At 45.9% G+C, this 57671-nt stretch carries 44 protein-coding genes and 1 other RNA gene (2 of these 45 only partly in view); 17 read left to right on the top strand and 28 right to left on the bottom strand.

The genetic code is table 11. The annotated features are described in order from the left end of the window. Positions 1–1522: the 5' portion of a diguanylate cyclase gene (locus tag NL644_RS18165; RefSeq protein ID WP_114323158.1), read on the bottom strand. It extends 227 nt beyond the left edge of the window; the window shows 1522 of its 1749 coding nt (coding positions 1–1522); its start codon is at positions 1520–1522; its stop codon lies off the left edge, out of view. Between the two features lie 35 nt (positions 1523–1557). Further along, a complete protein-coding gene (locus NL644_RS18160; protein ID WP_114323157.1) occupies positions 1558–2517 on the bottom strand; it encodes a TIGR01212 family radical SAM protein in 960 nt (319 codons plus the stop codon). 552 nt (positions 2518–3069) lie between these two features. On the opposite strand from NL644_RS18160, the gene gltB (NL644_RS18155) reads away from it, so the two are divergent. From gltB (NL644_RS18155) to NL644_RS18110, 10 genes are all read left to right on the top strand, one after another. Next, positions 3070–7620: a glutamate synthase large subunit gene (gltB, locus tag NL644_RS18155; protein WP_253658692.1), complete on the top strand. Its 4551-nt coding sequence runs from the start codon at positions 3070–3072 to the stop codon at positions 7618–7620. Further along, positions 7620–9089: a glutamate synthase subunit beta gene (locus NL644_RS18150; protein WP_085343971.1), complete on the top strand. Its 1470-nt coding sequence runs from the start codon at positions 7620–7622 to the stop codon at positions 9087–9089. Before gltB (NL644_RS18155) ends, NL644_RS18150 begins: the two co-directional genes overlap by 1 nt. A 451-nt stretch (positions 9090–9540) precedes the next feature. Beyond that, entirely contained in the window at positions 9541–14004 is a 4464-nt protein-coding gene (gene gltB / locus NL644_RS18145) for a glutamate synthase large subunit (RefSeq protein WP_114323155.1), read from the top strand. Positions 14005–14024: 20 nt separating this feature from the next. Further along, positions 14025–15437: an FAD-dependent oxidoreductase gene (locus NL644_RS18140; protein ID WP_114323154.1), complete on the top strand. Its 1413-nt coding sequence runs from the start codon at positions 14025–14027 to the stop codon at positions 15435–15437. 91 nt (positions 15438–15528) lie between these two features. Then, positions 15529–15957, top strand: coding sequence for a DUF1499 domain-containing protein (locus tag NL644_RS18135; RefSeq protein WP_041852996.1), 429 nt, complete (start codon positions 15529–15531; stop codon positions 15955–15957). A 63-nt stretch (positions 15958–16020) separates the two neighbouring features. Next, the gene (gene mtnN / locus NL644_RS18130) at positions 16021–16716 is read left to right on the top strand and encodes a 5'-methylthioadenosine/S-adenosylhomocysteine nucleosidase (protein ID WP_114323153.1); all 696 of its coding nucleotides are present in this window, start codon (positions 16021–16023) and stop codon (positions 16714–16716) included. Positions 16717–16727: 11 nt separating this feature from the next. Further along, positions 16728–17681, top strand: a complete 954-nt coding sequence (locus NL644_RS18125; RefSeq protein ID WP_114323152.1) for a cobalamin biosynthesis family protein — start codon at positions 16728–16730, stop codon at positions 17679–17681. Beyond that, positions 17681–18505: a vitamin B12 ABC transporter substrate-binding protein BtuF gene (gene btuF / locus NL644_RS18120; protein ID WP_012842144.1), complete on the top strand. Its 825-nt coding sequence runs from the start codon at positions 17681–17683 to the stop codon at positions 18503–18505. The genes NL644_RS18125 and btuF overlap by 1 nt, the downstream gene beginning before the upstream one ends. Before the next feature lie 69 nt (positions 18506–18574). After that, complete coding sequence (locus NL644_RS18115; protein ID WP_005387377.1) at positions 18575–19195, top strand: TRIC cation channel family protein; 621 nt, start codon at positions 18575–18577, stop codon at positions 19193–19195. A gap of 128 nt (positions 19196–19323) precedes the next feature. Continuing rightward, complete coding sequence (locus NL644_RS18110; protein WP_114323151.1) at positions 19324–20178, top strand: LysR family transcriptional regulator; 855 nt, start codon at positions 19324–19326, stop codon at positions 20176–20178. On the opposite strand, the gene NL644_RS18105 is transcribed toward NL644_RS18110, so the two are convergent. Continuing rightward, on the bottom strand, positions 20120–20899 hold the full coding sequence (locus NL644_RS18105; protein ID WP_114323150.1) for a TSUP family transporter: 780 nt from the start codon (positions 20897–20899) through the stop codon (positions 20120–20122). The two genes, NL644_RS18110 and NL644_RS18105, sit on opposite strands and share 59 nt — an antisense overlap. Before the next feature lie 248 nt (positions 20900–21147). On the opposite strand from NL644_RS18105, the gene NL644_RS18100 reads away from it, so the two are divergent. Both NL644_RS18100 and NL644_RS18095 read left to right on the top strand, forming a co-directional pair. Further along, positions 21148–22062: a hypothetical protein gene (locus NL644_RS18100; RefSeq protein WP_114323149.1), complete on the top strand. Its 915-nt coding sequence runs from the start codon at positions 21148–21150 to the stop codon at positions 22060–22062. Continuing rightward, complete coding sequence (locus NL644_RS18095) at positions 22052–22465, top strand: hypothetical protein (protein WP_154647402.1); 414 nt, start codon at positions 22052–22054, stop codon at positions 22463–22465. The genes NL644_RS18100 and NL644_RS18095 overlap by 11 nt, the downstream gene beginning before the upstream one ends. 81 nt (positions 22466–22546) lie before the next feature. Here NL644_RS18095 and carB read toward each other — a convergent pair whose 3' ends face one another. The 5 genes from carB to secA form a co-directional block, all read right to left on the bottom strand. Next, complete coding sequence (carB, locus tag NL644_RS18090) at positions 22547–25780, bottom strand: carbamoyl-phosphate synthase large subunit (RefSeq protein ID WP_005396427.1); 3234 nt, start codon at positions 25778–25780, stop codon at positions 22547–22549. Between the two features lie 16 nt (positions 25781–25796). Beyond that, entirely contained in the window at positions 25797–26936 is a 1140-nt protein-coding gene (gene carA / locus NL644_RS18085; protein WP_005396428.1) for a glutamine-hydrolyzing carbamoyl-phosphate synthase small subunit, read from the bottom strand. Positions 26937–27417: 481 nt separating this feature from the next. Then, complete coding sequence (gene dapB / locus NL644_RS18080; protein ID WP_253658691.1) at positions 27418–28227, bottom strand: 4-hydroxy-tetrahydrodipicolinate reductase; 810 nt, start codon at positions 28225–28227, stop codon at positions 27418–27420. A gap of 110 nt (positions 28228–28337) precedes the next feature. After that, a complete protein-coding gene (mutT, locus tag NL644_RS18075) occupies positions 28338–28736 on the bottom strand; it encodes an 8-oxo-dGTP diphosphatase MutT (RefSeq protein ID WP_005396433.1) in 399 nt (132 codons plus the stop codon). A 166-nt stretch (positions 28737–28902) separates the two neighbouring features. Beyond that, on the bottom strand, positions 28903–31632 hold the full coding sequence (secA, locus tag NL644_RS18070) for a preprotein translocase subunit SecA (RefSeq protein ID WP_005396435.1): 2730 nt from the start codon (positions 31630–31632) through the stop codon (positions 28903–28905). 408 nt (positions 31633–32040) lie between these two features. Between secA and NL644_RS18065 the strand changes: the two genes are divergently transcribed. Further along, positions 32041–32499 (top strand): DUF721 domain-containing protein, encoded by a 459-nt coding sequence (locus NL644_RS18065; RefSeq protein ID WP_012842148.1) that lies wholly within the window; start codon positions 32041–32043, stop codon positions 32497–32499. Positions 32500–32612: 113 nt separating this feature from the next. On the opposite strand, the gene lpxC is transcribed toward NL644_RS18065, so the two are convergent. From lpxC to rsmI, 16 genes are all read right to left on the bottom strand, one after another. Then, positions 32613–33530 carry a UDP-3-O-acyl-N-acetylglucosamine deacetylase gene (gene lpxC / locus NL644_RS18060; protein ID WP_005381871.1) on the bottom strand — a complete coding sequence of 306 codons (918 nt, stop codon included), beginning with the start codon at positions 33528–33530 and terminating at the stop codon, positions 32613–32615. A gap of 101 nt (positions 33531–33631) precedes the next feature. Beyond that, complete coding sequence (gene ftsZ / locus NL644_RS18055) at positions 33632–34870, bottom strand: cell division protein FtsZ (RefSeq protein WP_012842149.1); 1239 nt, start codon at positions 34868–34870, stop codon at positions 33632–33634. Positions 34871–34900: 30 nt separating this feature from the next. Continuing rightward, positions 34901–36163, bottom strand: a complete 1263-nt coding sequence (gene ftsA / locus NL644_RS18050; protein ID WP_012842150.1) for a cell division protein FtsA — start codon at positions 36161–36163, stop codon at positions 34901–34903. Next, positions 36156–36938: a cell division protein FtsQ/DivIB gene (locus tag NL644_RS18045; RefSeq protein WP_012842151.1), complete on the bottom strand. Its 783-nt coding sequence runs from the start codon at positions 36936–36938 to the stop codon at positions 36156–36158. Before NL644_RS18045 ends, ftsA begins: the two co-directional genes overlap by 8 nt. A gap of 192 nt (positions 36939–37130) precedes the next feature. Further along, positions 37131–38588, bottom strand: a complete 1458-nt coding sequence (murC, locus tag NL644_RS18040; RefSeq protein ID WP_167394134.1) for a UDP-N-acetylmuramate--L-alanine ligase — start codon at positions 38586–38588, stop codon at positions 37131–37133. Between the two features lie 22 nt (positions 38589–38610). After that, a complete protein-coding gene (gene murG, locus NL644_RS18035; RefSeq protein ID WP_114323147.1) occupies positions 38611–39678 on the bottom strand; it encodes an undecaprenyldiphospho-muramoylpentapeptide beta-N-acetylglucosaminyltransferase in 1068 nt (355 codons plus the stop codon). After that, on the bottom strand, positions 39665–40861 hold the full coding sequence (gene ftsW / locus NL644_RS18030) for a cell division protein FtsW (RefSeq protein WP_005396444.1): 1197 nt from the start codon (positions 40859–40861) through the stop codon (positions 39665–39667). The genes murG and ftsW overlap by 14 nt, the downstream gene beginning before the upstream one ends. 18 nt (positions 40862–40879) lie before the next feature. Continuing rightward, positions 40880–42193, bottom strand: coding sequence for a UDP-N-acetylmuramoyl-L-alanine--D-glutamate ligase (gene murD, locus NL644_RS18025; protein WP_114323146.1), 1314 nt, complete (start codon positions 42191–42193; stop codon positions 40880–40882). A 39-nt stretch (positions 42194–42232) separates the two neighbouring features. Continuing rightward, positions 42233–43315 (bottom strand): phospho-N-acetylmuramoyl-pentapeptide-transferase, encoded by a 1083-nt coding sequence (gene mraY / locus NL644_RS18020; protein ID WP_005372931.1) that lies wholly within the window; start codon positions 43313–43315, stop codon positions 42233–42235. Further along, positions 43315–44679, bottom strand: coding sequence for a UDP-N-acetylmuramoyl-tripeptide--D-alanyl-D-alanine ligase (gene murF / locus NL644_RS18015; protein ID WP_046873994.1), 1365 nt, complete (start codon positions 44677–44679; stop codon positions 43315–43317). The genes mraY and murF overlap by 1 nt, the downstream gene beginning before the upstream one ends. Then, positions 44676–46157 carry a UDP-N-acetylmuramoyl-L-alanyl-D-glutamate--2,6-diaminopimelate ligase gene (gene murE, locus NL644_RS18010; RefSeq protein ID WP_114323145.1) on the bottom strand — a complete coding sequence of 494 codons (1482 nt, stop codon included), beginning with the start codon at positions 46155–46157 and terminating at the stop codon, positions 44676–44678. Before murE ends, murF begins: the two co-directional genes overlap by 4 nt. Before the next feature lie 62 nt (positions 46158–46219). After that, entirely contained in the window at positions 46220–48013 is a 1794-nt protein-coding gene (locus tag NL644_RS18005) for a penicillin-binding transpeptidase domain-containing protein (RefSeq protein WP_114323144.1), read from the bottom strand. After that, positions 48010–48327: a cell division protein FtsL gene (gene ftsL / locus NL644_RS18000; protein WP_005396451.1), complete on the bottom strand. Its 318-nt coding sequence runs from the start codon at positions 48325–48327 to the stop codon at positions 48010–48012. The genes NL644_RS18005 and ftsL overlap by 4 nt, the downstream gene beginning before the upstream one ends. A 5-nt stretch (positions 48328–48332) precedes the next feature. After that, the gene (gene rsmH / locus NL644_RS17995; protein WP_005396452.1) at positions 48333–49283 is read right to left on the bottom strand and encodes a 16S rRNA (cytosine(1402)-N(4))-methyltransferase RsmH; all 951 of its coding nucleotides are present in this window, start codon (positions 49281–49283) and stop codon (positions 48333–48335) included. A gap of 229 nt (positions 49284–49512) precedes the next feature. Continuing rightward, positions 49513–49940, bottom strand: an RNA gene (rnpB, locus tag NL644_RS17990) — RNase P RNA component class A. Between the two features lie 167 nt (positions 49941–50107). Further along, positions 50108–50971, bottom strand: coding sequence for a 16S rRNA (cytidine(1402)-2'-O)-methyltransferase (gene rsmI, locus NL644_RS17985; RefSeq protein ID WP_114323143.1), 864 nt, complete (start codon positions 50969–50971; stop codon positions 50108–50110). A 68-nt stretch (positions 50972–51039) separates the two neighbouring features. Here rsmI and NL644_RS17980 point away from each other — a divergent pair, with 68 nt between their 5' ends. From NL644_RS17980 to NL644_RS17965, 4 genes are read left to right on the top strand one after another with little or no spacing between them, the layout of a single operon-like run. Further along, on the top strand, positions 51040–52851 hold the full coding sequence (locus NL644_RS17980; protein ID WP_048626628.1) for a penicillin-binding protein activator: 1812 nt from the start codon (positions 51040–51042) through the stop codon (positions 52849–52851). Continuing rightward, positions 52838–53206, top strand: a complete 369-nt coding sequence (locus NL644_RS17975) for a YraN family protein (protein WP_012842156.1) — start codon at positions 52838–52840, stop codon at positions 53204–53206. The genes NL644_RS17980 and NL644_RS17975 overlap by 14 nt, the downstream gene beginning before the upstream one ends. Positions 53207–53209: 3 nt before the next feature. Continuing rightward, on the top strand, positions 53210–53800 hold the full coding sequence (locus tag NL644_RS17970) for a phosphoheptose isomerase (protein ID WP_005372901.1): 591 nt from the start codon (positions 53210–53212) through the stop codon (positions 53798–53800). A gap of 21 nt (positions 53801–53821) precedes the next feature. Then, positions 53822–54487 (top strand): BON domain-containing protein, encoded by a 666-nt coding sequence (locus NL644_RS17965; RefSeq protein WP_114323142.1) that lies wholly within the window; start codon positions 53822–53824, stop codon positions 54485–54487. 70 nt (positions 54488–54557) lie between these two features. Here NL644_RS17965 and sspB read toward each other — a convergent pair whose 3' ends face one another. The 4 genes from sspB to NL644_RS17945 form a co-directional block, all read right to left on the bottom strand. Continuing rightward, positions 54558–55043, bottom strand: a complete 486-nt coding sequence (gene sspB, locus NL644_RS17960; protein ID WP_031780550.1) for a ClpXP protease specificity-enhancing factor — start codon at positions 55041–55043, stop codon at positions 54558–54560. 17 nt (positions 55044–55060) lie between these two features. Continuing rightward, positions 55061–55696: a stringent starvation protein SspA gene (gene sspA / locus NL644_RS17955; protein WP_005372897.1), complete on the bottom strand. Its 636-nt coding sequence runs from the start codon at positions 55694–55696 to the stop codon at positions 55061–55063. 96 nt (positions 55697–55792) lie between these two features. Further along, entirely contained in the window at positions 55793–56530 is a 738-nt protein-coding gene (locus tag NL644_RS17950) for a cytochrome c1 (RefSeq protein WP_005372881.1), read from the bottom strand. After that, on the bottom strand, positions 56527–57671 hold the 3' portion of the coding sequence (locus NL644_RS17945; protein WP_005372880.1) for a cytochrome bc complex cytochrome b subunit. Its footprint extends 121 nt past the window's final position; the window shows 1145 of its 1266 coding nt (coding positions 122–1266); the start codon falls outside the window, past its right edge; its stop codon occupies positions 56527–56529. Before NL644_RS17945 ends, NL644_RS17950 begins: the two co-directional genes overlap by 4 nt.

The raw sequence follows: 57671 nt of genomic DNA, 5'->3' as shown, positions 1-57671 counted from the left end.
CTTCCGTTGTGGTATTCGGCAGGATAAAACCAAACTCCTCACCACCATAACGCGCAACACAATCCGAAGAGCGATTGATGACTTTTGTGAATACGGTAGCAACACTGACCAATGCTTCATCACCTTGCTGATGGCCGTAACAGTCGTTGTAATCTTTGAAAAAGTCGATGTCACACAACATGATAGTGAGCGGCAGCTTTTCGCGGGTATGGTGGTACCATAGTACCTGCAGTTGTTCATCGAAGCGGCGTCGGTTCGATACCTGAGTTAAGCTATCCATAAAGCTCAACTTTTCTAACTCTAAATTGGCTCTCTCCAACTTTTGTTCGGCAAGGTAACGTTCAGAAATATCACGCGCCATGATCAGCACACCATTCGTTCCTGAAGCTTTATCTTTAAAGGGCGATTTCACCACATCAAACCACGTACTTTTGCCATCACTGCTAACGACTTTATCTATGTATCGGACAGGCTCTGACTGACGCAATGCATCTAAATCACTAGCAGCTAAGCGAGCGTACATCTCTTCAGGAATGACATCTTGAAGTCGCTTACCGATCAAATCAGACACGTCTGAAATACCTAATGCATTAACGAACGGTTTATTACACGCTTGATAGACCATATTCTCATTGAATATACCGATAGAGTCAGGGCTAGCGTCAAGAATAGTTTGTAAGATGGTATCCCTTTGCGCCAATGCAACTTCTGTATCTTTACGACGCTCCATTTCATCTCTCAGGTTTTGCTGCATTTTGTGCCACTCGGTCACATCATGACTAATGGATAATGTACCGATCAGCTCACCACTCGGTGACACAAGGGAATTTTGATTCACTTCCAATAAGCAACTGCGACCTTGTGGATCCGTCGTCCACTTGCGCTCACTCTTTCTGCTAGCCTCACCCATGGAAACCTTTGATGCGCAGGCTTCTTCCCTTCGCCCTTCCCAAAATTGATCAAATGCTCGGTTCGTCGTTAATAAATTCCCTTGGCGATCTTGGGTACAAATTAACTCAGAGAGTGAGTCTAGTGCCGAACGAGCAATCGTTAATTGCGCAAGCTCTTGTTGCTGCTCTTGATGAGTGGCTTGATATGGCTGCGCGTAGATGATCCAAACACGGTGATTGCGCAGCAAACTCTTTCTTCCTGACAACTCCACCTTGATAGATTCGCTTTCAGATAAGCGCCAATCAAATACCTGCTGGCTAAAATGACGACTAGAGACACTGTCGAGAAACGACTCAAGCTCACGAATATCGAATAAAGCGGGATACAAATATCCCGTACCTAAAGAGCGAATACCTAATAACTGCATCGCAGCTTGGTTAGATAACAAGATCTGAGCATGGCCACTATCCAGCACTATGACTGGATAGGGTGAATCCGTTACGAGTTGCTTAAGTGATGTTTGAAAGTGCAAATAGATCAGTGCTAACGCGCACACGCTAGCAATTAATAACAAGACGACATAGCCATAACCGCCTTGACCATCCCAAAGCCAATTGAGTAACTGATCCATCGTTTAAACCTTTAAAGAAAACTGGTTAAAATATATCAGTTATTTATTGAGCGATCTGCTATTAATTCCGGTTTAGTATAGATAAAAGCGTTTCCCGTTAGGCTTCCTTGAGCACCATGTTCACTGAGGGCTCGACCAATTTCAGTCATCGCCAGCCAGCGATTTTCACACCACAGTGGCGATAATAAGGTAGGTCTACGAGCTGCTGATGAAACGCGATGGTAAATCACGTCCGGTGGCGTCATACGAATCATCTCACTGGCAATTGCGACATATTCTTCTAGCTCTTGCGCCTCTAATCGTCCTGCACGCCACGCTTTCGCCATGGTGCTGCCTTCCACAATATGCAAGCCATGTAACTTAATGCCATCCGTGCCCACGGCTAACACTTTTTGTAGCGTCTCAATATTATCGTCGCGGCTTTCTTTCGGTAATCCAACAATTAAATGAGTACAGACTTTAATACCTAGCGCACGCGCACGCTTGGTGATCTCGGCATAACATTCGAAATCATGACCGCGATTGATGCGCTTAAGGGTGTCGTTATTAGCGGTTTGAAGCCCTAACTCTAGCCAAATTTCATAACCTTGCTGTACATAGTCAGACAGCAAATCTAATACGGCATCAGGCACGCAATCTGGACGAGTCCCGACACACAATCCCACAATATCAGCCGCTTTTAGTGCTTCTTCATACATATTTTTCAGCACTTGCACTTCCGCATAAGTACTGGTGTAAGCCTGAAAATAAGCGAGATACTTCTTCGCTCGATGAATTTCGCCCGCACGATCTTTCAACTGATCGTGAATACTCTTTATCTGTACTTCTTCATCCGCAAACGAAGCCACATTACAAAAAGTACATCCTCCCCGACCAATCGTGCCATCTCGGTTAGGGCAACTAAATCCACCGTGCAACGTTAGTTTATGGACTTTTTCACCGTATCGACGCTGAAGATCTTGGCCGATTGTATTGACCAACTCATGTAACTGCATAAATTCTCACCAACAATGAACCGTAATCAATCTCACTACGATCTGTGTAAATAAATTACATCCCTGCAAGAAAAAACACACAATACTAGTCAATTCAAACAAACATCATACGGCTCAAAATCAATAAACCTGCATAAATACAGATAAAAAACGTTCATGTTGCGTAAATGTTAAACTAAAAATGCATAATTAAACGAAAAAATTGGGTCACAACGTCGACTTTTTCATTGCATTCTGAAGTGACAAAATTGTAGGATACTTACACAACCCCGTTATTTTTGTGACTTTTATTACAAAGTACACTGCGGGATTTGTCGGTGTTATCCCACTCCTACCTATATAAATCACTAAATAGTGGCAATAAATAAAGGGATACCACCAAGGATTGTTTTTCTCGCAAAACTTTTCCTGCGAGATACGGAAAGGAATCAAGATCGGTCAACCTAGATCGGTGGCGATAATAAATATAAAGGACAAGACGTAATCAATGGTCTAGGTGGCATTTGCCTGCCTGGTGCTTTTGCGTCGACATTGAACTGGAAGGATGTATCTATGGTAGATAGAGAGCAAAATCCACAGGGTCTATATACTCCTGAATTGGAGCATGACGCGTGTGGTATCGGTTTTGTTGCTCACCTTAAAAACCGTAAATCTCATGAAGTAGTGACTCAAGCATTGGATATGCTAGCTCGCATGGAGCACCGTGGTGGTCAAGGTTGTGATCCATGCAGCGGTGATGGTGCGGGTATCTTGCTACAAAAACCTCATGAATTCCTATTAGAAGAGGCCGTTAAGCTCGGCATTAAACTACCTTCATTTGAAAAGTATGGTGTGGGTGTCGTACTTTTCCCGAAAGACGAATACAAACGCGAGCAATGCCGTGACATTCTAGAACGTAACGCACAACGTCTAGATCTTGAAGTTATCGGCTACCGCGTATTGCCAACCGATAACTCAATGATCGGTGCCGACCCGCTAAGCACAGAGCCTCAGTTTGAGCATGTGTTTATCTCTGGTGGTCCAGGTATTACACCTGAAGAGCTAGAGCGCAAACTGTACGTACTTCGTAACTACACTGTACGTGTTTGCCTAGAAAGCGTTTCGAACATTGGTGATGACTTCTATATTAACTCTATGTCTTACAAGACATTGGTGTACAAAGGTCAGTTAACGACCGAGCAAGTACCTCAGTACTTCCTTGATCTGCAAAACCCGACCATGGTGACCGCACTGGCACTGGTACACTCTCGCTTCTCTACCAACACCTTCCCGAAATGGCGTCTTGCACAACCTTTCCGTTACATTGCCCACAACGGTGAAATCAATACAGTTCGAGGTAACTTGAACTGGATGAAAGCCAGTGAGGCGATCATTGAATCCGATCTATTTACCCAAGCTGAAATCGACATGCTGCTTCCTATTTGTCAGGAAGGCAGTTCGGATTCATCTAACTTTGACATGGCTCTTGAGCTCCTAGTTCTTTCTGGTCGCAGCCTGCCGCACGCATTGATGATGATGATCCCGGAAGCATGGCAAGAAAACAAAAACATGGATCCTAAGCGTCGTGCGTTCTATCAATACCACGCGAACATCATGGAACCATGGGATGGTCCGGCTTCAGTATGTTTTACTGATGGTGTTCAAGTTGGTGCAACTCTCGACCGTAACGGTTTGCGCCCTTCTCGCTACACAGTGACCAAAGATAACTTCCTCGTGATGGCATCTGAATCTGGTGTTGTAGATATTGAGCCAGAGAACGTTGAGTTCCGCGGTCGTCTACAACCGGGTCGCATCTTCGTTGCAGACCTAGAGCAAGGTCGCATCATCTCTGATGAAGAAGTGAAAGACACCATCGCAACGGCACAGCCTTACGAGAAGTGGGTAGAAGAAAACCTACTGAGCTTGAAGAAGCTGCCAGATGCGAGCAACCAGTTCAGCCAACCTAAGCCAGAACATCTTCTACACCGCCAACAAGCGTTTGGCGTAAGTACTGAAGAAGTGAACGAAATCATCGTTCCAATGGCGAATGACGCAAAAGAACCATTGTCAGCAATGGGTGCCGACTGGCCTCTTGCAGTTCTATCTCATCAGTCTCAACATCTTTCAAACTACTTCAAGCAGCTGTTCGCACAGGTAACTAACCCACCGATTGACCCGATCCGTGAGCGTATGGTGATGTCGCTGAACACTTACTTGGGTAAAGACCAAAACCTTCTGACTGAAACACCACTTCACTGTCAGAAAGTCGAATTGGAATCGCCTGTTCTGGCGAACTCTGAGCTTGAGAAACTGCGTGCGATCGATAACGAGCATCTTCAGGCGAAAACGCTAGATATCGTATTCCAAGCCAGTGAAGACCAAGGCAAGCTTGAGCGCGCACTAAAACGCATCTGCCAATACGCAGAAGATGCGGTTATTGATGGTTACTCAATCATCCTGCTAACTGACCGTGCAGTGAACTCAAACCACGCGGCGATCCCAGCAATGCTGGCAGTTGGCGCAGTACATCACCACTTGATCCGCAAAGGTCTACGTGCGAAGTGTGACATCGTGGTTGAAACTGGTGACGCGCGTGAAACGCACCACTTTGCAACGCTAATTGGTTACGGTGCCAACGCCGTTAACCCATACCTAGTGATTGAAACCATCATTGAGCTTCAGCGTACGAAGAAGCTGGACCCAGAAGCGAACCCTCGCGATCTGTTCAACAACTACCGTAAAGCGATCAATGGCGGTCTTCTGAAGATCTTCTCGAAGATGGGTATCTCAACCCTGCAGTCGTACCACGGTGCGCAAATCTTCGAAGCCTTGGGTATTCATAAGTCAGTGGTAGACAAGTACTTCACAGGTACAGTTTCTCGTATCCAAGGTCTCACCCTTGACGATATTGCTAAAGAAGTGCTCGTTCGTCACCGCATCGGTTACCCACAACGCGAAATCCCAATTCAAATGCTGGATGTAGGTGGTGTTTACCAATGGAAACAGCGTGGTGAGAAGCACCTATTCAACCCAGAAACCATCTCGCTACTGCAAGAGTCTACGCGCAACAAGAACTACGATCAGTTCAAGCAATACGCGACAGCCGTAGATAAACAAGGTGACAACGCGGTAACTCTACGTAGCCAGCTTGAGTTTATTAAGAACCCAGCCGGTTCTATCTCTATCGACGAAGTCGAGCCAATTGAAAGCATCGTGAAACGCTTCGCAACCGGTGCAATGTCATTCGGTTCTATTTCTTACGAAGCACACTCCACACTGGCTGTTGCGATGAACCGTCTTGGCGCGAAATCGAACTCTGGTGAAGGTGGTGAAGATCCAATGCGTTTCGAGCGCAAAGAGAACGGCGATTGGGAACGCTCTGCAATCAAGCAGGTGGCTTCTGGTCGTTTCGGCGTAACCTCTTACTACCTTACTAACGCTGATGAGCTGCAAATCAAAATGGCTCAAGGTGCGAAACCAGGTGAAGGTGGTCAGCTACCAGGCGATAAAGTAGATGACTGGATCGGTGCAACGCGTCACTCGACTCCAGGCGTAGGCCTTATCTCGCCACCGCCACACCACGATATCTACTCAATCGAAGATTTGGCTCAGCTTATCTACGACTTGAAGAACGCGAACCGCGCGGGTCGCGTAAACGTGAAACTGGTATCGGAAGCTGGCGTAGGTACGATCGCTTCTGGTGTTGCTAAAGCGAAAGCGGACGTTGTACTTATCGCAGGTTTCGACGGCGGCACTGGAGCCTCCCCAATGTCTTCAATCCGTCATACCGGTCTTCCTTGGGAACTTGGTTTGGCAGAAACTCACCAAACGCTACTGAAGAACGGTCTACGTAACCGTATCGTGGTTCAAGCAGATGGTCAGATGAAGACACCTCGCGACCTTGCAGTGGCAACACTACTCGGTGCAGAAGAATGGGGCGTAGCAACCGCAGCATTAGTGGTTGAAGGTTGTATCATGATGCGTAAGTGTCATAAGAACACCTGTCCTGTTGGTATCGCGACTCAGAACAAGACGCTTCGCGAGCGCTTTGATGGCCGCGTAGAAGACGTCGTAACCTTCTTCCAATACATGGCACAAGGTCTACGTGAAATCATGGCTGAACTTGGCTTCCGCACTATCGATGAGATGGTCGGCCAAGGTCAGAAGCTGAAGATTCGCCAAGACGTTTCTCACTGGAAATACAAGAACCTAGATCTGTCTCCTGTTCTACACGTTGAACAGCCACGTGAGTCAGACGGTATCCATAACCAAACGCAACAGAACCACAATCTTGAATCGGTACTAGACCGTAAGCTGATTCAAGCAGCGATTCCGGCACTCGAGAAAGGCGAAGCGGTGAATGCCGAGTTCCCTATCGTCAACACGGACCGCTCTGCAGGTACCATGTTGTCGAACGAAATCTCGAAAGTGTACAAAGACCAAGGTCTACCTCAACCAATGAACGTGAAGTTCAAAGGTTCTGCGGGTCAGTCATTCGGCGCATTCCTAGCTAAGGGCGTGAAGTTCGAAGTAGAAGGCGACGCGAACGACTACTGGGGTAAAGGCTTATCTGGCGGTACGTTAGTACTTTACCCAGATGCGAAATCAAGCATTGTCGCAGAAGACAACATCGTGGTTGGTAACGTGTGTTTCTACGGTGCAACTTCGGGTGAGTCTTTCATTCGCGGTATGGCTGGTGAACGTTTCTGTGTTCGTAACTCAGGCGCGAAAGTAGTAGTAGAAGGCGTCGGTGACCACGGTTGTGAATACATGACGGGCGGTGCAGCAATTATCCTTGGTTCAACAGGTCGTAACTTTGCCGCAGGTATGAGTGGTGGTATGGCTTACGTATGGGATAAATCAGGCGACTTTGAGTCAAAACTGAACCCAGAGTTAGTAGACCTAGATCCAATCGAGAAAGAAGACAGAGATCTATTACTCGACATGCTAACTAAGCATGTTCAATTCACAGGAAGTGAAGTCGCTCAGTCTTTCCTAGACAACTTTGAAGCAAGCCTAGCCTCTATGGTTAAGGTGATGCCGCGTGACTACAAAGCGGTGCTTCAAAAGCGTAAAGCTGAAGCGCAGTCTCAAGGAAACGAAACTCAAGCGGAGGCAGTATAATGGGTAAGCCTACTGGATTTTTAGAGCACGGTCGTGAACTACCACAGAAGATCGACCCAGCTGAACGCATCAAGAACAACAAAGAGTTCGTTCTGAACGAGGAATTTGGTGACAAGATCAATACTCAAGCGTCTCGTTGTATGGATTGTGGTGTGCCGTTTTGTCATAACGGCTGCCCTATCGGTAACATCATCCCAGAGTTTAACGATGCGGTTTATCGTGATAGCTGGGAAGAAGCATGGAACATTCTAAGCTCAACCAATAACTTCCCAGAGTTCACTGGTCGTGTTTGCCCTGCTCCATGTGAAAGTGCTTGTGTACTTGGCATCAACCAAGACCCAATCACTATCTGTAATATCGAGAAAACCATCGTAGAAACGGCGTATCGTGAAGGGTACGCCAAGCCAAAAACGCCACGTTCTCGCACTGGTAAAACGGTGGCGATCATTGGATCTGGACCTGCTGGTCTTGCGGCTGCTGAGCAGCTAAACAGCGCAGGCCATACCGTGACAGTATTCGAGCGAGACGAGAAGGTTGGTGGTCTGCTGCGTTTCGGTATTCCAGATTTTAAACTGAGCATGGAAGTCATTGATCGTAAGATCAATCTAATGGCAGAAGCTGGCGTTGAGTTTAAAGTAAACCAACACGTCGGTGTTGATGTAAATGCTCAGCAACTGCGTCAAGAGTTCGATGTGGTTCTACTGACGGGTGGCTCAACGGTTCCACGTGATTTGCCAGTTCCGGGTCGTGAGCTCAAAGGCGTTCACTTCGCAATGGAATTCCTAGGTCAAAACAACCGACGTGCAAATAACATGGACCTGAAAACGGAAGAGATTCACGCAAAAGGTAAACATGTGGTTGTCATTGGTGGTGGTGATACCGGTTCAGACTGTGTAGGTACGTCAAACCGTCACGGCGCAGCAAGCGTAACTCAAGTGGAAATCATGCCGATTCCACCAGAGAAGCGCCCAGCCAATATGCCTTGGCCTCAATACCCAATGATCCTACGTACTTCGACCTCTCATGAAGAAGGTGTCGATCGTCACTGGAACATCCTGACCAAAGAGTTCATCGGAAATGACAAAGGTGAAGTCACAGGCCTTCGTCTTGCTGATATCGTTTGGCAAGATGCAAAACCAGGCGAGCGCCCAAGTTTCAAAGAAGTAGAAGGCAGCGAGCGAGTGATCCCATGTGATATGGCATTCCTAGCAATGGGCTTCTTACACCCAGAACCTACAGGCGTGCTTGCTCAACTGGATATCGCGCTAGATGATCGCGGTAACGTAGCAACTCAAGGTTTTGCTACTAACCAAGAAGGCGTATTTGCTGCTGGTGATATGCGAACAGGCCAATCTTTGGTGGTTCGTTGTATCAACGAAGGTCGCGAATGTGCTCGTGCTATCGATGACTACCTAATGGATGGCACAAACCTAGAAGCAAAAGCAGATTCACTGATGCTTTCTGCTTAACGGAAGTATTCACGCTTCCCTCTTTCAATGCCATAAATAGCCATCAGCGATATCGATGGCTATTAGCAAAGAAAGAAAACAATTCCTTCCAATCTTTCTATTTTGACCAGCATTTTATGCTGGTCTTTTTTATTTCCCACAGAATCAAATGTTACTTTTTTGTAACAATCAATTTGCTATCTATTTGAAATTATTAAACTATTTTAGCTTATTAAATGGTAAATCGCATATTCACGTGATTATCCACTAATAACTTGACCTTTTTTACAATAAGCTATAGCTTGTGAAGTTGATGAAAATAAAACACTCAAAAAATGTTAAATATTTCACAGCTTTTATTGAATAAATATACATAAAACCATAAAAGATGACGCATATTCAGTCATCACTATCAACGTAAGCAGTGTTGATATATCTGTCGGGATGACGGATAAGCAAAGGGAGAATTGCAATGGCTCTTTATGATCCAAGTCTTGAGAAAGACAACTGTGGATTTGGCTTGATCGCGCATATGGAAGGCGAACAAAGCCACAAGCTGGTTCGTACAGCAATTTCTGCACTTGACCGAATGACCCACCGTGGTGGTATTGCCGCCGATGGTAAAACCGGTGATGGTTGTGGTCTTCTATTACAAAAGCCCGATTCCTATTTACGTCTTATTGCCGAAGAAAATGGTTTCAACCTTGGCAAGCAATACGCCGTAGGGATGATTTTCTTCAACCAAGATCCGGTCAAAGCTCAACTCGCTAAAGACATCGTCAACAGAGAACTTGCGCAAGAGACGCTAACAGTGGCCGGTTGGCGTGAAGTTCCAACCAATTCAGAAGTGCTCGGTCCAATTGCGGCTAACTCGCTTCCAAATATTCAGCAAGTCTTTATCTCTGCACCGGCTGGTTGGCGAGAGCGTGACATTGAACGCCGTCTCTACATCGCACGCCGTCGCATCGAGAAACAAATCACCGAAGATCCTGATTTCTACATCTGTAGCTTGTCGACTCAAGTTTTGGTGTACAAAGGCCTGTGCATGCCTGCGGACTTGCCTCGCTTTTATATTGATCTTGCTGATCTACGCATGGAATCCGCTATCTGTCTGTTCCACCAGCGTTTTTCTACCAATACTCAACCGCGTTGGCCATTGGCTCAGCCGTTCCGCTATCTTGCTCATAACGGTGAGATCAACACCATTGAAGGTAACCGCCAATGGGCGCGCGCGCGCGCTTACAAGTTCTCGTCACCACTGCTGCCCGATCTTCAAACTGCAGCACCATTTGTGAACGAGACAGGTTCAGACTCCTCTAGCTTGGATAATATGCTGGATCTCTTCTTAGCTGGTGGCATGGATATCTTCCGTGCCATGCGCATGCTTGTGCCACCAGCATGGCAAAACCACCCAGATATGGATCCGGATCTGCGGGCGTTTTACGACTTCAACTCCAAACACATGGAACCATGGGATGGTCCTGCAGGTATCGTACTGTCCGATGGTCGTTATGCTGCTTGTAACCTAGACCGAAATGGTCTGCGTCCTGCACGTTATGTAATTACCAAAGACAAGTTGATCACTCTGGCATCTGAGGTAGGGATTTGGAATTACGCCCCAGATGAAGTTGCCGAAAAAGGGCGTGTAGGGCCGGGTGAATTGCTCGTCATCGACACTCGTAAAGGTAAGCTTTGGCAGTCTAGCGAGATCGATAATGATCTGAAATCTCGTCACCCTTATCGCGAATGGATGGAAAACAACGTTCGCAAACTCACACCATTTTCTCAGCTACCTGAGGAGCAAGTAGGCGAGCGCAGCTTTGATGAAGACTTACTTAAGACTTATCAAAAGCAGTTTGCCATGAGCAATGAAGAAGTCGATCAAGTGCTGCGTGTCCTCGGTGATATGGGGCAAGAAGCCGTCGGTTCTATGGGTGACGATACTCCAATGGCAGTGCTCTCCTCAAAAGAGCGCTTGGTAACTGACTACTTCCGCCAGAAGTTCGCTCAGGTCACCAATCCACCGATCGATCCACTGCGTGAAAAACACGTGATGTCACTGGCGACCAGTATCGGTAAGGAAATGAATGTTTTCTGTGAAACCGATGGCCACGCGCATCGCGTAACATTTGATTCGCCTGTACTGCTTTATTCAGACATGCAGCAACTGCTCGAGCTTGGTGACGATCACTACCGTAATACCATTCTAGATATCAACTACGATCCACAAGAGAAAGATCTTAAACAAGCCATTAATGATCTCTGTGAGCAAGCAGAGCAAGTCGTACGTGAAGGCACGGTTTTAGTAGTACTTTCAGATCGCGCTTTGGTCAAAGGCAAGTTACCAATTCCAGCGGCAATGGCAGTCGGCGCCGTTCAAACTCGTTTGATTGATGCGAACTTACGTTGCGATGCCAACATTGTAGTCGAAACCGCAACTGCACGTGACCCACACCAATTTGCTGTCTTGCTTGGCTTTGGTGCTACTGCAGTTTACCCATACCTTGCTTATGAAGCGTTAGGTAAACTGATTGATGATAAGGCACTAGAGAAAGACTATCGCGATGTGATGCAGAACTACCAATACGGCATCAACAAGGGCCTGTATAAAATCATGTCAAAGATGGGGATCTCAACCATCGCCTCTTACCGCTGCTCACAACTGTTTGAAGCAGTTGGCTTGAGCCAAGATGTGGTCGACCAGTGTTTTAAAGGCGTCACAACTCGTATTGAAGGCGCGAATTTTGACGACTTCCAGCAAGATCTTACAAACTTATCTCGCAAAGCATGGGCGAAACGTAAATCGATTGATCATGGCGGCTTGTTAAAGTATGTCCATGGAGGTGAGTATCATGCTTACAACCCGGATGTTGTCGGCACGCTGCAACAAGCCGTTAAATCTGGCGAAAGTAACGACTATCAGAGCTTTGCCAAGCAAGTGAATCAACGCCCTGTTGCTATGTTGCGTGACTTAATGTCGCTGAAAAAATCAGACTCACCGCTGCCACTTGAGCAAATAGAACCGAAAACCGAACTGTTCAAACGCTTCGACTCCGCGGCCATGTCCATTGGCGCACTTAGTCCTGAAGCGCATGAAGCACTCGCAACTGCGATGAACCGTCTTGGTGGCTATTCAAACTCCGGTGAAGGTGGTGAAGATCCTCGCCGTTTCGGCACTGAACGTAACTCGCGCATCAAGCAAATTGCTTCAGGCCGATTTGGTGTCACGCCTCATTACCTTACTAATGCGGATGTACTACAAATCAAGGTAGCGCAAGGGGCTAAACCGGGTGAAGGTGGTCAGCTACCGGGACACAAAGTCACCGCAGAAATCGCCAAGCTACGTTACTCCGTGCAAGGGGTGACGTTAATCTCCCCTCCTCCACATCACGATATTTATTCTATTGAAGATTTGGCCCAGCTGATCTTCGACCTTAAACAAGTCAACCCGAATGCGCTGGTTTCGGTAAAACTCGTCTCCGAGCCAGGTGTTGGCACCATCGCAACGGGCGTAGCCAAGGCTTACGCTGATCTCATTACCATCTCGGGTTACGACGGTGGTACCGCAGCAAGCCCATTAACTTCAGTAAAATACGCTGGTAGCCCTTGGGAGTTGGGGTTGGCAGAGACACAACAAGCACTGGTTGCTAATGGTCTGCGTCATAAGATCCGCCTACAGGTAGACGGTGGTCTAAAGACTGGTTTAGACGTGGTTAAAGCCGCAATTTTAGGTGCAGAAAGCTTCGGGTTTGGTACCGCGCCAATGGTTGCTATGGGTTGTAAGTTCCTGCGAATTTGTCACCTCAACAACTGTGCAACAGGGGTTGCGACTCAAGACGAAACGCTGCGTAAAGAGTACTTCAAAGGCTTACCTGAAATGGTGATGAACTACTTCACCGGACTGGCAGAAGAAGTGCGCGAGCTGCTTTCTGAGCTAGGCGTTGAAAAACTGACGGACTTGATTGGTCGTACCGATTTACTGGAAGCAGTAGAAGGCTTTACCGCGAAGCAAACCAAATTGGATCTATCCAACATTCTAGAAGCTCCCGTCTCGCCTGAAGGTCATCCGCTGTTTTGGACGGAACCAAATAAACCGTTTGATAAAGCTGAGCTCAATCAAAAGATCATTGATGATGCCATGCATGCGGTAGAAAACAGCCAATCGGCAAGTTTCTTCTACAATGTCATCAACACTGATCGTTCTGTGGGTGCACGCTTATCTGGCGAAATAGCGAAGCGCTATGGCAACCAAGGTTTGGCAGCTTCCCCTATTAAAATCTACCTTGACGGCACAGCCGGTCAGTCGTTTGGCGTTTGGAATGCGGGTGGCGTAGAGCTTTACCTCACAGGTGATGCGAATGACTACGTAGGGAAAGGCATGGCAGGCGGCAAGATCGCCATTAAGCCTCACTTAGGTACAGCGTTCAAGTGTCATGAGGCCACCATTATTGGTAACACGTGTTTGTACGGCGCAACGGGCGGTAAACTGTTCGCAGCCGGTAAAGCGGGTGAACGTTTTGGGGTACGTAACTCAGGTACGATTGCCGTCATTGAAGGAGCTGGCGATAACGCTTGTGAGTACATGACTGGCGGTATTGTTGCCATTCTAGGTGCAACAGGCGTGAACTTTGGTGCAGGTATGACCGGAGGCTTTGCCTATGTTCTGGATGAAAACCAGAGCTTTGAAGGTCGAGTCAATACAGAATCTGTCGAAGCCATTTCATTGTCCGATCTATACATCCACCAAGAGCATTTGCGCGGCCTGATTGCGGAACACCTTGAAGAAACAGGGTCGAGCCACGCAGAAAATATTTTGGCGAACTTTGATGAATGGATTCCAAAGTTCTATTTGGTGAAACCACAAGCGGCAGATCTTCGCACGCTGCTTGGTCACCAGAGCCGCAGTGCCGCAGAGCTGCGTGTTCAAGCACAGTAATCATGGAGGATGTTTGAATCATGAGCCAGAACGTTTATCAATTTATCGATGTGCAGCGTGTAGATCCTGCGAAAAAGCCTATCAAAGTTCGTAAGATCGAGTTCGTTGAAATCTATGAACCGTTCACTAAACAACAGGCGACTGCACAAGCGGATCGCTGCTTAGATTGTGGCAACCCATATTGTGAATGGAAATGCCCAGTCCACAACTACATCCCTCAATGGTTAAAACTTGCCAATGAAGGTCGTATTCTTGAAGCGGTTGAGCTATCGCATCAAACCAATAGTTTACCTGAAGTATGTGGACGCGTTTGTCCTCAAGACCGTCTATGTGAAGGTTCATGCACGCTTAATGATGACTTTGGTGCCGTCACCATCGGTAATATAGAAAAGTATATTACCGACAAAGCCTTTGAAATGGGCTGGAAGCCAGATATGTCCAAGGTGGAGTGGACCGATAAAAAGGTCGCAATCATTGGAGCTGGCCCAGCAGGCTTGGCAGCCGCTGATATCCTAGTGCGCAATGGCGTTAAGCCAGTCGTGTTTGACCGCTACCCAGAAATCGGCGGACTACTGACTTTCGGTATCCCTTCGTTCAAGCTTGAAAAAGGGGTAATGGAAAATCGTCGCCGTGTGTTCACTGAAATGGGCGTCGAGTTCCGCATGAACGTGGAAGTCGGTAAAGATGTACAAATGCAAGAGCTGCTTGATGAATACGATGCTGTTTTCTTGGGCGTTGGCACCTATAAATACATGCGTGCAGGTCTAGATAATGAAGATGCGCCGGGTGTGTATGACGCGCTGCCATTTTTAGTTTCGAACACCTACAAAGTCATGGAACTTGAGAACAACCAACCTTTTATCGACATGGCAGGAAAGAAAGTGGTCGTGCTTGGTGGTGGCGATACCGCAATGGACTGTGTACGAACCTCTATTCGCCAAGGAGCCTCCAATGTGATTTGTGCTTATCGTCGTGACGAAGCCAACATGCCAGGTTCACGTCGAGAAGTAAAAAACGCTAAAGAGGAAGGCGTGAAGTTCATGTTTAACCTGCAACCACTCGGTGTGGAGGTCGACGCCTCAGGTAACGTATCGGGCGTTAAAGTGGTAAAAACTGCCTTAGGTGAGCCCGATGATGCAGGTCGTCGCAGACCAGAACCAGTGGAAGGCAGTGAACATGTATTGCCTGCGGATGCCGTGATCATGGCATTTGGTTTCCAGCCACACAAAATGGATTGGTTGGAACCGTATGGTGTCGATTTAGACCAATGGGGACGTATCAAGGCACCTATTGAGCAAGCGTTCATGTATCAAACCAGCAATGCGAAAATCTTCGCTGGCGGTGATGCGGTCCGTGGCTCAGACCTCGTCGTAACCGCCATTGATGAAGGGCGAAAAGCGGCAGAAGGCATTCTTGATTACCTAGAAGTCTAATCACAGCTAACATCACAAAAAGGATCCTATTATTGGATCCTTTTTCTTTTGTATCCATATAATTAGAAACAAAATTATAAGAGTAAATACAATGAAAAAAGCCGCTCTCCTTTCCATCACTTTACTCAGCCTTACAGCCTGCAGCCAAGGAGTCACCAGTATGCCAGATCGTTCTCAATCACCTTGTGGTGACAAACCAAATTGCGTTTCAACTCAGGACTCAAGAGACAAGTTTCAATTAGCACCTTTTTTGCTCACTGAGTCCGCAACGTTAGATGCCATTGAGCAAGCCGCGCTTCAACTTCCTGGCGCCAAAACCGCGGTAAAAGAGGGCGATTACCTTCGGATAGAATGCACATCTAAAATCATGCGCTTCGTGGATGACCTCGAATTAAAAGTAGCAGGAGACAAACTGATTGTTCGCTCAGAGTCACGTGTGGGCTATTCTGACTTTGGCGTAAACAGAAAGCGCGCCGAACAATTACGAGAAAAGCTCACTCAAGCTAAGCTCATCAAATAGAAAACTGCTCACGGGGAGTGCTATACTCTCGGCCAACTAAAATATTTACCGAAAGAGAGTGTTATGAAAGTTGGTATCATCGGTGCGATGGAACAAGAAGTGACCATCCTGAAAGAAGCAATCACAAACTGCAAAACCGTAAATAAAGCAGGTTGTACGTTTTTCTCTGGTCAAATTAATGATGTAGAAGTAGTCGTACTACAATCAGGTATCGGTAAAGTTGCAGCAGCAGTAGGCACTACCATTCTTCTTGATGAATACCAGCCAGATGTTGTGATTAACACAGGCTCTGCTGGTGGCTTCGATTCAAGCCTAAATCTAGGTGATGTTGTTATCTCAACAGAAGTTCGTCATCACGATGCAGACGTGACCGCTTTTGGTTATGAAATTGGCCAAATGGCTGGCCAGCCTGCTGCATTCAAAGCGGATGAAAATCTAATGGATTTAGCAGAAAAGGCACTAGCGCAAATGGAAAACACTCATGCAGTTCGCGGCCTGATCTGTACTGGTGATGCATTTGTTTGCACCGCTGAACGCCAAGAGTTTATTCGTAAGCACTTCCCATCCGTTATCGCGGTAGAAATGGAAGCATCTGCTATCGCTCAAACTTGTCACCAATTCAACACGCCGTTTGTTGTTGTGCGTGCAATCTCTGATGTCGCTGATAAAGAGTCCCCAATGAGCTTTGATGAGTTCCTACCGCTAGCAGCAAAAAGCTCTTCTGAAATGGTATTCAAAATGCTGGAACTCATTAAGTAAACGACTCATTCATGGAAGAAGTTTTTCAGTCATTTTATGCCAACGGTGCGCTCCTTATTATGTGGGGCGCACTGCTCTTTCACCTTCTTTTACCAATCCCCCGTTCATCGCATCCCATCACTTTATGGCGAAAGTTAGCTGAGCAGCTCGCCAACAAAGTGAACAATAATCACAGTTACTCACAGAGCCTGACCTCCGGCAGTCTTGCATTGGGCTTGATGCTATTGCCTTGCTTGCTCTTGCTGATTGCAGTGGAGCCATTCGTTTGGCAAGTGCCTTTATACGAATTAGTGCTATTGATCATTGCTTTGGACTGGCGCAACAGCGAAGCCTTAACAAAACAACTCGTCACAAGTATGTCGAGAGAAGACAAAGCCCAGTGCCGACAATTACTGAGACCATATCTTAATCGCGATACTGACAGCCTCTCGATCATCGGCATAGGTAAAGCAAGCTCAGAAGCTGTGATTATGGGATACAGCCGCAACGTAATCGGTGTGTTATTTTGGTACGCACTCGCAGGTGGTATTGGTGCGTTAATGTATCGACTAACTACAGAGTTAGCTCGAGTTTGGTCTCCTAGCCGACGCCAATATTTGCCCTTTGGTAAACCTGCCGTTCAGCTGGTTGCCGCTCTGGATATTATTCCACTTCGTCTCTTTGCCATACTTTTAGCTGTAGGAAAGAACGTAAGCAATGTGCTTTCTGGTGTACAGCAACAAGCTAACTCTTGGCCACTACCCGGGCCTGCCTGGGTGTTGTGTACCATCGGACACAAACTACAACTCTCTTTATGCGGCCCTGCTATCTATCAAGGTATACGTGCGGAACGCGCAAAAATCGGTGGACGAATCGTCCCATCAGCTATTCACCTTTCACAAATACATACGCTGCTCGTTTGGCGAGTCTTCGTTTGGATAGCTATCCAAAGTCTGCTTTTAGGAATGATTTATCAAGGATTATGATGAATAAACTATGCTTCGCATTAACGCTGTTTGTTTCGACAGCGACCTTCGCTCAAACACCAGCGCAACGCATTGTAAGTTTAGCTCCGCATGCCACTGAAATTGCCTTTGCGGCAGGGCTAGGAGACAAGCTTGTTGCTGTCAGCGAAATGAGTGATTATCCAGAGCAGGCAAAGCAGCTGGAAAGAGTCTCTAATTACCAAGGAATTAAATTAGAGCGCATTATTGCTCTTCAACCGGATTTAGTCATTGCTTGGCCGGCAGGAAACCCGGCAAAAGAGCTGGAGAAAATTAAACAGTTCGGCATTCCTATCTATTATTCCACTACAGGCTCACTGGAAGATATCGCCAATAATATCGAGCAGCTAAGCCAATACAGCGAAACCCCGCAAATAGGACAAAAGGCCGCTGAAGATTTTAGAACGCAACTGAATACACTAAAAGAGAAGTACAACACGCACGAGAAAGTTCGTTACTTTTATCAGTTGAGTGAAAAGCCTATCATCACTGTCGCCGGGAAGAACTGGCCAAGTGAAGTCTTTACTTTTTGCGGTGGTGAAAACATTTTCGCCGCATCCAGCGCGCCTTATCCTCAGGTCAGCATCGAACAGGTCATCACTCGCCAACCAGAGGTTATTTTTACTTCTCGTCACGCAATGAGTAATGATGGTATGTGGGCAGAGTGGAGCAATGAGCTTCCCGCACTTAGAAATAAACACATCTGGTCTCTAAACTCAGATTGGATTAACCGCCCAACCCCACGCACACTAAATGCGATCACAGAAGTGTGTGAGCACTTTAAAAGCGTTCGTCAAAAACGCTAACGATTTCGTGGCAAATACCGTACAATTTCCGCCCATTTTTTCTCACACTATATAAAGGTACTAAGTAACATGGACTCCATGCTGCTTTATATGATCGATTTGTTCGGTACCGCTGTTTTCGCTATCTCTGGCGTGTTACTGGCGGGCCGTTTAAAAATGGATCCATTCGGCGTTATCGTTCTCGGCAGTGTGACTGCTATTGGTGGCGGAACAATCCGAGACATGGCGCTAGGTGCCACTCCTGTATTTTGGATAACAGATACTACGTACTTATGGGTGATATTTGTTACGTGTCTGTTAACCATGCTTGTTATTCGAAGACCCAAGCGACTCTCATGGTGGGTATTACCCGTTTGTGATGCCATCGGTCTCGCTGTATTTGTGGGAATTGGAGTAGAGAAGGCTCTCGCCTACAATGCATCTGGAATGGTCGCTGTGATAATGGGGGTTATTACTGGCTGTGGAGGTGGCATTATACGAGACGTACTGGCTCGCGAAGTTCCTATGGTATTAAGAAGTGAAGTCTACGCTACGGCATGTATTATCGGCGGCATCTTCCATACGATGGCGGTAAACATGGGTTATGACCACTCAACGGCTTTACTCGCTGGTGTAATCTCAACGCTCATTATACGTCTCGGTGCTATTCGTTGGCATCTATCCCTGCCAACTTTCGCAATTAACCGTTAAACACAAACAGCATCACTCATCATCGAGTCGACCAAGTGTCGGCTCCTCTAATTTATGCTCATTTAATTCGCCAATTCTTGGACAATTCGCTAAATTATCTCAACCATTCCTAACTTTCATTAATTATTATGTTGCTTGAAGGTATTGAGACGTTACTTGTCCTCAGTAAAGAAAAAACCATGAGCCGCACGGGCAGCCAACTCTATATTAGTCAATCTGCGGTGAGTAAGCGCATTTCGAATCTAGAGAAGAAGTTAGGAAAAAAATTGATTGAGCCAAGTGGTCGGCATATAAAGCTGACCTCCGATGGCCTTGCGCTCATCAACACGATCGAGCCAACGTTCAATGAGTTAAGAGGTCAGATCTATGATCAGCAAGAAATAGAAGATACTTCTTTGATCAAGATAGACTGCTCTGAAACCTTAGTCGCTGGATACCTTAGTGTGATCATGGCAGAACGCTTTGCTCATGACCAGTACATACGAATATCGACCAATCATACACCACGCATTATTGAGAACGTCAAATCAGGTAAAGCGACACTGGGATTCTGTGCCGGTTATTTACCGTCTCATCATGGATTAATGAGCCTTCACCTCGCTGATGAACCTTTTTCAATCGTCAGTAGATACCCACTTTCGCAACTACCCAAAGCCATTTTGACCAATGACTTAACCAATCCTGCCAACACTTACCAACAAGCTATTTTGTCAAAATACGGAATTGAGCCTTTGATGGAAATGGATTCATACACTGCGGCAGCACAACTGGCTTTGGGCGGAATGGCTCCCGCTTTAATTCCTAAATCTATCCTGAAGACACTTAATATCACACCCAAATTCTGCTATGACTTTGAAGAACTAGGACAGTTAATTCGACCAATACATATCTGCTTGCGCCACAGCACATATCGTAGCGAGCGAGTTAAAGCACTGACAGAATCCATTGCTGATGTTGTTGCCAAAGAAGTTTCGTTGCCATAAGCATCGACATCACAATAACTAGAGGACGAATCCATTTTTGCCCTTTACTTACAACGACCTTCGCCCCTAACTGAGCACCAAGAAAACCGCCAACAGCCATGGTTAAACCGAGCTTCCACACTGGTAACCCTGCTAAGATAAAAAAGAGTAGTGCCGCGATGTTTGACGTAAAATTGAGGATTTTGGTTCTAGCTGTGGCTTCGACCAAAGAGAAATGACCTAATGCAACAAAACAAACAGTAAAAATAGATCCAGTTCCAGGGCCAAAAAAGCCATCATAGAAACCGATCCCCCCACCAATGCATAGCGCAAACATCGCTTCAGATAACTTTGGTTCTCCATCGATTTTTCGCGTACTTGGCGCGAGTAAAAAATAGAGGGAAATGGCGATCAAAAGAACAGGGATCAAACTGGTGAGTACGCTAGCATCAATAAACTGCACAGCCTCGGCACCGATTGCTGCGCCTATAAAAGTGCAGAGTATCGCGAAACGCATTTCCTTTAGGCTGACAATACCGTTACGCACGAAATACCAGCTAGCAGAGAAACTGCCAAACGAACTTTGTAACTTATTGGTTGCTAGAGCTTGAGTCGGACTCACCCCCGCAGCCAAAAGCGCAGGGAGCGTAATGAGCCCTCCCCCACCAGCCATCGCATCAATAAAGCCTGCGGCAGTCGCAACCAAAAATAGGGCCAACAAAATCTCAACCGTGATTTCCACTACACTTCCTTTTTGAAGAGGTATCAAAGAGGAAGAAACGGTAGCACTTATTCACAAAACTACCAATGGAAAGTCAAGACACCAATCTATTCCTAATTTTCATCAATCAATGAATCTAGAAAATGACACATTAAAAATATCAATTACATCAAAATATAGAGCCTCACCTCAAGAGCCTCTTAATATTTTGATAGAAAGAGAAAATGCTGTCTTAATAGGAAATATTTAATCTGATAAAAACGAAAATAATGGAAGCCTTACTGACTCGACCATCAATAAAAGAAAAGCAATTACGCTTAAAAATCGAACAAATAGTGAATATTAATCAGCTATTCAACGTTATTGACGCTAAACCAGAGACTAGCGGTGCGGGTGTAATTTATATTGATAACAAATTCACCGTTGTACGCTTAAGAGACTTTAAATCCACATGCCATATCAATCCTACCTTTATCATTCTACGAGAACCGATAAAATTACAATCATCTCAAGAATTTGCAAAAAAAATAAAACAGGAAGAATCAAAATCAAGATTCAATCAAGAGCTTCTATCAGCGAGCATTAGCTGTATTGGTGCAGCGATTGGCTGGATTGGAGTAGTTGGTTCGGGGCTAACAATACCAGTAAGTGGTCCTGTGGGCGTAACTATGTCCTATATCTCACACGCCGCTACTGTTGCTGCCACAGCTCAATGTGCTATTGGAGTAGCAAGAACCCGTATGGTATCTAAATCACCAGATAAATTATCGGATATAGACAGTAATGAGTGGTATCAAAATACAACTAAAGCTTTAGATTATATCTCCTTAGCTGGAGCGGGCGCTAGCGGATATCAAACGATAAAAATGGTTCAATCTCTTAAGCAAACCACTAAGAAAGGCGTTCCCGAGATTCTAAAAGGCTTAAACAGACAAGAAAGAACAAGATTAACTAAAGAAATCATCCGTAAAAACCTTCCGAGCATTTCGAATAAAGCTCGTAAACAGCTAATGTTGTCAGGAGAAATTCCTAAGAGGTATTCACAAGCAACAATATCCGCATCCATTTCTCATCAGCTTCTAGATGCAATTGGAGGCTCAATTAGCATAGTAGGAAGCGGTTATTCGGGAGAGTTAAGAAATCTTGCAATTGGAATCTATGAGGAATTGAAAGTTGAATACTAAATCAATTAGCATAGCAAACATCTCACTAAGTATATGTTTATACTTGGCATTGACTATTGGTCTGGCTATTAGCTTAAGCATTTGGAATGACTGGTTTTCCTTCACTCAACACATTGCTCTAGATACTTACCTTCTTACATTGGGAGCTATTACGGTTGTTGTTGTATGCATTCCAAACATCCTGACAATAAGCAAAGGATTAAGTATTGCTGCAAAAATAAACTTAATCACTATCTCTTTTATCATTCTTACCTGCAGTATCAACTTTGTTGTAGCAAGTGGTAGTACTATTTCTTCATCTTTAGGAACATTGCTTGCCATAATTAGCTTGATGATCTTCAAAAGCGAAGCATACCAATCGTTCCTAGCACATTTTAATACTCTTCATTTTAGAAAAACCTAGATATAAAAAAGCCCGCTCAAATGAGCGGGCAATGAGGTTGTCATATAAGCCCTATTTTTCGGGCTTACTGATTTTTATCTATTACGCTTCTAGGCTAGCTTTCACTTTTGCGTGTAGCTCTTGAACCGAAGTTACTGACGCTTTTGCATCTGCAGTGTGAGACATACATGTAGCGAACGCTGCGTTCAGTGTCGTTGTGTAGTTCACTTTTTCTGCCAGTGCACCGCGGCGTAGAACTTTCGAATCTTCAATCGCTTGACGACCAGCTGCCGTGTTTACGATGTAGGTGTATTCGTTGTTCTTGATGCGGTCAAGAATGTGTGGACGACCTTCGTGTACTTTGTTTACCAAGCGTGGGTTGATACCCGCTTCGCCCAGAATCACAGCAGTACCGTGTGTCGCATCCAACTGGTAACCCAGTTTCACTAGCTTAGAAGCCAGGTCAACAACACGCTCTTTATCGCCTTCACGTACTGACAGTAGCGCACGACCACCTTCAGGGTAAACCGCACCACAACCTAGCTCTGCTTTCGCGTAAGCTTCTGCGAATGTTGCGCCAACGCCCATTACTTCACCTGTTGAGCGCATTTCTGGGCCCAATAGCGGATCAACGCCAGGGAACTTGTTGAACGGCAGAACCACTTCTTTCACTGAGTAGTAAGGAGGGATAATCTCTTTAGTAAAGCCTTGTGACTCTAGAGATTGACCCGCCATTACACGTGCAGCGATTTTCGCTAGAGGTGCACCTGTCGCTTTCGATACGAATGGAACCGTACGAGCAGCACGAGGGTTCACTTCGATTAGGTAAACATCGTTGTCTTTCACAGCAAACTGCGTGTTCATCAAACCGCGTACACCGAGTTCGAACGCCAGCTTCTCAACTTGCTCACGCATCTTGTCTTGAATTTCCTGACTTAGCGTATATGCAGGCAGTGAACATGCAGAGTCACCAGAGTGAACACCGGCTTGTTCGATGTGTTCCATGATACCGCCGATAACGACGCGTTCACCGTCACAGATAGCATCAATATCAACTTCGGTTGCATCATCCAAGAAACGGTCTAGTAGAACTGGAGACTCGTTCGATACGCTTACTGCTTCATTGAAGTAGCGACGCAGGTCTTGCTCGTCGTATACGATTTCCATCGCACGACCACCGAGTACATAAGATGGACGAACAACTAATGGGAAGCCAATTTCTTTCGACTTCTCAACCGCTTGCTCCATCGTTGTTACTGTCGCGTTTTCTGGCTGAAGTAGACCTAAACGGTCAACAGCGGCTTGGAAGCGTTCACGGTCTTCCGCACGGTCTATAGCATCTGGGCTCGTACCAATGATTGGAACACCAGCCGCTTCTAGAGCACGAGCCAGTTTAAGTGGCGTTTGACCACCGTACTGAACAATTACACCTTTTGGTTTTTCAACGCGAGCGATAGACAGTACATCTTCCAGAGTTACTGGTTCGAAGTACAGACGATCAGACGTATCGTAGTCAGTAGATACCGTTTCTGGGTTACAGTTAACCATAATGGTTTCGTAACCGTCTTCACGCAGCGCAAGTGATGCGTGTACACAACAGTAGTCGAATTCAATGCCTTGGCCGATACGGTTTGGACCACCACCAAGAACCATGATCTTGTCTTTGTCTGTTGGGTTGGCTTCACACTCTTCATCGTAAGATGAGTACATGTAAGCCGTGTCAGAAGAAAACTCTGCGGCACACGTATCCACACGTTTGTAGACCGGGTGAATATCAAACTGCTCACGAGCACGGCGAATTTCACTTTCAGCGACACCAAGCAGTTTAGACAAGCGCGCATCAGAGAAGCCTTTACGTTTCATCTGGCGAAGCACTTCTTTGGTTAAACCTGCGTAGCCGCCCGCCTTGACTTGCTCTTCGAGTTTTACGATTTCTTCGATTTGAACCAGGAACCAACGGTCAATTTGAGTCAAGTTGAACACGCCGTCAACTGACATGCCAGCTCGGAATGCATCGGCGATGTACCAGATACGCTCAGCGCCTGCTTCTTTAAGTTCGTGACGAATCTTAGTCAGTGCATCTGGTGCTTCTAAATCGACCATCTCGTCAAAACCAGTTGCGCCAACTTCTAGGCCACGAAGTGCTTTGTGAAGAGATTCTTGTTGGTTACGACCAATTGCCATTACCTCACCAACCGATTTCATCTGAGTAGTCAGACGGTCGTTTGCGCCAGCAAATTTCTCGAAGTTAAAGCGAGGAATCTTAGTTACGACGTAGTCGATAGTTGGCTCGAATGATGCTGGTGTTGCACCGCCCGTGATGTCGTTTTGTAGTTCGTCCAGAGTAAAGCCAACAGCAAGCTTCGCGGCAATCTTAGCGATTGGGAAACCTGTTGCTTTTGACGCTAACGCAGAAGAGCGAGATACACGTGGGTTCATCTCGATGATAACCATACGGCCATCTTTCGGGTTGATACCAAACTGTACGTTTGAACCACCTGTTTCAACACCAATTTCACGTAGAACGGCTAGCGATGCATTACGCATTAGCTGGTATTCTTTGTCAGTCAGTGTCTGTGCTGGTGCTACTGTGATTGAGTCACCCGTGTGGATACCCATTGGATCAAAGTTTTCGATTGAACATACGATGATACAGTTGTCCGCTTTGTCACGAACGACTTCCATTTCGTACTCTTTCCAACCGATTAGTGACTCATCGATAAGAAGTTCGTTGGTCGGAGATAAGTCCAGACCGCGACGACAGATTTCTTCGAACTCTTCTTTGTTGTACGCGATACCACCACCAGTGCCACCCATGGTGAACGATGGACGGATGATACAAGGGAAGCCAACCATATCTAAAACTTTGTAAGCTTCTTCCATGCTCTTCGCTGTATCTGCGCGAGGACACTCAAGGCCGATAGACTTCATCGCTTTATCAAAACGAGAACGGTCTTCCGCTTTGTCGATTGCATCTGCAGTTGCGCCGATCATCTCTACGCCGAATTCTTCTAGTACGCCGTGTTTCTCTAAGTCTAACGCACAGTTAAGTGCAGTCTGGCCACCCATGGTTGGCAAAACTGCATCTGGACGCTCTTTTTCAATGATCTTGCGTACCACTTCCCATTGGATTGGCTCGATGTAAGTCGCATCAGCCATCTCTGGGTCAGTCATGATCGTTGCTGGGTTCGAGTTAACCAGAATAACTCGGTAGCCTTCTTCACGAAGTGCTTTACAGGCTTGTGCGCCAGAGTAGTCAAACTCACATGCCTGACCGATAACAATCGGACCAGCACCAAGAATTAGAATACTTTGAATGTCAGTACGTTTTGGCATTATCTACTACTCCGAATTAAGCGCTGTGTTTTTTGATTAGTTCGATAAAGTGGTCAAATAGCGGTGCCGCGTCATGTGGACCTGGGCTCGCTTCTGGGTGACCTTGGAAGCTAAATGCTGGCTTGTCTGTGCGGTGAATACCTTGCAAAGAGCCATCAAATAACGATACGTGAGTAGCACGTAAGTTTTCCGGTAACGTTGCTTCATCTGCCGCAAAGCCGTGGTTTTGCGAAGTGATCATAACAACGTTACGGTCTAAATCTTTTACTGGGTGGTTTGCACCATGGTGACCAAACTTCATTTTCACGGTTTGTGCACCTGACGCTAACGCAAGGATTTGGTGACCTAAACAGATACCGAAGATAGGTAAGCCTTTTTCTAGGAACACTTTTGTCGCTTCAATCGCGTAAGTACATGGTTCTGGATCACCAGGGCCATTTGATAGGAAAACACCGTCCGGGTTCATCGCAAGCACTTCTTCCGCTGACGTTTCAGCAGGAACAACCGTTAAGCGGCAACCGCGGTCAACCAACATTCGTAGGATGTTGCGTTTTGCGCCGAAGTCGTAAGCAACGACGTGGTATGGCAGCTCGCTGTCATCTTTCGCCTCTGGAAGTCCACCTTCAAGCGTCCACGAACCTTGTTTCCATTGATACGCTTCTTTCGTTGTAACTTCTTTCGCAAGGTCCATTCCTTTTAAGCCTGGGAATTCTTTTGCTTTCGCTAAAGCCAAAGCTTCATCTAGGTTATTACCCGCAACAATACAACCGTTTTGAGCACCTTTTTCACGCAAGATACGAGTGAGCTTTCGCGTATCAATATCAGCGATGCCAACGATATTTTGAGACTTAAGGTAATCAGAGAGGGATTGTTCATTACGGAAGTTAGAAGCGATAAGAGGAAGATCGCGAATCACAAGGCCTTGTGCATGAATGGAAGAGGATTCTTCATCTTCGGAAGTGGTTCCGGTATTGCCAATGTGAGGATAAGTAAGGGTGACGATTTGCTGAGAATAGGAAGGATCAGTGAGGATTTCTTGATACCCCGTCATCGAGGTATTAAAAACGACTTCACCAACGGAAATACCATCTGCCCCTATGGACACTCCGTGGAACACTGTCCCATCTTCTAGGACTAACAGTGCTAATTTACCCAAGACAACCTCCAGAATAAAAATGCAAAAAAAATAAATCAAACTGCAAACATGCCTTCCTTTACCTATAAAATCTACATAAATAGGTATTTCAGACAAATTGGCGGTATTCTAAAGTTGGACTGGAAACCTGTCAACCTACAATCAAAAATAAATTATCAATTTCTAGCGAGTAAGGTCATTTCGAATCAGTAAGGCTCAAAAAGACAACTTTTGAATGCTATTACATAGGGAGGGATAGAGGTTTAATGAATTTTACAAATTTGAACTTTTTAGGGATCACAAAAAATTATGAGTTTTTAACGCAAACGTTCACTAAGACAAAAACAGAAACACTTTTAACGGTTACACCCAAAAATAAAGCCAAAACAGACAAAAACACAACAAAAGTAAGTGCTAAAATCTTCTCTATCAGAATCATTTTATTTACAAACAATTCTATAGATATAAAAAAGCCGGCTAGCGCCGGCGAATAATTATGTATTTAGAGTTCATTCAATCCCAAAACATCTGTCATGGTATAAAAGCCCGCAGGTTTAGCACTCAACCAAACGGCAGCCTTTACGGCCCCATTAGCAAACGTCATGCGATCAGTCGCTTTGTGCGTTATTTCCACTCGTTCCCCGATATCAGCAAACATAGCTGTATGCTCACCGACGATATCGCCAGCGCGAATCGTAGCAAAGCCGATCTCATCTTTTGTTCTTTCACCAGTAATGCCTTCTCGGGCATAGACAGCTACATCATTCAGCTTATTACCCATCGCACCAGCAATAGCTTCTCCCATTCCGACAGCGGTACCAGAGGGGGCATCAACTTTATGGCGATGGTGTGCTTCAACAATCTCGATATCACAGTAATCCCCCATCACTTTGGTCGCTTTCTCAAGAAGCTTAAAGACAAGGTTTACGCCTACAGAATAATTTGGCGCCATCACAACAGGCACTTGCTTGGCTGCTTCATCGATAAGATCACGCTCTGCATCGCTGAAGCCAGTCGTCCCAATCACAATGCTCTTACCGTATTTCTTACACAACTCGAGATTCGCTAATGTGCTTACTGGAGCGGTGAAATCGATGATTACATCAAAATTATCGACGTCTTTAGCAAGATCATCTGTTAAGAGCACATCGAATGTACCTTCACCACAAAGTTCACCGATATCGACGCCGACGAGTGAAGACTCAGGTCGTTCTGATCCCGCGCTCACTGTCGCTTCAGGATTAAGGTGTGAAGCTTTAACCAAATTGCGGCCCATTCGGCCAGCTGCTCCTGCGATTGCAATACGAACCATTGCGCTTTCTCTCCTTCTCTGGATAACGAGGTTTGCTCTCGTTCTCTCGTTTCGCTTAATCTGTTTAAACTAACAACATACCGTGGTTACCACAAGCAAGTTCATCGAGCTTAAGCAAACTCTTTTACAACACGCTCCAAGATAGGTACGTTCGCTTCAGGAAAGGTGTAGTCGCCCAATTCGCTGATCTCAACCCAGCATCCTTCTTGACCTTCTCGACCGTAAGGCTCATTACTGAATTGAGATACTGTAATAAAATCAAACTTGAGTGATTTGTCTGGATAGTCGTATTCCAAGTGTTCAAAAGGGGCTTGCTCAATAACTTCAATTCCCACTTCTTCTTCGAGTTCTCTTGTAATAGCAAGCTCAATACTTTCTCCCGGCTCGACTTTGCCACCCGGAAACTCCCAAAACCCGCCTTTGTGCTTATCATCAGGACGCTTTGTAATAAAGATCTTTGACTTGTCTTGGTTAAAAATAATTGCCGCGACTATGTGAATTCTTTTCATGGGGATTCCTAACTCTCAAGACCGTTGTACTTTACTATTGTGACAACGAGCTTCTACATCTCAAAAACTTTCTGACCTATCAAACTTATGGAATTTGATAGCCAAAGAATTTATTTAAAAAAAGAGTCGCCTAAGCGACTCTTTGATAAATAATCCGACTAACAGATTAGTCGATTTTGCCGTGGCACTGTTTGTACTTCTTGCCACTGCCACAAGGGCAAGGTTCATTACGACCTACTTTACGTTCATCACGTACCATTGGTTGATTTGAACCTTCTTCAGATTCTTCGCCTTCAGAAAGCGGATTTTGTGCTGCAGCGTGTTGCGCTTGCGCACGACGAGCGGCTTCTTCAGCTTGCGCACGACGCTGTTCTTCCATACGTTCAACTTCTTCTTGTTGCTGAACGCGAACACGAGATAGAACAGTAATAACGTCTGTTTTCAGCGCTTCTAGTAGACCCTCAAACAGTTCAAACGACTCACGTTTGTATTCTTGTTTTGGGTTCTTCTGTGCGTAACCGCGTAAATGGATACCTTGACGCAAGTGATCCATCGCAGCCAAATGCTCTTTCCAAAGCGTATCCAAAGTCTGAAGCATGACCGATTTTTCGAAGTTGCGAAGCACTTGTGCGCCCACTACTTCCTCTTTCTCTTTGTACACTTCAACGGCTAGGTTGATGATCTTTTCACGTAATGCTTCTTCGTAAAGCTTGTCGTCTTCTTCAAGCCATTGCTTCACTGGCGCATCAAGATCGAAGTCCGCTTTCAAGCGCTCTTGTAGACCTTCAACATCCCACATATCTTCTAGTGACTGTGGTGGAATGTACTCATCAATAACCGCTGTTAGCACATCTTCACGGTTTTGCTCGATCATGCCGCTGATGTCTTCAACGTTCATTAACTCGTCACGCAGTTCGTAGACAACCTTACGTTGATCGTTCGCTACATCATCGTATTCAAGCAACTGCTTACGGATATCAAAGTTCCGACCTTCCACTTTGCGCTGTGCTTTTTCAATTGAGCGAGAAAGCATTTTCGATTCAATAGCTTCACCTTCTTCCATACCACTTTGAATAAGGCTCGCCATACGATCAGAAGTGAAAATACGTAGCAAAGAGTCTTCCATAGATAGGTAGAAGCGCGATGAACCCGCATCACCTTGACGACCAGAACGACCACGTAGCTGGTTATCAATACGGCGAGATTCGTGGCGCTCAGTACCGATGATATGTAGACCACCAGCTTCTAGCACTTGGTCATGCACCACTTTCCACTCTGCTTTAATCGCATCGATTTGCTCTTGAGTTGGGTTCTCTAAAGCTTCAACTTTTGATTGCCAGCTACCGCCAAGCACAATGTCCGTACCACGACCGGCCATGTTGGTCGCGATAGTTACCGCACCAGGCATGCCCGCTTCAGCAACAATTTCCGCTTCTTTCTCATGGAATTTCGCGTTCAATACGTTGTGTTTGATCTTAGCCTTCTTCAATGCGTTAGAAAGAAGTTCTGACTTTTCAATCGACACAGTACCAACAAGCGTTGGCTGCCCTTTGGCAACACGCTCTTTAATATCTTCAATGATTGCCGCAAACTTCTCTGCTTCAGTACGGTAAACCACATCTGGCATATCGTTACGAATCATCGGCTTGTTGGTTGGGATAACCACCGTTTCCAAACCATAGATAGACTGGAATTCGAACGCTTCAGTATCCGCTGTACCTGTCATACCTGACAGTTTTTCGTATAAACGGAAGTAGTTCTGGAAGGTAATAGAAGCCAAAGTTTGGTTTTCGTTTTGGATCTTAACGCCTTCTTTCGCTTCTACTGCTTGGTGAAGACCTTCAGACCAACGACGACCTGGCATTGTACGACCAGTGTGTTCATCAACGATGACCACTTCGCCTTCATCAGTAACGATGTAATCAACGTTACGCTCGAATAACACATGAGCACGCAAAGCAGCATTCACGTGATGCAACATGCTGATGTTAGCCGGAGAGTAAAGTGTATCCCCTTCCTCCATCAGACCGTTTTTCACCAACAGTTCTTCAACGTATTCTTGACCTGTTTCTGTTAGGTATACTTGCTTTGATTTTTCATCAACAGTGTAGTGACCATCACCACGGTATTCTTCAGAGTCTTCTTTATCTTGCTTTTTCAGATGCGGGATCAAAAGGTTGATTCGAGTGTATAGCTCAGAGCTATCTTCAGCAGGACCAGAAATGATCAAAGGAGTACGAGCTTCATCAATTAGGATTGAGTCCACCTCATCGACAACAGCAAAGAAGCGATCACGCTGTACACGGTCTTCGCTACGGAAAGCCATATTGTCACGAAGGTAGTCAAAACCAAATTCATTGTTGGTTCCGTATAGAATGTCAGCTTGGTACGCTTCTTTTTTCTCTTGAGGAGGCATGTTTGGCACGTTTACGCCAACGGTCATACCTAAAAATTCAAATAGAGGGCGGTTCGTCTCAGCATCACGTTTAGCTAGATAATCGTTCACTGTTACGATGTGAACGCCTTTACCAGCAAGAGCATTTAAGTAAGCTGGAAGCGTTGCAGTCAGCGTTTTACCTTCACCTGTACGCATCTCCGCAATTTGACCCGCATTTAGAACCATACCACCGATAAGCTGAACGTCGAAGTGACGCATGCCGTAGACACGCTTAGATGCTTCACGAACCGTAGCAAAAGCTTCAGGAAGTAGTTTATCAAGAGTTTCACCTTTCTCTAGGCGCTCACGGAACTCAACCGTCTTTGCTTTTAACTCTTCATCACTTAGAGCTTCGAATGTTGGCTCGTAGTTATTAATTTCTTTTACAATTTTTCTAAGGCGGCGCAGTGTTCGGTCGTTGCGACTGCCAATCACTTTTGTCAGTAGCTTAGTTATCATTTTTCGTGAATCTCTCTTTAATCAGACCGTTCCCGATCTACTCATAATGCCTTCAGTCTCTGCCAGTTTGGAACTAAGAATACTGAGATAAATCATTTATCAAAGATATTGAGTTCAAACATCCATATTTCAAGGCTAAGTTTCGAAACAATGTGGCTTAGTGTAAGGATTTTTCATCGATACAACCATAAATAGACGTATTTGTTTGAAGCACTCTGAAGTTTTTACTTAAAGTGGTGACTGATTAGACGATATTGCATACCACAATATGTGTAATTTATTCAGAGCAGACTTTGCTTTTTACCTTGCTACATTGTAAAACTGAAGCGAAAGACGTTAATGTAAACTATACCTTGATAGAAAGCTGCTCTAGAATAGCTGATATCTCAACAAAATTAGATTTTACCTATGCGTGATCACCGTCCAACCTCGACTGAAGATGTTATTGCTGAATCACAGTTCAAGCAGATTCAAGAACATGCTGGAGAAATCTTACAGCTTAACCAAGCTTTGCAAGAGATCTTACCCACAGGGACGGCCGATCATTGCCGGGTGGCGAATGTTCGTAACGGCCACCTATTGATCGATGTTTCTAGTGCCGCGATCAAAATGAAGATCGATTACGATCGCCTCATGATCCTAAATAAACTTCGTACTCAAGGCTTTGCCAAACTGATGAGCGTTGAAGTGAGGATCAATCCATCATTATACAGAAATCGTTTCGAACAAGACGACAGACCTAAACGTCCACCATTAACAGAATCTGCAGCAAAGTCATTGATGACGATTGCCGACATGGCACCGCCTAAAATTCAAGAGCGTTTAAAGCGATTGGCTGATATGGCAGAAAAGAAAGACCGTAAATGATCGTTATTTCAAGATGCTGAAAAGCTCGAATGCTATTAATAAGTCCAAGATTAAAGCCAAATAGCAAAAAACCAGGCATAAGCCTGGTTTTTATTAATTTTAATGCCGAGTATTTACGCAAGCACCATATTTGGTTCAGCGAATGCTACTGGTGAGCCGACTTCTTCTTCGAATGTAGTCCACTCCCACGCTTCCTGATCAGCAAGAACAGCTCGCAGAAGTTGGTTGTTCAAACCGTGACCCGATTTAAAGGCGCGAAATTCACCGATGATTGGGTGACCACACATGTAAAGATCACCAATCGCATCCAACACTTTGTGAGTCACAAACTCATTTTCAAAGCGTAGACCTTCTTCGTTAAGAATACGGTAATCATCCAATACGATAGCATTGTCGAAGCTACCACCCAAAACTAGGTTTTGAGATTGTAGATATTCGATATCACGCATAAAGCCAAACGTACGTGCACGAGAAATTTCACGAACGAAGCCTTTTGAAGAGAAATCAAACAGCAAGCGCTGTTCGTCTGACTCAATAGCAGGGTGATTAAATTCAATTTCGAAGTCCATGCGGAAGCCGTTAAATGGTACAAACTCTGCCCATTTATCGCCATCTTCAAAACGAACTGGCTTTTTAATACGGATGAAACGTTTTGGCGCATTTTGCGTTTCGATACCTGCTTGTTGTAGCAAGTATACAAATGGGCTAGCACTACCATCCATAATTGGAATTTCAGGTGCGTCTACTTCGACAACAATGTTGTCGATGCCCATACCAGCAAGTGCCGCATTCAAGTGCTCTACAGTTGAAATACGCACACCTTCGTCGTTTACCAAAGCAGTACATAGCATGGTGTCACGAACAGAAGCTGGATCAGCTGGAAAATCTACAGGTGGGTTTACATCTGTACGACGGTAAATGATACCTGTATTTGCAGCAGCCGGGCGCAGAGTAAGCGTGACTTTACGACCAGAGTGGAGGCCCACACCAGTTGTTTTCACTATTTCTTTCAGAGTACGTTGTCTGATCATCTGCTTGCCTCTCAAAAATTTGCTACAAAACACGGCCGTCTGTAACGTCGACCGTGAATGCTACCATAATTTTGAGCCATGTCAAATTTATGGATTAAAGATTAATCAGCCTGACGACGCAAAAATGCCGGGATATCTAAATAACCACTTTCCTTCTCTTGCTTCGGAGCCGCAGAGCTTTGGCTCGACGATGCTGGAGAAGAAGAAACTGTATTTGTAGGCTGAGGAGTTACCTGTGGCTTCTCTTGCACTTGATTATTTTGCAAGGTTTGTGCCGGTTTCTCTTCAGCTTGCGTTGCCGCCGCTTGCTGTTGTGGTTGAGCCTGCGGCGTCGGAGCCACTTTCGCTTTACCACCCGCAACTAGCGTGATATCTGGTTTTTTCTCATTGCCAATACCTGTCGCTACAACTGTTACGCGGATTTCGTCCGTCATATCTGGGTCTAGAGAAGTACCGATAACAACAGTTGCATTGTCAGAAGCAAATGCTTTCACTGTATTACCAACCGTCTCAAACTCGTCAAGACGCATATCCAGACCTGCAGTAATATTGACAAGAACACCACGAGCGCCCGCTAGATCGATGTCTTCCAGAAGTGGGCTAGAAATTGCCATTTCAGCCGCTTCTTCAGCACGATCTTCGCCTTTAGCAATACCGCTGCCCATCATCGCGTGACCCATTTCAGACATTACTGTTCTTACGTCCGCAAAGTCGACGTTGATCATGCCAGGGCGAGTAATTAGCTCTGCAATGCCTTGAACTGCGTTCTTAAGAACGTCGTTCGCACTTGCAAAAGCTTCTAGTAGCGTGACACCACGGCCAAGTACTTTAAGCAGCTTTTCGTTTGGAATCGTAATCAAAGAGTCAACGTGCTTAGACAGCTCATCGATACCTTGCTCAGCGAACGCCAAACGCTTTTTGCCTTCAAAGCTGAACGGTTTTGTCACTACCGCGACAGTTAGAATGCCAAGCTCTTTAGCTACTTCAGCAATAACAGGTGCTGCACCAGTACCTGTACCGCCACCCATACCAGCTGCGATAAACACCATATCGGCGCCAGTTAGGGAATCTTTAATTCTATCTCTGTCTTCGAGAGCTGCGTCACGGCCAACCTGTGGATTAGCACCTGCACCCAGACCTTTGGTGATATCGCCACCGATCTGAATAACATTGCCAACGCTTGTCTTACGAAGTGCTTGCGCATCAGTGTTGACGCTGATGAATTCCACACCTTCGATGGATTCACGCACCATGTGTTCAACGGCGTTACCACCGCCGCCACCAACCCCAACGACCTTGATTACTGCATCGTCAGACATTTCCATCATCGGTTCAAACATGTGTTGTCTCCGTTTATCCTGCAACTCAGGTTAAAACTCTTTTTGTATCCAGTTACGCAATTTATCGAAAAAGCCAGTAACAGATGAGCGTTTAGGTTCATTATAATCGCTATCGTCGCTAGACTGCATGTCTCTTGCGTAATGAAGTAATCCAACTGCCGTAGAATGGTACGGCTCTTTTACATAGTCAGTTAATCCGCTGACTTCGAGCGGTTTGCCGACCCTTACTTGATTGCGGAATACGCGTTCCGCACATTCTATCACTCCGTCCATTTGCGCAGCACCGCCGGTGAGTACAACTCCCGCAGCTAGATGGTGCTTTATACCCTCTTCGCGCAATTTCGCTTGTACAGAGTCAATAGTTTGGTTAACCAGTCCCATAAGCTCAGAGTAGCGTGGCTCAATCACTTCTGACAACGTTTGACGTTGCAGACTACGTGATGGTCGCCCACCTACGCTTGGTACATTAACCGTGTCATCCTTACTGACCAGTTCACTCAAAGCACAGCCATATTTGACTTTTATTTCTTCAGCATCGCTCACTGGCGTACCAAAAGCAAAAGCAATATCGCTGGTTACAGCATTTCCTGCGTACGAAAATACTTCTGTGTGACGTAACGCACCGCCAGTCCAGATGGCCACATCCATCGTGCCGGCGCCAATATCCACCACACAAACTCCAAGCTCTCTTTCATCCTCGGTGATTACTGCATTACTTGCAGCAAGCCCAGAAAATACGAGTTGCTCTACTTTAAGGCCGCATCGTTCTACCGCCTTAATAATATTGCGTGCCATGTCATTATGGCATGAGATAAGGTGGACACTTACTTCCATTCTTACCCCAGATAAACCAAGCGGATTTTTGATTCCCTCTTGGTAATCAATGGTGAACTCTTGCGGAATCACATGAAGGATTCGCTGTTCATCACCGATTTTAATCGATTTTGCGGTATGGATAGCGCGATCCATGTCTTCTTGAGACACTTCTTCATCTGAAATCGTGCCCATACCTTTTTCAATTCGGCTTGCGATATGCTTACCAGACAACGAAATGAAGACTCGGCTGATCTGGCACTCGGCCATCAATTCAGCTTGATCAATTGCACGTTGTACTGATTTTACAACCGACTCCAAGTCATTCACGCCACCTTTATCCATGCCACGTGAAGGGCTACTACCTGCGCCAATAATATTAATTTGACCGTCTGGTAGAACCTCACCCACTAGAGCCGATACGGTTGCAGTGCCTATATCAAGACCAACAATAATGTTGTCATCAGCGGCCTTAGTCATCTGTACTCTCTTCTAACTCTTGTTCAGGAAACCAACCAACTGCGGCTCCTGTATCGTACCTAAGATCGATATAACTGATTCTTTGCGTGTCACTGCCAAGCTTGTTATAGAGCTTAAAAAATCGCTCTATACGCTCAAGAAGAGACTCTTTACCGAGCTCTAATCGAATACCGTTATCAAGGATGATTTGCCAAGCTCGTCGCTCGTTTAATACCAGCGACGATATCGCTAAACCCAATTGCTGAAACTTAGGACTCAAATCACGGTAAGTCTGTAAGACTTCTGGTCCGCTGTCTTTGGGTCCGTACAGTTTCACTTTTTCTTCTTGTAACAGAGCCACATCGCCATCAAAAACAAACCCGTTTTTATCTAACAGTTCGTTGCCATTCCAAATGGCTTCAGGTTGATGCTCTGTCAAAAAAACTTTTACTGTATCCGGCCACTGCTTTCGGATTGCGGCATGCGCCACCCATGGCAGAGCTTCGACACTTTGCTGTAATACATCAATATCCTGAGACATAAATGTACCGATGTGATCTATTCGACTAAATGCAGCCTGCACATCGTCAGCTTGGACATACTCCAGTTTTCCCTGAAGTACTATTTTGGAGAGAGGTAACCTTTGGTCATCCCACATCCAACTGATCGCCGAGTACAAAACAGAACTAATTAAGGTCACAACCACAACGAAAAATAACGCACCCAAGATTTTCTCTTGGCGACCACGGTTATTATCCGTGTTTGGTCGCTCGTCATTCAGTGCAATATTCAACAACGTCTTCGTTTCCTGACTTTTGTCGTGTACTTTTTACCCACATAATTACGCAGAGGTAAAAGTCTTGACTTTAACCTTGGGATTATACTGAGCTCTTGTAAACTATCAAACACTGATAGCAATAAATCACAATGATATTGACGCAAAATCGAGATCTGAGTTTTTATCTGTCCTTCGCGCCAACAATCTGTGTTAACCAAGCATCTTGTTTATATTTAATTCAAGACCTGCCAGTTGTTTCGCCACTTTACCAACATCACCCGCACCTTGCGTTAAGATTAGGTCGCCGTCTTGTATAACGTTAGCTAAAACTGAAGGTAATTGCTCGATTTCTGGAACAAAAATCGGATCTACCTTACCTCGGCTGCGAATTGTGCGACACAATGAACGTCCATCAGCTCCTGCAATTGGCTTTTCACCTGCGGCATAAACATCCAACATGATTAATACATCAACTTGCTCTAGCACATTCGCAAAGTCATCGTACAGATCACGAGTACGGCTATAACGGTGTGGTTGGAAAATCATAACGAGACGTTTATCTTGCCAACCGCTTCGCGCAGCATTAATGGTCACATCAACTTCTGTTGGGTGGTGTCCGTAATCATCCACTAACATGGCATGACCATTACCAGTATCAAACTCGCCAAGGTGATCAAAACGTCGTCCCGTGCCTTGCGTACCGGCCATTGCTTTTAGAATTGCATCGTCTTCAATGTCATCTTCAGTAGCCACTGCAATCGCAGCCGACGCATTAAGTGCATTGTGACGACCTGGAATGTTCAGAGTGATATCTAGGTTGGCACGCCCTTTACGTACTACCGTAAATTTGCCTTGCTGACCTTCTTGACGATAGTTTTCAATGCGTACGTCAGCATCTTCGGAGAAACCGTAAGTAATCACTTGACGACTAATACGTGGGATTAACTCTCGAACCACAGGATCATCAATACAAACAATAGCTTGGCCGTAGAACGGTAGATTGTGTAGAAAATCAATGAAGGTTTGCTTTAACGTTTCAAAGTCACCACCATAAGTATCCATATGATCGGCTTCGATATTAGTGACGATACTTACCATTGGTTGCAGGTGCAGGAATGACGCGTCGCTCTCATCCGCCTCGGCAATTAGAATACGACTCGAGCCTAAACGAGCATTTGTACCAGCGCTTTTCACCAAGCCGCCGTTTACAAACGTTGGATCAAGGCCTGCTTCAGAATAGATTTGTGTCACGAGTGCCGTCGTCGTCGTTTTACCGTGCGTGCCCGCAACGGCAATACCATGACGGAAGCGCATCAACTCAGCGAGCATCTCAGCACGACGTACAATAGGGATACGTAACTCCCGCGCTGCCATCACTTCTGGGTTTTCTTCGTTGATAGCGGTTGAAACCACAACCACACTGGCTTTTTCAACATTGCTAGCTTGGTGCCCGATAAATACCGTCGCACCTTTTGATACTAAACGCTCTGTCACAGGGTTTTCTGATAGGTCAGAACCCGTGATTTGATAGCCTTCATTCAACAGCACTTCTGCAATGCCGCTCATGCCCGCACCACCAATACCGATGAAGTGGATGGATTTCACGCGGCGCATCTCTGGCACCATGGCGCGAATCTGAGCTAAGTCTTGTGTATGTTGGATTGTCATCAATTCTATTCTCAATAATTCGTTAACGCTTTTCGGTCAAAGCGACAATGGCTTGTGCGACAACTCGGTCGGCATTCAATTTAGCAGCGCCACGCGCTTGCTCAGCCATCGAAAGTAAAGCTTGGCGATCCAATTGTTGGATCTGCTGAGTCAAAGACTCAACGGTTAAATCTGGTTGTTCAATCATTTTCGCTGCGCCGCATTCTACTAGATGATCGGCATTCAGTGCTTGTTGGCGATCTTTATGCATAAAAGGAATAAAGATCGCACCAACGCCAGCAGCAGAAACTTCAGAAACGGTTAACGCCCCTGAACGACAAACTAAAAGGTCAGCCCATGCATAAGCCTCTGCTACGTCGTCAATGAACTCTGTGACTTCTGCATTTACCACACCATTAGCTTGGTATGCTGCGTTCACTTCTTCGGCGGAACCTTTGCCCGCTTGATGACGAATACAGTAATCACCGCCCAACTTTGCCATCACTTCTGGCAGAGTTTGGTTAAGAATGCGTGCACCTTGGCTACCGCCCATCACCAGAATACGAATTGGGCCTTGGCGATCTTGCATTCGCTCTGCAGGCGCTTCTAATCTTGTTAGGTCTTCACGAACTGGGTTACCGACTACCTCAGCATTAGGGAAGGCGCCTGGGAAAGCCTGAAAAACCTTCTTAGCGATTTTCGATAACCATTGGTTCGTTAAACCTGCTACTGCATTTTGTTCATGCAGAACAACAGGAATGCCACTCATCCAAGCGGCAATACCGCCCGGGCCGCTAACATAACCGCCCATACCAAGTACTGCGTCTGGCTGCCAGCGTTTCATGTGAGCACGAGCCTGCATAATGGCATTGATAATTTGAAATGGTGCTGCAAGAAGACGTTTAACGCCTTGACCTCGTAACCCTTTCACTTTGATAAAATCGATTTCAATGCCATGTTTTGGCACCAAATCCGCTTCCATTCGATCCGCCGTGCCTAACCAACGGATCTCCCAGCCTTGCTCTTGCAGCTGTTTTGCTACAGCTAACCCTGGGAATACGTGACCGCCAGTACCACCAGCCATCACCATCAAACGTTTATTTTGTTTCATTAGTTTGTTGTTCTGATTGTTGTTGCTCGCGTTTCAAGCGGCATTCGTAATCGATACGCAGCAATATGGAGACTGCGACGGACATAATAATCAGACTGGAACCACCATAACTGATTAGCGGAAGTGTTAAACCTTTGGTTGGTACGATACCAGCTGCAGCACCAACGTTCACCAAGGTCTGGAACGCAAACCAAATACCGATACCGAAAGCCAGATAACCGCCGAACATTTCGCCTTCTTCAAACGCACGCTTGCCTATGTAAACCGCTTTTAGCACTAAGCTAAAAATCAGCATTAAGACCAGTACTACACCCACGAAACCAAGCTCTTCAGCAAGTACGGCAAACACAAAGTCGGTATGCGCTTCCGGTAGATATTCCAGTTTTTGAATTGAATTACCAAGACCTTGACCGAACCATTCACCACGACCAAACGCCATCAAAGACTGAGTCAACTGATAGCCACTGCCAAATGGGTCTTCCCACGGGTCAAGGAAGGAGGTTACTCGTCGCATACGGTATGGTTCGACTAAAATCAAACCTACCACAGCGCCGATACCTGCCACCATCAACGCGAGAAACTGCGTCAGTTTTGCGCCTGCGATAAACAGCATGCCAAACAGTGTTACTAGCATCACGACGACCGTACCCAAGTCTGGCTGACCTAGCAGTAATACTGCGAAGAAAGCAAACACCATGATTGGCTTCATAAAGCCACCAAAGAAGGTTTGTCGTACTTCGTCTTGCTTTCGAACTAAGTAACCAGACATGAAGATAAACAGCGATAGCTTCGCGACTTCCGCTGGCTGAAGGTTAAACAGCCCAAGGGGAATCCAACGAGACGCACCATTAACCGACTTACCCGCCAAGAGCACGATGATTAACAGTGCGAAAGAAGCCCAAAGTAAGTAATGGCTCTTCTTAAACCACTCTTGCAAAGGCACTTGCAAAATAACAGCGGAGGTCCCTAACGCCAGCACGAGAAACGTCGCATGACGAAACATAAAGTGGAACGGCTGTTCGGTTAATCGAGAGCTGATTGGAAATGATGCAGAGGTTACCATCACCAACCCCGTCAACATCAAACCCAGTGCAATCCACACTAACTGACGATCAAACATCGCCTCTGGGGCTGGATGCTTGAGCCAATTGCCAATACTGCGTTTAACGTTACCTAAACCCACGAAGTGTGTAACCTTTAATTATGCATATTTCTGAGCAAGAGCAGCGAAGACATCGCCCCTTGCCATAAAGTTGTCGAATTGATCAAAGCTAGCACATGCTGGAGACAGCATCACCATATCGCCTGGTTTTAACTGCGAAGATACTTGTTGAATCACATCTTCCATGGTGTCGAAACGTATTGCAGATTCATGCAGTGGCATAAATTCATCGCCATCAGCGCCAAAGCAGCACAGTTGCAAGTTAAGCGTCGCGAAGATCGGTTTTAATGGCGAGAAGTCAGCACCTTTGCCAACACCACCAACGAGCAAGTAGAGCTTGCCTGTCGATTCCAAACCAGATAGCGCAGCCATAGTGCTCGCAATATTAGTTGCTTTAGAGTCATTCACCCATTTTACGCCTTGATTATCCGCAACCACCTGGCATCGGTGTGTCAGTCCCGTGTAATTTTTAAGTGCATTCAATGCGTTGTGATAATCAACGCCCGCAGCCTTTAAGAGCGCTAAAACGACCAATGCATTGGATAAGTTGTGTTTACCAACCAACTTAAGCTCATCACTTGCGACGACTCGTTGACCGTGATCGAGCAGCCAAGTACGGTTGCCATCCACCTCGAGACCAAAGTCCTGATTGTCGCTGCCAAATGTCACCAATGGCATCTCTGCGTCTGGGAAGGTTTCTTGATCATCACGGTTCACTACCGCAAGAGCAGCGTTGTCAAAAATACGCAACTTGGCTTGTCGATAATCAGACATGCCTTGATAACGATCCATATGATCTTCAGAAAGATTCAGGAACGCTGCAGCTTTGAGCTTTAAGCTTGACGTTGTTTCCAACTGGAAGCTTGAGAGTTCAAGCACATATAGGTCTGCGTCATGTTCTAGTAAATCCAAGGCAGGAACGCCGATATTGCCACCAACGCCAACTTCCAAACCCGCGGCCTTGGCCATCACGCCAGTGAGATCGGTGACTGTGCTCTTACCGTTTGAGCCCGTAATCGCAATCACCGGTTTCTGCACCGCCCAGGCGAATAACTCAATATCACCAACTACTGTCGTGCCTTTTGCTAATACGGCTTGGATCTCTGGTGTCGCTAGCGCAATACCAGGGTTGGTCACGATAAGATCCGCGTCAGAAAGCCAGTCTGTATTCCAACCACCACTATGCAGTTGAACATCTTCCGGCAAGCGCTCTACACCCGGAGGGTTTACGCGAGTATCAATGACTTTGACCACAAGCTGTGGCTGATTTTTTCTTAGGTGTTTAACGACAGAGAGCCCGGTAATACCGAGCCCTATGACGACAACACTATGTATGTTTTGCCAACGTTCCATATTTGATCACACTGTAAATCTTGTTCTTGGAAAGTGCGATTAACGCACTTTCAATGTCGCAAGACCAATCAGAACAAGAACCATAGAAATAATCCAGAAACGCACGATTACGCGAGGTTCTGGCCAACCTTTCAATTCGTAGTGGTGGTGAATAGGTGCCATACGGAAGATCCGCTGACCACGCAGTTTGTATGAACCCACCTGTAGAATTACCGACAGCGTTTCCATCACAAACACACCGCCCATGATCACCAACACCAACTCTTGACGAACGAGAACAGCAATAGTGCCTAATGCGCCGCCAAGCGCTAGTGAGCCGACATCACCCATGAACACTTGTGCTGGATACGTGTTAAACCACAAGAAACCAAGGCCTGCACCGACGATTGCTGTACATACGACAACCAACTCAGAAGCATGTGGTAAGTATGGAATATGAAGGTATTCAGAGAAGTTAACGTTACCCGTCGCCCATGCAATAACCGCGAAGCCTGCAGCAACAAGAACCGTTGGCATGATTGCCAAACCGTCTAGACCATCGGTCAGGTTAACCGCGTTACTCGTACCGACAATCACAAAGTAAGTCAGGATAATGTACATCAAACCAAGTTGCGGCATGATGTCTTTAAAGAATGGCACTACGAGCTGAGTGGCTGCAGTGTCTTTACCGTAAGCGTACAATGCAAAAGCCACGACAAACGCGATCAACGATTGCCAGAAGTACTTCCAACGCGCGATCAAACCATCGGTATTTTTGCGGACCACTTTACGATAATCATCAACAAATCCGACTGCACCGTAGCCAAGCAAAACCGTCAAGACCGCCCATACATATGGGTTGGATAAGTCAGTCCAAAGCAAGATTGTGATTGAGATGGCCGCTAAGATCATGATACCGCCCATCGTTGGAGTACCACGCTTACTAAAGTGAGATTCAGGACCTTCGTTACGTACTACCTGACCAATTTGCAGCATTTGCAAACGCTTGATCATGATTGGTCCCATCCATAATGACAGACCCAGAGCGGTTAATACGCTTAGAATTGCTCGAAAAGACAAGTATTCAAACAATCGGAAAAAAGACAGGTATGGCTGTAGCAGCTCGGCAAGCCAAATAATCATTAATAATACTCCTTCAAAGCAGCAGCGACTTCAAACATACGTGCACCGTTCGCTCCTTTCACCAAAATCGTATGGTTTTCAGGAACGGCTTGGTCTAGATGCTGCTTGATGTATTCAATCATCTCTTGGTGCGTCTCAAAATGAATGCCTTGGCAAAGCTCACTGATCACCTTGGCGTCTGCACCATATGTGAGAACATGTTCAAATTTTTGTGGGGCAGCATGTTCCCCGACTTGACGATGAAGTGCAAGACTTTCCTCGCCCAATTCCGCCATATTACCTAAAATCAGCCAGCGCTGACCTGGGAAAGCAGCTAATAAGTCAACCGCCGCTTTCATGGCTGGCACGCTTGCGTTGTAGCTGTCATCAATCAATTTGATTTTTTCGCTCAGCGCTTCAACCTCGACGCGACCTTTCACTTTGTTTAAATGTTTAAGGCCAGCGCGAACCTCTTCTAATGTGGCGCCCATTTGTAACGCAATAATAGAAGCTGCGATTGCATTCGCCACGTTGTGTTGACCTATAATACCCAGAGACAGTTCAATTTCTTGTGAGCTTGCTGCGATATGTAGGTTAAAGCTGGCCTCTCCCGCGGCATTCATCACGATATTTGATGCATAGTAATCAGCCGCAGAATTACTTTGTGAGAAGGTGATAACTTCCTTATCCGCCAGCACGCTTTCCCACTTTGTTTCGCCATTGCTGTCTAAATTGACAATCGCAATACTACCTGCAGCAAGACCTTGGTAAATTTCACCTTTGGCTTGTTTCACGCCATCAATAGAACCAAAGCCTTCAAGGTGCGCAGCGGCTACATTATTCACTAACGCGATATCTGGTTTTACTAACTGCGTTGTGTAAGCAATTTCACCGATATGATTAGCACCAAGCTCAATCACGGCATAGTCGTCATCCTGCTGTGAGCGCAATAACGTCAACGGAACACCAATATCATTATTGAAGTTACCTGCAGTAAACAGCACTTTGCCTTTCAATTGCAGAATGCTCGCGACCATTTCTTTGACGGTCGTTTTACCACAACTGCCTGTGATGGCAACGGTAGGTGTTTGGCAAGTTTGATGCACCCAAGAGGCTAACTCACCCAGTGCCATTTTGGTGTCCGACACCACGACTTGTGGCACATTCACATCTAGATGTTTTTGTACGAGTAAAGCACCTGTGCCTGCATCCACCGCTTGTTGGCAAAAGTTATGCGCATCAAAGCGCTCACCCACCAGCGCAACAAATAAAGCACCGTTGTCAATCGCTCGTGTATCAGTAGAAACCGCGTCGATAAGTAGATCATCGCCGAATAGCTCACCGCGAGTGATGTTGGCAATTTGAGATAACGTTACTTTGATCATAAGGACAATCCTAAAAGCTGCATAGCAGACTCACGGTCGGAGTAATGAATCGTTTCGCCATTCCGAATTTGATAATCTTCGTGGCCCTTACCCGCTAACAAGATGATGTCTTTTGGCGAAGCATTCTCAACCGCATAAGACAGTGCTTTGAAACGATCATGCTGCACAATCGCTTCGGCAGGTTTTGACAGCCCAGCTAACATGTCTTTTACAATCTGAACCGGATCTTCACTGCGTGGGTTATCGTCAGTCAACACCACTCTGTCGCCTAGACGCTCTGCAATTTCTGCCATCATTGGGCGCTTACCTGCATCGCGATCGCCTCCGCAACCAAAAATAGCCCACAGCTGCCCCTCACAGTGAACTCGTAAAGCTTGCAGTGCTTTTTCTAGTGCATCAGGAGTATGGGCATAATCGACCACGACTTTGGCACGGTCCTCTGTCTGGAATAACTCCATTCGGCCGAGTACAGGTTGTAACTGACCTGCGGTTTCGAGTAACGCTTGTTTATCCTTACCCAAGCTTAATAAGGTCGCAAAAGCGAGCATTAAGTTGGTTGCGTTAAACTCACCAATCAGTGGCGCGTGCAATTGACCTGAGCCAAATTTACCATCGAATTGGATAGTAATCCCCGACTCCGCGTAACGGACATCTGTCGCCCAAATTGCGCTTTCAAACTCAGTGTTCGGTTTGAGTGACACTGCAATCGCATTGCTCAACTGCGTCGCCCATGCATGACCGACCTCATCATCGACATTGATAATGGCACGTTCACATTGATGTTGCGTAAACAACTCCAGCTTTGCATTGGCGTACTCTTCCATCGTGCCATGATAATCTAGGTGATCACGACTTAGATTAGTAAATACACCCGCCGCAAACGACAACGCCTTGACACGGCCTTGCGTTAAGCCATGAGAAGAGACTTCTAGCGCGGTGTATGTGGCTTGTTGATTTGCGAGAGAGGAGAGCGTTTTCTGAATTTCTACCGCATTCCCTGTTGTATTCGCGGCTTGCTGTAAATTGTCGAGAAAACCATTTCCCGTCGTGCCCATCACTGCCGCTTTGTGGCCAAGTAGCTCTAGCCATTGTGCAATTAGCTGGGTAATGGTGGTTTTGCCGTTGGTACCGGTGACACCAATCAAATCCATATCTGGGTAAGCATAGAGCTTTCCAGCGATTGCAGATAAACGTTGATCCAACGTATCGAGGTAAATAACGGGAACGTCATCGATGATTTCCACCGTGCTGTGTGCTTTTACATCACAGGCTTGCGCTAGAACCGCATTGGCCCCTTGCTCAATGGCAGAAGCAATGAAGTTACGCCCATCCACAACATGGCCAATCACCGCAACAAACGTGGTTCCAGGTTGAACTCTTCGGCTGTCGAGCTCCAATTCAGAAACAAGAACGGACGATAAGCTTGGGCAATCCACCCAAGGGGAAAGCAGCACGTCCATACTGATGGCTTTAGTCATATTTGTTCTCCGAGCTTTGGCTCAGGTTTTCTTAATTTTGTTTGCTCAGTAAGCCACTCGGCTTACTGCTGGAATTTGTTTTCGTCTGGTGCAACATTGAGTATTTGTAGCGCGCCTTTCATGATTTCAGAGAAGACAGGAGACGCTACCGAACCACCATAGTAATCATCACCTTGAGGCTCGTTTACGATCACAACCAATGCAATTCGCGGATCGCTAACCGGAGCAAGCCCTGCCGTATAAGTAATGTACTCATCGCTGTATCCACCTGCAGACGCTTTACGTGAGGTACCTGTTTTGGCTCCCACTCGATAACCAGGAACTGCCGCTCGACGAGCCGAGCCTCCTTTTTGGGTTACGGTTTCCAGCATGTCCAAGACCTGGCGTGCGTACTTTGCACTCACGACTTGGCGCGACATGTCATGATCATTGCTTTCGATAATATGGATTGGCTCGTATTTGCCGAGATTTCCAAGCGTCGCATAGGCATGCGCTAACTGGATTGGCGTTATCGATAGACCATAACCAAACGCAATCGTGGCACGTTCAATAGGAGACCATCGTGTTCGTGTCGGGAAGATACCAGTCACTTCCCCAACGAGGTTCAGACCAGAAAGCTCACCAAAGCCCACAGAGCTGTACAGACCGAGCAACGCCTCTACTGGCATTTGCATTGCCAGCTTCGTCACACCGATGTTACTCGATTTTTTGAGGATCGTGGTCAAGCTCGCTTTACCCACACGGGATACATCTCTTACTCGGCTACCACCTAAACGAAGTACACCATTACCGGTATCTACGATGGTATTTTTATCGGCTACCCCATTTTCTAAGGCGGCTAAAATAACGAAAGGCTTAATGGTGGAGCCTGGCTCCATCGAGTCCGTGATCACTCGGTTACGCATTTTATAGCTTTGCCAGTCGCTACGATTGTTAGGGTTGTAGGAAGGCGCATTCACCATGGCCAATACGGCGCCGGTTTTCACGTCCAACATAACAACGGAGCCTGATGTGGCGCGATGGTCCGCAACGGCTTGTTTAATCGCACGATAAGCAATCGCCTGTAGGCGCTGGTCGATTGTCAACTGGAGTGACTTACCTTCTTGCTTGTCTTGCCACGCAATGTTTTCTACGACGCGACCATAACGGTCTTTACGAATGGTTTTCTTACCTGCGGCGCCAGTAAGCCACTCATCGTAGCTACGCTCAACACCCTCTAGACCATGCCCATCAATCCCCGTCACCCCAACTAAGTGAGCACTAACCTCACCGGCAGGATAGTAACGACGAGATTCTGACTTAAGACCCACACCAGGCAGCTTTAGCTCACGAATATAGTTCGCCATGGCTGGACTCACTTGGCGCTGCAAGTAAATAAAGCGGCGCTTTTCATTGTGCTTGATCTTGTCTATCAACCCTTGTCGGTCAACACCAAGAACATCCGCTAATGCATACCAACTCTTGGTCTGGCTTAAGGCATTTTCTTTAAATATCGTCGCGGGATCCGCCCAAACGGCCTCAACAGGCACACTGACAGCGAGCGGCTCACCATTTCGGTCCGAAATAATACCGCGTGCAGAAGGAATGGATTTCACACGAACCGAGCGTAGGTCACCTTGTTTAATCAGGTTATCCGGTTCAATGATTTGAATATAGGCTACGCGCGCCACCAAAAGTGCAAATGCACAAAAGACAAAAAACAGTAATAGATGGAAGCGCCAACGAATCAGAAAGGATTCTTCAACCGCCACTTTCACTGCTTTTTTCTCGGTTTTCGTATCCCCCGAAGCGTTTTTTTCTTTCGCGACAGGTTTACGCTTGTTGCTTGGTTTCGTGTTGGTTTTCTTTCTAATCATTTGAGCGTGACAACCACTTCTTTATCGCCATCAGGTCGTTTCATTTCAAGTTCTTTTTTGGCAAGGTCTTGAACACGACTGTGTTCCGCGAGGGCCGTTTCTTCCAACATCAGGTTGCGCCATTCGCTATCTAAACGCTCTCGTTCAACCAAAGTGTGATCTTTTTCGGTGATCGCTTGACGCGCATGGTGGGTAGCAAATACCACTCCCATTGCCGATGCCACGATCAATAGCAACAACACTAATGGCCAGCGACCAACGGTGATAAGATCCGTTGCAATCAACTTAGCAAGGTTAGGAGTGGGTTTCGTCATAATAATTAAAGCTTTTCTGCAATTCTTAGCACAGAGCTGCGCGAACGAGGGTTCATTTCAATTTCTTGTTTGCTTGGCTTAATCGCTTTGCTCACCGCTTTCATATTCGCACTACCAAGAGCACGAATTTGCTCTTCAGTCATTGGAATGCCGTGTGGCACTTCAGGTCCTTTGCTCTCTTTACGGATAAAACGTTTGACCATACGGTCTTCCAGAGAGTGGAAACTGATGACAGATAAACGACCTTCAGGAGCCAGAATGCTTGCCGCACCTTTTAGTGCCGTATCAATTTCTTCTAACTCACTGTTGATGTAAATACGAAATGCCTGGAACGCACGAGTCGCAGGGTGTTTTTTCTCTTTAAAGCTTTTGGGTGCAGCATCTGAGATCAGCTTCGCGAGCTGGCCAGTACGTACCAGTGGTTCATTTTCTTCGTCTTCACGGTAGGCAACAATCGCTTTGGCAATGCGGCGCGCGTGTTTGTCTTCACCAAACTCACGAATCACCCAAGTAATATCATCTAAGTCAGCTTCCATTAGCCATTGAGATACGGGAATACCTGATGTTGGGTCCATACGCATATCTAGCGGGCCGTCTTTCATAAAGCTAAAGCCACGCTCTGCGTCGTCTAACTGCGGAGAAGAAACACCTAAATCCAGTAGAACGCCATCAACTTTGCCAACCAAGTCATACTCTTTAGCATACTCAGCAATGCCAGAAAATGGACCATGAATGATGGTGAAGCGAGGATCATTGATTTTGCCTGCTTCAGCTATCGCTTGAGGGTCACGATCGATACTGTACAGTCGGCCGTTTTCTCCGAGTTTAGATAGAATAGTCCGGCTGTGACCGCCACGGCCAAATGTTCCATCGATATAGATACCGTCTGGTTTGATAGCTAAGCCATCAATGGATTCATTTAATAACACGGAAATATGTTGGAAGGTTTCGGTCATAGCTTTCTCGTTGAATGATCTTGAAGCGATTTTAAGATATGTTGCTCTCTCATGCTGAATATTTATAGCAAAAGATCAACCTACCATAGTGTACTGATTTCCCACATCATCGCCACCTCAAGTCTAAAGTCAGACGTGATTTAACGCCAAGTTTATTGGTAATGACAGGGTTTGCGTCAATAAAATGCAAAAAACCCATCACTACAAAAAGTAGTGATGGGTCTCGAATAGTTGGAGTCGACACATAAGCCGGGTTCTGTTCCGCTTGCGCGGCGGTAGCCATTCGTCTAGGCCAGCAATCGCTCACTGGCTCAAGCAACCTACCCGCCTCCTTACGCGAGCAACGCAATGTGGAGGCCTATTTGGTCTTGCTCCGGGTGGAGTTTACCCTGCAACGAACTATTGCTAGTCGTCCGGTGCGCTCTTACCGCACCCTTTCACCCTTACCTGTGCCCTAGAGCCATCGGCGGTCTTCTCTCTGCTGCACTTGTCGTAGGCTTACGCCTCCCAGGCGTTACCTGGCACCCTGCTCTATGGAGCCCGGACTTTCCTCCCCTTTACCAGTCTCCCGAAGGACGTCAACGTCAGTCTCCCAAAGGACTTCAACGTCAGTCTCCCGAAGGACATCAGTAAAGCAGCGACTACCCAGTCAACTCCGAGGGCGGATTGTATAGAGTTATCTACTCAGAGTCTAGTGAGATCACAGATATGATGAAATGAATGCATTGAGTGGTGTTTTTTTGACCTAACCATCAAACATTGAGCCTAAAAAAGGCCGATATTTTCACATCGACCCGCTTTACCATGTGTCTCGTTAGCAGTGCTTAGTCTAAGTTTTCTAAGCCCCACTTATACAACGCATTCTTCTTCAAGTTATGAATTTCTGCCACCAAAGCCGCTGCTTTTTTCAAAGGCAGCTCTTTGGTTAAAATCCCTAATGTACGCAAGGCATCATCTGGCAATGAATCGTCCGCGGTTTCGCGGTGACCATGTACCAATAATACCATTTCGCCACGCTGTTGGTTATCGTCACTTTTCACCCACTCAATTAACTCACCTAATGGCATACCTTGAATGGTTTCAAAGGTTTTCGTTAGTTCTCTCGCCAACACGACTTCTCTATCTGGGCCAAGAACGTCTAACATGTCTTGTAGAGAGTCCAAAATACGGTGCGGTGACTCGTAAAAAATACACGTACGCTCTACCGAAGCAATCTCTAGGAATTTATCCTTACGGCCTTTGCTTTTCGGTGGTAAAAAGCCTTCGAAGCTAAAGCGATCGGATGGCAAGCCTGATGCACTTAACGCCGTAATGACCGCGCAAGCACCAGGAAGCGGCACAACTCTAACGCCCGCTTGACGACATTTTGTCACCAAATGGTATCCTGGGTCGCTGATAAGTGGCGTACCAGCGTCAGAAACTAACGCGATAGACTGACCGGAAAGCAGCTTTTCTATCAAAACCTGTGCTTTTTGCTGTTCATTGTGATCATGCAGAGCAAAAGTTTTGGTTTGAATATTGAAGTGAGACAGTAATTTACCCGTATGTCGAGTATCCTCAGCAGCAATGATGTCCACCGTCGACAGAATTTCGATAGCACGTTGGGTGATATCCGCTAAATTTCCGATTGGAGTCGGTACGATATAGAGAGTTGGCCCCTCATTCGGCAACTTATTTTTATCTGTCATTTGTTTACCATCACTTCAACGATTAATATAGAGACAATTTTGTACAAAATTATAGAGAACTCACGGCAATGATTAACCATAAGAGACTCAGTGTACCACGCATACTTACTCCTGTTGCACTAGCAATTACGCTCGCCGCCTGTTCTTCAGGTCCAAGACAGCCTGATGGCGTTGATGTAACACTTGAGCCTACTCAGTCTGTTCAGAACTATATGATCCAAGCTGATAGCACGGAAGGCAGTTTACAAAATGACTGGTTGATCATGGCAACCAAAGCCGCTATTCAAGCGAACCAGTTTGATCAAGCAGAACTGTTGATCAAACGTCTGGCTCGACAACAGTTGACCGAAGTTCAGCAAGCGGAGTGGCAACTGGCGCGTGCGACCATACAGCAAAAGCAAGGTAATTACTCGCAGTTGCTGCAATTGTTAAACTTTAAACCTTGGTGGAAATTGCCAAACGAGCAATGGAAAGACTATTACTTGATGCGTGCCGACGCTTATCAAGGCCTCAACCAAGCGTTTGAAGCAAACCGCCAGCTGGTTGCATTTGGTCAATACGCCTCGTCAGCAGAGCAGAGGGAAATCTCTAGCCGTATTTGGATGAACTTTGGCAGCTACTCAGAATATGAACTCACCTCATTAGAAACAGAGCCGAATGAGGATGTTCTAGACGGCTGGCTTCAGCTGGCTGTTTATGCAAAAACGCTATCGGGCAACCTGTCCCAACTTAAAAATACGCTAGAGCGCTGGTTAAGCGAAAACCCTTCGCACCCAGCTGCTATCTATACACCAGAAGAGATTCAAAACATTCTCTCTCTTGATATCGTGAAGCCAAACAATACTGCTTTATTGCTGCCGCTGACGGGTAAGTTCTCGCCACAAGCGCAATTAATTCGTGATGGTTTTGTGTTTGCGATGATGAATGATCGTAATCGAGATCCTAGTGCAACACTTACGGTGATTGACACCAATGCGTATAACGCTGACCAAATTAAACAACGCTTGATCAATGAAAACATCGATTTTGTTGTTGGCCCTCTAGAAAAAGAGAACGTGGAGTTGTTGCACACAACCATGGATGGCTCAGCAAATGGCCCTACCATTCCAGCCCTTGCGCTAAATATCCCCGAGGATGTGCAACCAGATAGCAATATTTGCTACTTGGCATTATCACCGGAACAAGAAGCCGCACAAGCTGCAAAGCACTTGTTCAGCGAAGGCTACAACTTCCCTCTTATTCTTGCACCAAAAGGCAGCTTTGGAGAGCGTGTAACTGAGGCTTTCAACAAAGAATGGCGAAAGTACAGCTCTAACAAAGTCGCAGCAAGTTACTTTGGTGACAAGCGCCAACTTCAAAAAGACATCAATGAAGTATTTGGCCTGCAAGAGAGCAAGCAGCGTATCGCCCAGATGCAATCATTAATGCGAATTAAGCTTGAAACACAGCCACGTAGCCGTCGTGATGTTGACGCGGTTTATATCGTAGCTAGAAGCACTGAGCTGACTTTGATCAAGCCGTTTATCGAAGTAGCGATTAACCCTGATGCGAAAGCACCACAAATCTTCTCTAGTTCGCGTAGCAACAGTGGCGGCGCGACATACGAAGATCTAACAGGCATCATCTACAGCGACATTCCATTGCTGATTGACCCAGATCCTAGCGTAACCGCTGAAATGAACGAGCTTTGGTCAGAGCAATCTAACATGGAAAAACGTTTGAAAGCACTCGGTATGGATGCATATAAATTGATCGGTGAACTTCCACAAATGAAGGTCGTTCCTGGTTACTCAGTCGGTGGCCAAACCGGTATTTTAAGTATCGACAACAACTGTGTTGTACAGCGTGAATTGAGCTGGGCTGAGCGTGGGGCTCTTTAGTAAGCGCCAAATCGGAAATCAATATGAAGCTCTGGCGAAGCACTATTTGCAACGCCAGGGCTTGCGCTTTATTGAACAAAATTTCCTGACCAAGGTCGGTGAGATTGATTTAATCTTCCAACAAGGTGAAACTATCGTGTTTGTTGAAGTCAAATATCGTAAGAACGATCACTTTGGCTCAGCAGCAGAAATGGTAACGCACGCAAAAATGCGCAAGCTAATCAAAACTGCACAAGTTTGGCTTAGCCAACAAAAGCGCTTAAAACACAATATCGATTATCGGTTTGATGTCATCGCTATTCATGACAATGGGCGAGATATCAACTGGATAGAAAACGCAATCTCTGAAGGATAAGCGATGCTAGACAGCATTAAAGACAGCTTTACAGAAAGTATTCAAATTCAAATCGCAGCAGCAGAGGCGCTGCCCGATGCCATTACTCACGCGGCCCAAGCGATGGTCTCAAGCTTGCTCAATGGCAACAAAATTTTATGTTGTGGTAATGGCGGCAGTGCTTCAAACGCTCAACAATTTGTTTCTTGTCTTTTAAACCGTTTTGAAACTGAGCGCCCTAGCCTGCCTGCAATGGCCTTAACAGCCGATAATACAACCCTGACCGCTGTTGCAAACGACTACCACTACCAGGAAATTTTCTCAAAACAGGTACGAGCGTTTGGCCAGCCAGGCGACATTCTGCTTGCCATGTCGACTAGCGGTAACAGCAAAAATATTATCAAAGCGATGGAAGCGGCCGTAACTCGAGACATGACGATTATCGCGCTAACAGGCAAAGATGGCGGTGAGATGGCAGGACTGCTTGGTGAGAACGACGTCGAAATTCGCATTCCATCACACCGCACTGCACGTATTCACGAAGTACATATGGTGACACTCCATTGTCTTTGTGATCTTATTGACCAGGTGCTTTTCCCTGCTCATGAAGAGTAACCAAGACTGAGGGTCAGAATTATGATACGTAGCCTCGTTATCTTATTAACAGCATTGAGTTTAAGTGGTTGCGCTGGCTTGTTTATCGCTGGCGCTGCAACCACAGCAAATATTGTCACGGACACACGCAGTACAAAACAAATTTGGCAGGACAACAACATCGAATTCGAAGTTGCGGCGATCGGGAATAAGGCGCCGTTTAAAGGTGAGGTTCGTGTGGTTGCCAGCTCCTATAACGGTACGGTTGTTCTTATGGGTCAGGCTCCAACGCAAGACCTTATCCATGCTTTAGAGCGAAGAGCTCGAGAAGTTAGTGGTGTGAAAGTCATACACAATCAAATCAAACAAAAAGAGCCACTCACTGTCACTCAAATTAGCAACGACAGCTGGATCACAACCAAAGTAAAATCAGCCTTGCTTACCGACTCTGAGCTCAATGGCGTTAAGGTTAAAGTGATCACTGAAGACGGCGACGTTTTTCTGTTTGGTTATGTCACACCAGAGCAAGGCGAGCGAGCGACAGAAATCGCGCGTAATATCTCTGGCGTAAAACAAGTCATTAAAGGGTTCCAATATGGCGAAATGGAACCTGTTGAAGTGGACTTACCGAGTGACGGTGTACAAACAATAGAAAGTCAGACAAACGCGGAAAATGAAGCCAACGTCGAAGCATTTACGATTGAGTAATTGCGAAACATCACTTGAAAACACGTCAAGACACTAAAAAGAAAAAAAGCAGCGTTACGCTGCTTTTTTATTATTTAATCACTCTTAAGCTTGGTTTGCCTTTTGGTCGAGGAGCATCGTCCTCTTCGGCATCCGAATCAGAGGCTAACTCAGAAGGCTCATCGCTAACCGTTGTAAACGATGGAGATGATTCTTCCTCGGTCATCGCTTCTTCTTCGATGTGAGTGTACGCTTCTTCTGGTTCAAACATAGTACCAGCACCATTCTCACGCGCATAAATAGCTTGGACAGCATACACAGGCACAATTACTGAGTGTGGACGGCCGCTAAAGCGAGCATGGAAGGTAATCGCATCATTACCTAACTCAAGATTACCCACCGCACGTGGTGCAATATTCAAAATAATTTGACCATCTTGAATAAACTCAACCGGTACACGTACGCCCGGCATCGTTGCATCCACCACCAAGTGAGGAGTCAAGTCATTGTCTACTAGCCAATCGTAAAATGCACGAAGCATATACGGACGGCGAGCAGTCATTTTTGCAATATCCATAACGTGTTTAAAATCGCTTAGCGAACTAGGCGCATTTCACGTTCAGCTTCAGTTAGGGAAGCAAGGAACGAATCACGTTCAAATACGCGGTTCATGTACACCTTGATTTCTTTTGAACCAGGGCCAACCAGATCGATACCAAGTTGAGGCAAACGCCACAATAATGGAGCCAGGTAACAATCGATCAAGCTGAATTCTTCGCTCATGAAGTACTCATATTCAGCAAAAATTGGCGCTAACGTCAGAAGATCATTACGCAGCTTTGTGCGTGCTTTTTCTGATTCTTCCGCATTACCTTTCATCACTTTTTCAGCGAGTGAATACCAGTTGCGTTCGATACGGTACATCATCAAGCGGCTGTTGCCGCGAGCAACAGGGTAAACCGGCATTAGAGGTGGATGAGGGAAACGCTCGTCCAAGTACTCCATGATGATTTTTGAATCGTAAAGAGCTAGCTCACGGTCAACAAGAGTTGGCACTGATTTATATGGGTTTAGCTCAACAAGCTCAGCAGGAAGGTTTGCTTCATCAACAAGCTCAACTTCAACACTTACGCCTTTTTCAGCTAGTACAATGCGAACCTGATGGCTATACAAATCTGATGCACTTGAGAAAAGAGTCATCACAGAACGTTTATTGGCAGCTACAGCCATGGAGCCCTCCAGTACACTTACAAATAAAAACAATGGAGGCTAAGCCTCCATTGTACATCAATTAAAATTGGGAATTAGCACGGTATTTTAGCACAATTAATGCACATCGCGCCAATACTCTTTCTTGAGCATCACGACAACGATGGTTAGAAGCACTAAGAAGCCCATTACCCACCAACCTAAAGCATGACGCTCAAGCTGCACTGGGTCACCTGAATAAACCAAGAAGTTCACTAGGTCACCAACCGCTTTGTCGTATTCGCCCTCGCTCAGCTCACCCGTACCGTCTGTTTCAGTACCAACAACAACTTGTACTTCTTCGCCATCTACGATTTTCGTATCGTAAATCGGCGTCGGGATACCTTGTAGCTCTTCGAGCACATGTGGCATACCAACACTCGGGAAGACAATGTTGTTCACGCCGAATGGACGAGATGGATCAACATAGAAAGAGCGTAAGTAAGTGTATAACCAATCAGCACCACGAACTCGTGCAACCAACGTAAGATCTGGTGGTGGAGCACCAAACCAGTTTGCCGCTTGCTTCGGTGGCATTGCATTGACCATTAGATCACCGATTTTCGCTTCAGGATTGAAAATCAGGTTTTCTTTCATTAAGTCTGTTGGAATTTCCAAGTCTGTTGCTACACGCTCATAACGCTGATACTGCGTTGAGTGACAAGCAAAACAGTAGTTCATGAACAACTTCGCACCGTTTTGTAGCGAAGCTTTATCCGTTAGGTCAACATTCGCTTTATCAAGCGGAACGTTAGCCCCCGCTGCCATCGCTAGTGATGGCAACATAGCAAATAGAATTACAATCCACTTCTTCATTTGAATGTCACCCTCTCTGGTAATGGTTTGGTTGCTTCATTTTTGCTGTAGAAGAACAGCAACACAAAGAACATGAAGTAACACAAGCTAAAGATCTGAGATAGTAGTGTGTACGTTGGTGTTGCAGGTAACGCACCTAAAATACCCAGAGCGATAAAGGCGATAGTGAACTGTACAATATTCAACAGATGAAGTTTGCTACGGTAACGGTATGAACGAACTTTACAACGATCCAACCAAGGTAGAACAAACAGCACTGCAATTGACGCACCCATTAGGATAACACCTAATAGTTTGTCTGGAACCGCACGTAAAATTGCGTAAAACGGCGTGAAGTACCATACCGGAGCAATGTGCTCTGGTGTCTTCAGTGGGTTGGCCGCTTCAAAGTTAGGCGGTTCAAGGAAGTATCCTCCCATTTCTGGGTTAAAGAACAGCACGTAACAGAAGAAGAACAAGAAACCAGCCACACCAACTAAGTCCTTAACCGTACCGTATGGGTGGAAAGGAATAGAGTCGATAATGTCGTATTTCTTCGTGTAGTAATCGTGGAACTTGAACTGTGTCTTGTAATCATCGCCCATTGAACCTTTTGGTAGCTTAGTTTCGATACCATCAGGGTTGTTTGAGCCGACTTCGTGCAGCGCCAATACGTGCAGAACCACAAGAAGAAGCAGAACGATAGGCAGTGCAATAACGTGTAGTGCGAAGAAACGGTTTAACGTTGCACCAGAGATGATGTAGTCACCACGGATCCAAAGCGTTAGATCATCACCGATAACAGGAATCGCACCAAACAAAGAAATGATTACCTGCGCACCCCAGTATGACATCTGACCCCATGGCAATAGGTAACCCATGAATGCTTCAGCCATTAGAACGAGGAAGATCAACATACCGAAGATCCACAGTAGTTCACGAGGTTTTTGGTATGAGCCGTAGATCAGGCCACGGAACATGTGCAAGTACACAACAACGAAAAACGCAGATGCGCCAGTTGAGTGCATGTAACGTAAAAGCCAACCGTACTCTACATCACGCATGATGTACTCGATAGAAGCAAACGCACCGTCACCAGAAGGAACGTAGTTCATCGTTAGCCAAATACCCGTTAGGATTTGGTTAACCAGAACCAGCATCG

The sequence above is a fragment of the Vibrio sp. Y10_XG_PY6 genome (assembly GCF_024181795.1).
Lineage (GTDB): Bacteria > Pseudomonadota > Gammaproteobacteria > Enterobacterales > Vibrionaceae > Vibrio > Vibrio diabolicus.
The sequence above is the reverse complement of the archived record's forward strand: the minus strand, read 5'-3'. Positions and strand labels throughout refer to the sequence as shown.

Bases quoted from the DNA above. Each gene is read 5' to 3' on its own strand.
- NL644_RS18160 (WP_114323157.1), bottom strand. From the start codon at position 2,517: ATGCAGTTACATGAGTTGGTCAATACAATCGGCCAAGATCTTCAGCGT.
- gltB (WP_253658692.1), top strand. From the start codon at position 3,070: ATGGTAGATAGAGAGCAAAATCCACAGGGTCTATATACTCCTGAATTG.
- NL644_RS18150 (WP_085343971.1), top strand. From the start codon at position 7,620: ATGGGTAAGCCTACTGGATTTTTAGAGCACGGTCGTGAACTACCACAG.
- gltB (WP_114323155.1), top strand. From the start codon at position 9,541: ATGGCTCTTTATGATCCAAGTCTTGAGAAAGACAACTGTGGATTTGGC.
- NL644_RS18140 (WP_114323154.1), top strand. From the start codon at position 14,025: ATGAGCCAGAACGTTTATCAATTTATCGATGTGCAGCGTGTAGATCCT.
- NL644_RS18135 (WP_041852996.1), top strand. From the start codon at position 15,529: ATGAAAAAAGCCGCTCTCCTTTCCATCACTTTACTCAGCCTTACAGCC.
- mtnN (WP_114323153.1), top strand. From the start codon at position 16,021: ATGAAAGTTGGTATCATCGGTGCGATGGAACAAGAAGTGACCATCCTG.
- NL644_RS18125 (WP_114323152.1), top strand. From the start codon at position 16,728: ATGGAAGAAGTTTTTCAGTCATTTTATGCCAACGGTGCGCTCCTTATT.
- btuF (WP_012842144.1), top strand. From the start codon at position 17,681: ATGAATAAACTATGCTTCGCATTAACGCTGTTTGTTTCGACAGCGACC.
- NL644_RS18115 (WP_005387377.1), top strand. From the start codon at position 18,575: ATGGACTCCATGCTGCTTTATATGATCGATTTGTTCGGTACCGCTGTT.
- NL644_RS18110 (WP_114323151.1), top strand. From the start codon at position 19,324: ATGTTGCTTGAAGGTATTGAGACGTTACTTGTCCTCAGTAAAGAAAAA.
- NL644_RS18100 (WP_114323149.1), top strand. From the start codon at position 21,148: ATGGAAGCCTTACTGACTCGACCATCAATAAAAGAAAAGCAATTACGC.
- carB (WP_005396427.1), bottom strand. From the start codon at position 25,780: ATGCCAAAACGTACTGACATTCAAAGTATTCTAATTCTTGGTGCTGGT.
- dapB (WP_253658691.1), bottom strand. From the start codon at position 28,227: ATGGTTCGTATTGCAATCGCAGGAGCAGCTGGCCGAATGGGCCGCAAT.
- mutT (WP_005396433.1), bottom strand. From the start codon at position 28,736: ATGAAAAGAATTCACATAGTCGCGGCAATTATTTTTAACCAAGACAAG.
- secA (WP_005396435.1), bottom strand. From the start codon at position 31,632: ATGATAACTAAGCTACTGACAAAAGTGATTGGCAGTCGCAACGACCGA.
- NL644_RS18065 (WP_012842148.1), top strand. From the start codon at position 32,041: ATGCGTGATCACCGTCCAACCTCGACTGAAGATGTTATTGCTGAATCA.
- lpxC (WP_005381871.1), bottom strand. From the start codon at position 33,530: ATGATCAGACAACGTACTCTGAAAGAAATAGTGAAAACAACTGGTGTG.
- ftsZ (WP_012842149.1), bottom strand. From the start codon at position 34,870: ATGTTTGAACCGATGATGGAAATGTCTGACGATGCAGTAATCAAGGTC.
- ftsA (WP_012842150.1), bottom strand. From the start codon at position 36,163: ATGACTAAGGCCGCTGATGACAACATTATTGTTGGTCTTGATATAGGC.
- murC (WP_167394134.1), bottom strand. From the start codon at position 38,588: ATGACAATCCAACATACACAAGACTTAGCTCAGATTCGCGCCATGGTG.
- murG (WP_114323147.1), bottom strand. From the start codon at position 39,678: ATGAAACAAAATAAACGTTTGATGGTGATGGCTGGTGGTACTGGCGGT.
- murD (WP_114323146.1), bottom strand. From the start codon at position 42,193: ATGGAACGTTGGCAAAACATACATAGTGTTGTCGTCATAGGGCTCGGT.
- mraY (WP_005372931.1), bottom strand. From the start codon at position 43,315: ATGATTATTTGGCTTGCCGAGCTGCTACAGCCATACCTGTCTTTTTTC.
- murF (WP_046873994.1), bottom strand. From the start codon at position 44,679: ATGATCAAAGTAACGTTATCTCAAATTGCCAACATCACTCGCGGTGAG.
- murE (WP_114323145.1), bottom strand. From the start codon at position 46,157: ATGACTAAAGCCATCAGTATGGACGTGCTGCTTTCCCCTTGGGTGGAT.
- NL644_RS18005 (WP_114323144.1), bottom strand. From the start codon at position 48,013: ATGATTAGAAAGAAAACCAACACGAAACCAAGCAACAAGCGTAAACCT.
- ftsL (WP_005396451.1), bottom strand. From the start codon at position 48,327: ATGACGAAACCCACTCCTAACCTTGCTAAGTTGATTGCAACGGATCTT.
- rsmH (WP_005396452.1), bottom strand. From the start codon at position 49,283: ATGACCGAAACCTTCCAACATATTTCCGTGTTATTAAATGAATCCATT.
- rsmI (WP_114323143.1), bottom strand. From the start codon at position 50,971: ATGACAGATAAAAATAAGTTGCCGAATGAGGGGCCAACTCTCTATATC.
- NL644_RS17980 (WP_048626628.1), top strand. From the start codon at position 51,040: ATGATTAACCATAAGAGACTCAGTGTACCACGCATACTTACTCCTGTT.
- NL644_RS17970 (WP_005372901.1), top strand. From the start codon at position 53,210: ATGCTAGACAGCATTAAAGACAGCTTTACAGAAAGTATTCAAATTCAA.
- NL644_RS17965 (WP_114323142.1), top strand. From the start codon at position 53,822: ATGATACGTAGCCTCGTTATCTTATTAACAGCATTGAGTTTAAGTGGT.
- sspB (WP_031780550.1), bottom strand. From the start codon at position 55,043: ATGGATATTGCAAAAATGACTGCTCGCCGTCCGTATATGCTTCGTGCA.
- sspA (WP_005372897.1), bottom strand. From the start codon at position 55,696: ATGGCTGTAGCTGCCAATAAACGTTCTGTGATGACTCTTTTCTCAAGT.
- NL644_RS17950 (WP_005372881.1), bottom strand. From the start codon at position 56,530: ATGAAGAAGTGGATTGTAATTCTATTTGCTATGTTGCCATCACTAGCG.